This is a genomic window from Kitasatospora sp. NPDC008050, assembly GCF_042957465.1.
In the GTDB taxonomy this organism is placed as follows: Bacteria; Actinomycetota; Actinomycetes; order Streptomycetales; family Streptomycetaceae; genus Kitasatospora.
The window spans coordinates 1-57671 of the sequence record NZ_JBIBIJ010000007.1 but is presented as its reverse complement, the minus strand read 5'-3'; the positions used below and the strand labels follow the sequence as shown (position 1 = coordinate 57671).

The 57671-nt window shown below is 73.0% G+C and carries 43 protein-coding genes (1 of these 43 running past the window's edge); 21 read left to right on the top strand and 22 right to left on the bottom strand.

All coding sequences use genetic code 11. From position 1 onward, the window contains the following. The 4 genes from tuf to ACFZB9_RS15975 all read right to left on the bottom strand — a co-directional run. On the bottom strand, nt 1-594 hold the 5' portion of the coding sequence (gene tuf / locus ACFZB9_RS15990; protein WP_391447493.1) for an elongation factor Tu. Its footprint begins 588 nt before the window's first position; the window shows 594 of its 1182 coding nt (coding positions 1-594); its start codon is at nt 592-594; the stop codon falls past the left edge of the window. Nucleotides 595-690: 96 nt separating this feature from the next. Next, on the bottom strand, nt 691-894 hold the full coding sequence (locus ACFZB9_RS15985) for a hypothetical protein (RefSeq protein WP_391447491.1): 204 nt from the start codon (nt 892-894) through the stop codon (nt 691-693). Between the two features lie 74 nt (nt 895-968). After that, nucleotides 969-1136, bottom strand: coding sequence for a hypothetical protein (locus tag ACFZB9_RS15980; RefSeq protein ID WP_391447489.1), 168 nt, complete (start codon nt 1134-1136; stop codon nt 969-971). A 35-nt stretch (nt 1137-1171) separates the two neighbouring features. Further along, nucleotides 1172-2053, bottom strand: coding sequence for a LysR family transcriptional regulator (locus tag ACFZB9_RS15975; protein ID WP_391447487.1), 882 nt, complete (start codon nt 2051-2053; stop codon nt 1172-1174). A gap of 105 nt (nt 2054-2158) precedes the next feature. Here ACFZB9_RS15975 and ACFZB9_RS15970 point away from each other — a divergent pair, with 105 nt between their 5' ends. From ACFZB9_RS15970 to ACFZB9_RS15955, 4 genes are all read left to right on the top strand, one after another. Beyond that, nucleotides 2159-2545 carry a YybH family protein gene (locus ACFZB9_RS15970; protein WP_391447485.1) on the top strand — a complete coding sequence of 129 codons (387 nt, stop codon included), beginning with the start codon at nt 2159-2161 and terminating at the stop codon, nt 2543-2545. Between the two features lie 3 nt (nt 2546-2548). After that, the gene (locus ACFZB9_RS15965) at nt 2549-3847 is read left to right on the top strand and encodes a flavin-dependent oxidoreductase (protein WP_391447484.1); all 1299 of its coding nucleotides are present in this window, start codon (nt 2549-2551) and stop codon (nt 3845-3847) included. A 123-nt stretch (nt 3848-3970) separates the two neighbouring features. Then, nucleotides 3971-5350, top strand: coding sequence for a glycoside hydrolase family 10 protein (locus ACFZB9_RS15960; RefSeq protein WP_391447483.1), 1380 nt, complete (start codon nt 3971-3973; stop codon nt 5348-5350). 212 nt (nt 5351-5562) lie between these two features. Beyond that, the gene (locus ACFZB9_RS15955; RefSeq protein WP_391447481.1) at nt 5563-6267 is read left to right on the top strand and encodes a hypothetical protein; all 705 of its coding nucleotides are present in this window, start codon (nt 5563-5565) and stop codon (nt 6265-6267) included. Nucleotides 6268-6352: 85 nt separating this feature from the next. On the opposite strand, the gene dacB is transcribed toward ACFZB9_RS15955, so the two are convergent. From dacB to ACFZB9_RS15930, 5 genes are all read right to left on the bottom strand, one after another. Continuing rightward, nucleotides 6353-8008, bottom strand: a complete 1656-nt coding sequence (dacB, locus tag ACFZB9_RS15950; protein ID WP_391447480.1) for a D-alanyl-D-alanine carboxypeptidase/D-alanyl-D-alanine-endopeptidase — start codon at nt 8006-8008, stop codon at nt 6353-6355. A gap of 198 nt (nt 8009-8206) precedes the next feature. After that, nucleotides 8207-9376 (bottom strand): globin domain-containing protein, encoded by a 1170-nt coding sequence (locus tag ACFZB9_RS15945; RefSeq protein WP_391447479.1) that lies wholly within the window; start codon nt 9374-9376, stop codon nt 8207-8209. A 378-nt stretch (nt 9377-9754) separates the two neighbouring features. Continuing rightward, nucleotides 9755-10372, bottom strand: coding sequence for a hypothetical protein (locus ACFZB9_RS15940; RefSeq protein WP_391447478.1), 618 nt, complete (start codon nt 10370-10372; stop codon nt 9755-9757). Then, the gene (locus ACFZB9_RS15935) at nt 10369-10725 is read right to left on the bottom strand and encodes a hypothetical protein (RefSeq protein WP_391447476.1); all 357 of its coding nucleotides are present in this window, start codon (nt 10723-10725) and stop codon (nt 10369-10371) included. Before ACFZB9_RS15935 ends, ACFZB9_RS15940 begins: the two co-directional genes overlap by 4 nt. After that, entirely contained in the window at nt 10722-15851 is a 5130-nt protein-coding gene (locus tag ACFZB9_RS15930) for a caspase family protein (RefSeq protein ID WP_391447474.1), read from the bottom strand. Before ACFZB9_RS15930 ends, ACFZB9_RS15935 begins: the two co-directional genes overlap by 4 nt. 123 nt (nt 15852-15974) lie before the next feature. On the opposite strand from ACFZB9_RS15930, the gene ACFZB9_RS15925 reads away from it, so the two are divergent. The 3 genes from ACFZB9_RS15925 to ACFZB9_RS15915 are packed head-to-tail and all read left to right on the top strand — an operon-like array spanning nt 15975 to nt 25006. Continuing rightward, entirely contained in the window at nt 15975-19379 is a 3405-nt protein-coding gene (locus ACFZB9_RS15925; protein ID WP_391447472.1) for a BTAD domain-containing putative transcriptional regulator, read from the top strand. Between the two features lie 42 nt (nt 19380-19421). Continuing rightward, nucleotides 19422-20333: a hypothetical protein gene (locus tag ACFZB9_RS15920; protein ID WP_391447471.1), complete on the top strand. Its 912-nt coding sequence runs from the start codon at nt 19422-19424 to the stop codon at nt 20331-20333. After that, nucleotides 20333-25006, top strand: coding sequence for a caspase family protein (locus ACFZB9_RS15915; RefSeq protein ID WP_391447469.1), 4674 nt, complete (start codon nt 20333-20335; stop codon nt 25004-25006). Before ACFZB9_RS15920 ends, ACFZB9_RS15915 begins: the two co-directional genes overlap by 1 nt. A gap of 82 nt (nt 25007-25088) precedes the next feature. Here the strand turns inward: ACFZB9_RS15915 and ACFZB9_RS15910 are convergent, their stop codons facing one another. Continuing rightward, nucleotides 25089-25310 carry a DUF397 domain-containing protein gene (locus tag ACFZB9_RS15910; RefSeq protein WP_391447468.1) on the bottom strand — a complete coding sequence of 74 codons (222 nt, stop codon included), beginning with the start codon at nt 25308-25310 and terminating at the stop codon, nt 25089-25091. 3 nt (nt 25311-25313) lie between these two features. Continuing rightward, a complete protein-coding gene (locus ACFZB9_RS15905; RefSeq protein ID WP_391447466.1) occupies nt 25314-26174 on the bottom strand; it encodes a DUF5753 domain-containing protein in 861 nt (286 codons plus the stop codon). A gap of 258 nt (nt 26175-26432) precedes the next feature. Here ACFZB9_RS15905 and ACFZB9_RS15900 point away from each other — a divergent pair, with 258 nt between their 5' ends. The 5 genes from ACFZB9_RS15900 to ACFZB9_RS15880 all read left to right on the top strand — a co-directional run bounded on the left by ACFZB9_RS15900 (nt 26433) and on the right by ACFZB9_RS15880 (nt 31689). Next, entirely contained in the window at nt 26433-26861 is a 429-nt protein-coding gene (locus ACFZB9_RS15900) for an ATP-binding protein (RefSeq protein ID WP_391447464.1), read from the top strand. 415 nt (nt 26862-27276) lie between these two features. Further along, nucleotides 27277-27642: a hypothetical protein gene (locus ACFZB9_RS15895; protein WP_391447463.1), complete on the top strand. Its 366-nt coding sequence runs from the start codon at nt 27277-27279 to the stop codon at nt 27640-27642. 374 nt (nt 27643-28016) lie between these two features. After that, on the top strand, nt 28017-29876 hold the full coding sequence (locus tag ACFZB9_RS15890; RefSeq protein WP_391447461.1) for an ice-binding family protein: 1860 nt from the start codon (nt 28017-28019) through the stop codon (nt 29874-29876). Nucleotides 29877-30166: 290 nt separating this feature from the next. Next, entirely contained in the window at nt 30167-30517 is a 351-nt protein-coding gene (locus ACFZB9_RS15885) for a hypothetical protein (protein WP_391447459.1), read from the top strand. Beyond that, on the top strand, nt 30514-31689 hold the full coding sequence (locus ACFZB9_RS15880; RefSeq protein WP_391447457.1) for a caspase domain-containing protein: 1176 nt from the start codon (nt 30514-30516) through the stop codon (nt 31687-31689). Before ACFZB9_RS15885 ends, ACFZB9_RS15880 begins: the two co-directional genes overlap by 4 nt. A 3-nt stretch (nt 31690-31692) precedes the next feature. Here the strand turns inward: ACFZB9_RS15880 and ACFZB9_RS15875 are convergent, their stop codons facing one another. Continuing rightward, the gene (locus ACFZB9_RS15875) at nt 31693-32367 is read right to left on the bottom strand and encodes a response regulator (protein ID WP_391448054.1); all 675 of its coding nucleotides are present in this window, start codon (nt 32365-32367) and stop codon (nt 31693-31695) included. 41 nt (nt 32368-32408) lie between these two features. Next, nucleotides 32409-33704: a sensor histidine kinase gene (locus ACFZB9_RS15870; RefSeq protein ID WP_391447456.1), complete on the bottom strand. Its 1296-nt coding sequence runs from the start codon at nt 33702-33704 to the stop codon at nt 32409-32411. Nucleotides 33705-33994: 290 nt separating this feature from the next. Between ACFZB9_RS15870 and ACFZB9_RS15865 the strand changes: the two genes are divergently transcribed. Continuing rightward, nucleotides 33995-34291 carry a DUF4190 domain-containing protein gene (locus tag ACFZB9_RS15865; RefSeq protein WP_391447455.1) on the top strand — a complete coding sequence of 99 codons (297 nt, stop codon included), beginning with the start codon at nt 33995-33997 and terminating at the stop codon, nt 34289-34291. A 103-nt stretch (nt 34292-34394) separates the two neighbouring features. Next, on the top strand, nt 34395-35414 hold the full coding sequence (locus tag ACFZB9_RS15860; RefSeq protein WP_391447453.1) for a hypothetical protein: 1020 nt from the start codon (nt 34395-34397) through the stop codon (nt 35412-35414). Nucleotides 35415-35583: 169 nt separating this feature from the next. Here ACFZB9_RS15860 and ACFZB9_RS15855 read toward each other — a convergent pair whose 3' ends face one another. Continuing rightward, nucleotides 35584-38040, bottom strand: a complete 2457-nt coding sequence (locus ACFZB9_RS15855; RefSeq protein ID WP_391447452.1) for an ABC transporter permease — start codon at nt 38038-38040, stop codon at nt 35584-35586. Next, a complete protein-coding gene (locus tag ACFZB9_RS15850; RefSeq protein ID WP_391447451.1) occupies nt 38037-38729 on the bottom strand; it encodes an ABC transporter ATP-binding protein in 693 nt (230 codons plus the stop codon). The genes ACFZB9_RS15855 and ACFZB9_RS15850 overlap by 4 nt, the downstream gene beginning before the upstream one ends. Before the next feature lie 212 nt (nt 38730-38941). Here ACFZB9_RS15850 and ACFZB9_RS15845 point away from each other — a divergent pair, with 212 nt between their 5' ends. Together ACFZB9_RS15845 and ACFZB9_RS15840 are read left to right on the top strand one after the other, a co-directional pair. Then, nucleotides 38942-40252, top strand: coding sequence for a sensor histidine kinase (locus ACFZB9_RS15845; RefSeq protein ID WP_391447450.1), 1311 nt, complete (start codon nt 38942-38944; stop codon nt 40250-40252). Then, nucleotides 40249-40950, top strand: coding sequence for a response regulator (locus ACFZB9_RS15840; RefSeq protein WP_391447449.1), 702 nt, complete (start codon nt 40249-40251; stop codon nt 40948-40950). Before ACFZB9_RS15845 ends, ACFZB9_RS15840 begins: the two co-directional genes overlap by 4 nt. 35 nt (nt 40951-40985) lie before the next feature. Here ACFZB9_RS15840 and ACFZB9_RS15835 read toward each other — a convergent pair whose 3' ends face one another. Then, nucleotides 40986-42539, bottom strand: a complete 1554-nt coding sequence (locus ACFZB9_RS15835; RefSeq protein ID WP_391447447.1) for a hypothetical protein — start codon at nt 42537-42539, stop codon at nt 40986-40988. A gap of 316 nt (nt 42540-42855) precedes the next feature. Between ACFZB9_RS15835 and ACFZB9_RS15830 the strand changes: the two genes are divergently transcribed. Then, a complete protein-coding gene (locus ACFZB9_RS15830) occupies nt 42856-43470 on the top strand; it encodes a TetR/AcrR family transcriptional regulator (RefSeq protein ID WP_391447445.1) in 615 nt (204 codons plus the stop codon). A gap of 49 nt (nt 43471-43519) precedes the next feature. Here ACFZB9_RS15830 and ACFZB9_RS15825 read toward each other — a convergent pair whose 3' ends face one another. From ACFZB9_RS15825 to ACFZB9_RS15810, 4 genes are all read right to left on the bottom strand, one after another. Further along, nucleotides 43520-44398, bottom strand: a complete 879-nt coding sequence (locus ACFZB9_RS15825; RefSeq protein WP_391447443.1) for a hypothetical protein — start codon at nt 44396-44398, stop codon at nt 43520-43522. Then, the gene (locus ACFZB9_RS15820) at nt 44395-46212 is read right to left on the bottom strand and encodes a GMC family oxidoreductase (RefSeq protein WP_391447441.1); all 1818 of its coding nucleotides are present in this window, start codon (nt 46210-46212) and stop codon (nt 44395-44397) included. The genes ACFZB9_RS15825 and ACFZB9_RS15820 overlap by 4 nt, the downstream gene beginning before the upstream one ends. Further along, a complete protein-coding gene (locus tag ACFZB9_RS15815) occupies nt 46209-46571 on the bottom strand; it encodes a hypothetical protein (protein WP_391447439.1) in 363 nt (120 codons plus the stop codon). The genes ACFZB9_RS15820 and ACFZB9_RS15815 overlap by 4 nt, the downstream gene beginning before the upstream one ends. A gap of 271 nt (nt 46572-46842) precedes the next feature. Next, nucleotides 46843-47805 carry a hypothetical protein gene (locus ACFZB9_RS15810; RefSeq protein ID WP_391447437.1) on the bottom strand — a complete coding sequence of 321 codons (963 nt, stop codon included), beginning with the start codon at nt 47803-47805 and terminating at the stop codon, nt 46843-46845. 539 nt (nt 47806-48344) lie between these two features. Here ACFZB9_RS15810 and ACFZB9_RS15805 point away from each other — a divergent pair. The 4 genes from ACFZB9_RS15805 to ACFZB9_RS15790 all read left to right on the top strand — a co-directional run bounded on the left by ACFZB9_RS15805 (nt 48345) and on the right by ACFZB9_RS15790 (nt 54587). Further along, nucleotides 48345-50258: a putative Ig domain-containing protein gene (locus tag ACFZB9_RS15805; protein ID WP_391447435.1), complete on the top strand. Its 1914-nt coding sequence runs from the start codon at nt 48345-48347 to the stop codon at nt 50256-50258. Between the two features lie 136 nt (nt 50259-50394). Continuing rightward, nucleotides 50395-50883 carry a hypothetical protein gene (locus ACFZB9_RS15800; RefSeq protein WP_391447433.1) on the top strand — a complete coding sequence of 163 codons (489 nt, stop codon included), beginning with the start codon at nt 50395-50397 and terminating at the stop codon, nt 50881-50883. Nucleotides 50884-51042: 159 nt separating this feature from the next. Next, entirely contained in the window at nt 51043-51816 is a 774-nt protein-coding gene (locus ACFZB9_RS15795) for an ABC transporter ATP-binding protein (protein ID WP_391447431.1), read from the top strand. Continuing rightward, a complete protein-coding gene (locus ACFZB9_RS15790; protein WP_391447429.1) occupies nt 51813-54587 on the top strand; it encodes an FtsX-like permease family protein in 2775 nt (924 codons plus the stop codon). Before ACFZB9_RS15795 ends, ACFZB9_RS15790 begins: the two co-directional genes overlap by 4 nt. Nucleotides 54588-54677: 90 nt before the next feature. On the opposite strand, the gene ACFZB9_RS15785 is transcribed toward ACFZB9_RS15790, so the two are convergent. Together ACFZB9_RS15785 and ACFZB9_RS15780 are read right to left on the bottom strand one after the other, a co-directional pair. Further along, nucleotides 54678-55730, bottom strand: a complete 1053-nt coding sequence (locus ACFZB9_RS15785) for a TIGR03617 family F420-dependent LLM class oxidoreductase (protein WP_391447427.1) — start codon at nt 55728-55730, stop codon at nt 54678-54680. Nucleotides 55731-55847: 117 nt separating this feature from the next. After that, the gene (locus ACFZB9_RS15780) at nt 55848-57293 is read right to left on the bottom strand and encodes a glyceraldehyde-3-phosphate dehydrogenase (RefSeq protein WP_391447425.1); all 1446 of its coding nucleotides are present in this window, start codon (nt 57291-57293) and stop codon (nt 55848-55850) included. Between the last annotated feature and the right edge of the window lie 378 nt (nt 57294-57671).

Genomic DNA, 57671 nt, shown 5'->3' with positions numbered 1-57671 from the left:
GTAGGTGTCCACCGCGTCCAGCAGCTCCAGCAGCGCCACCGACCAGAACGGGTCGCCCGCGAGGGCGCGCAGCCCGGAGACCCGCACCACCGGCAGCCCGGCGCCGTCGTAGCCGTGGGCGCTCAGCAGCTCGCGGACCTCCAGCTCGACCAGTTCGAGCAGCTCGGGGTCGCCGGCGTCGGCCTTGTTCAGCGCGACGACGATGTGCTCGACGCCGACCTGACGGGCCAGCAGCACGTGCTCGGCGGTCTGCGGCATCACCCCGTCCTGCGCCGAGACGACCAGGATCGCGCCGTCCAGCTGGGCGGCGCCGGTGATCATGTTCTTCACGAAGTCGGCGTGCCCGGGCATGTCCACGTGGGCGTAGTGCCGGGTCGCCGTCTCGTACTCCACGTGCGAGATGTTGATGGTGATGCCGCGGGCGGCCTCCTCCGGGGCCCGGTCGATCCGGTCGAACGGGACGAAGGTGCTGCCGCCGCGCTCGGCGAGGACCTTGGTGATGGCGGCGGTGAGGGTGGTCTTGCCGTGGTCGACGTGACCCATGGTGCCGATGTTGAGGTGCGGCTTGGTGCGCACGAAGGCCTGCTTGGCCATGGCGGGATCTTCTCCTGGAGTCGTCCTGCGAGTGGACGGGACCTCTGCGACGGGCCGACCTTCCCCGTCCGAGGTCCCGGGACGTCCCGGGGAAGGTCAGCTTCGGGCGCCGCCGAATGCGGCTGCACCGTCGAATGCGGCTGCACCGTCGAATGCGGTCGCGCCGTCAAGCGCGGCTGCACCGTCGGGCTCGGCTGCGCCGTCGAGAGCGGCGACAGCTGCGGTTGCGACTGCCAGGGCCAGGGCAGCGGCCATCGCGCCCGCGACTGCGGGGAACTCGGCGATGGCGTGCTGGAACATGCGAACCATCCTGCCTCTGCGGCGGATTGACGCGCCACTGATTTTCCGCGCGCCCGCAGGGCATCCGCGCCCGCTCAGACCTCGCTGGACTCCTGGCCCCGGGTCGGCCGCGCGCCGATCAGGCCGCGCTGAACGGCGATCACCCCGGCCTGGAAGCGGCTGCGGGCGCCGAGCCGGTCCATCAGCTCCGCGATGTGCCGGCGGCAGGAACGGACGGACAGGCCCGCGCGCTCGGCGATCACGTCGTCCTTGAGCCCGGTCGCGAGCAGCTCGGCGATCAGCTGCCCAGCACCTCCCGTGCGCGCGTGACCAGAGCGCGCGCCGCGGGGCTGTCGGGGCCGCCGGAGCGCCAGGCGAAGACGAGACGCCCGCGCAGCGCCGGGCGGTTGATGGTGATCACCCGCAGCTGCTCCGCGCGCGTCGCGGCGAAGGAGCCGGGCAGGATCGCCGCCCCCAGGCCGCGGGCGGCCAGCTGGGCGAGCACCTCGGGGTAGCTGGCCTCGAAGGCGATCTTCGGGACGAAGCCGGCCGCGGCGCAGGCCTCGTCCAGGCGGGCGCGCAGGCCGGTGCCGCGCGGCAGGCTGATCAGCGGGCGGCCGCGCAGGGTGTCCAGCGAGATGACGTCGTGCAGGGCGAGTTCGTGGTCGTGGCTGACGGCGGCCACCAGGGGCTGGTCGTCGACCACCAGGAACTCCAGGTCCGGCGGGGACTCGCCGCCCAGGCTGACGATCGCCGCGTCCAGCCGCCCGGTCCGCAGGCCCTCCAGCAGCTGGTCGGTGTTGGCCTCGGCCAAGGTGATCTCGACCTCCGGGTAGGCCTGGTGGAAGTTCGCCAGCAGGCCGGGCAGGTCGACGCTGTGCGAGGTCACGGTGCCCACCGAGAGGTGCCCGCGGACCAGCCCCGCCAGCTCGTCGACCACCGAGCGGGCGCCGGCCACCGCCGCGAGCGCCGCCCGGGCGTAGGGCAGCACGGCCTCGCCCACCGCGGTCGGCCGCACCTCGCGCCCGGAGCGGTCCAGCAGCTCCTCGCCCAACTCGCGCTCCAGCTTGCGGATCTGCGCGCTGACCCCGGGCTGCGCCACGTGCAGCAGCTCGGCGGCCCTGGTGAAGTTCCGCTGTTCGGCCACCGTGACGAAGTACTCCAGCTGGCGCAGTTCCATAACCACTGATTCTAGCAAGGAGAAGATCCAGATCTTGGACTTCTGACGGGCTTCGCAGCAGAGTGGAGGACAGCAGCGAGAAGGACCGGACCGAGGAGCCTGATCATGACCGAGATACGCGAACGTGCCTACACCCCAGAGGACTTGGCCCGCCTCTTCGTGGCCCGGGCGAACGCCGGCGACGCCGCCGGGCTGGCCGAGCTCTATGCGCCGGACGCCGTGCTCGCCTACCCGCCGGGCTCGGTCACGGTCGGCCGGGAGGCGATCCGCGCCGTCTGCGAGCGGATGCTCGAACACGCGCCGCGGCCCTTCGCGGTGGAGGAGCCGTTGCCCACCGTCCGGTACGGCGACCTGTCCCTCACCGCCACCCGGGCCGCGGACGGAACCGGCGGCCGGGTACAGGTCAACCGTCAGCAACCGGACGGCAGTTGGCTGCGGATCATAGACCGCCCGGAGACCCGGCCCGCCGGCGACACAAAGGCGGCGAGCTGACCGATGACGATACTGATCGCAGGGGCCGGGATCGGCGGGCTGACCGCCGCACTGAGCCTGCACGCCGTCGGCATCGAGGCGGCCGTGGTGGAGAGTTCACGGGAGATCCGGCCGCTCGGCGTCGGGATCAACCTGCTGCCGCACGCGGTGCGCGAGCTCACCGAACTCGGGCTCGGCGAGGAACTGGCCGCGCTCGGCGTCGAGTCGGCCGAGATGGTGTACTGCGACGCGTCCGGCCGCCGGCTCTTCGCCGAACCGCGCGGCACGGCGCAGGGCTACCACTGGCCGCAGTACTCCGTGCACCGCGGGGAGTTGCAGCTGATGCTGCTCGCGGCCGTGCGCGAACGGCTGGGCGCGGACGCGGTGCGCACCGGGGTCCGGCTGCTCGGCTTCGAGCAGGACGACGCCCAGCGCGGCAACCGAGGCGGCGGCCAACACGGCAACCGAGGCGGCGACCAACACGGCAACCGGGGCGGCGACCGACACGGCAACCAAGGCGCCCTCCAGGTACGGCTGTTGGACCGGGCGAGCGGGCAGCAGGAACAGGCCCGGGCCTCGGCACTGATCGGGGCGGACGGGCTGCACTCCGCCGTACGCGCCCAACTGCACCCACAGGGCGGCCCGTTGCTCTGGTCCGGGATCCGGATGTGGCGCGGGGTGACCCTGGCCGAGCCGTTCCTCACCGGCAGATCGGCGGTGATCGTGCGCGACGGGGACGTGGAGATCATCGCCTACCCGATCGGCCGGGGCCGGATCAACTGGGTCTGCCAGGTGCGCACCGGCGAGCCCGGGCCGATGGCCGACGACGCGGCCTGGAGCCGGCCGGGAGCACTGGCGGAGGTGCTGCCGTACTACCGGGACTGGGCGCTCGACTGGCTCGACGTGCCCGGGCTGCTGGCCGGCGCCGAGGAGATCCTGGAGTACCCGATGATCGACCGCGAGCCGCTGCCGTCCTGGGGCCACGGCCGGGTGACGCTGCTCGGCGACGCCGCCCACCCGATGTACCCGGTCGGGGCCAACGGCGCCTCCCAGGCCATCGTCGACGCCCGGGTGCTCGCCTACGAGCTGGCGGGCGCCGCCGACGACCTGCCCACCGGCCTGACGCGCTACGAGAGCGCCCGGCGGGAGGCCACCGCGGCCGTCGTACGGGCCAACCGCGCCATGCACCGGGACGGCGGGCGCACCCCGGCCGAGCTCGCCCGGATCACCGACACCTACCGCCGCACCACCGGCAGCGACGTCGAAGTCCTCAACAACCGCCCCTCGTTCAGCCGACCCGCCACCGTGACCCCCGACCATTAGCGCATCGCCCGCACCGGCCCGCCCCGGCCCGCCCCGTACGCGCTGGGCCATCCGTGGCCGCCATCCGTGGCGGCCCGGCGTTGCGCCCCGGCGGGCCCGACCGCCGCTCATGAGACTGGGCGGATGTCCCCTTCGAGCAACGTCTCCCGCCGCACCCTGACCGCGGCGGCCGGCGCGGCGGCGCTGGCCGCGGCCGGCGGGCTCGGCGCCCGCCCGGCCCACGCGGCGGACGGCGGCCCCACGGCCACCGACCCCGCAGCCACCGATTCCACGGCCACCGACCCCACAGCCACCGATTCCACGGCCCCCGACCCCGCAGCCGCGCCCGAGGCCGACCAGACGCCCACGCAGTTCCGCGGCATGTGGCTGACCACCGTCTTCAACCGCGACTGGCCCAGCCGGCCCGGTCTGCCGGCCGAGACCCAGCGGCAGGAGCTGCTCGCCCTGCTCGACACCGCGGTCGATCACCGCCTCAACGCCGTGATCCTGCAGGTCCGTTCCACGGCCGACGCGCTCTGGCCCTCACCGTACGAGCCGTGGGCGGCGGTGCTGACCGGCGTCCAGGGCCGCGATCCCGGCTGGGACCCGCTGGACTTCGCCGTCCGCGAGGCCCACGCCCGGGACCTGGAGCTGCACGCCTGGTTCAACCCGTACCGGATCGCCACCCAGCCCGACCCCGCGCAGCTGGTCCCCGACCACCCCGCCCGGCAGCACCCCGACTGGGTGGTGCCGTACGCCGGTTCGCTGTTCTACAACCCGGGCCTGCCCGAGGTGCGCCGCTTCGTGCAGGACGCGATCCTCGACGCGGTCGCCCGCTACGACGTGGACGGCGTCCACTTCGACGACTACTTCTACCCCTACCCCGTCGCCGGTGAGGTCTTCGACGACGACGACGCCTACCGCAGCCACGGCGGCGACTTCCCCGACCGGGCCGCCTGGCGGCGCGACAACGTCGACCAGCTGGTGCGCGAGACCGCGGCGCGGATCGCCGAGCTGAACCGCTCGCCGTCCACCGGTTCGGGCCGGCCCCGGCGCCCGGCGCGGTTCGGGATCTCCCCGTTCGGGGTCTGGCGCGAGCGCTCCACCGATCCGCTGGGCTCCGACACCCACGGCGGCCTGACCTCGTACGACGACCTCTGCGCCGACTCCCGCGGCTGGGTGCGCAACGGCTGGCTCGACTACATCGCCCCGCAGCTCTACTGGTCCATCGGCTTCGCCGCCTGCGACTACGCCGAGCTGGCCCCCTGGTGGGCCCAGGTGGTGCGCGGCACCGACACCCTGCTCCACCTCGGCGAGGCGCTCTACAAGGCCGGCGACCCGGACCAGTCGGCGCCGTGGCAGGACCCGGCCGAGCTCTCCCGACACCTGACCCTCACCCAGGACCTCCCCGAGGTGCGCGGCAACATCTTCTTCACCGCCGGTGACGTGGCCGGGGATCCGATCGGGGCGATGCGCCAGGTCGTCACCGACCACTACCAGACCCGGGTGAGACCGCCGCACTGACGGGCACCGGGAAACGGACATACCAGGCGCCTGCGAGGCCTCCGCCACCTCCGCTCCACCCAAACGCCACAGCAGCCACACCCGCCCCTCCGCTACAGTCATGGGCCGACGCACCGCAGCCTCGCGGTCCGTCAGTGCGCGCGGGGGCGCCGAACCGAGTTCCACCATGCCCCCGCGACTGGACCATCCTTTTCATGGGGGACTTCGTTCTTATGCGTACCACCACGCTCCTGCGCGCCGCCGTTCCGACCGCGGCGGCGCTGACGCTGCTGCTGACCGGGTGCGGCCCGGACGAGACCACCGCCACCGGCAGCACCACCAGCGCACCGGCCACCGCCGCGAGCACCCCGGCCTTCCACCCCGGCAGCAGCACCGCGCCGTCCGGCGCCGCACCGACCGGCGCCCCGACCTCGCCGGCCACCCCGAGCGCCTCGAAGTCCGCCGCCGCACCCGCGGGCGACGCCTTCCCCGGCGCCCTGGCGGCCGGTGCGCAGGCCAACGGCGTCTTCACCGACCACCAGCAGGGCGACATCTCGCTCGCCATCGGCCCGGTGAAGATCGTCAAGGGCGACATCGCCGACCTGGCCAAGTTCGACCTCAAGCCGGACCAGACCACGGGCAAGACGCCGTACTACGTCTCGGTCAGCTACACCCACACCGGTGGCAACGGGATCTTCGAGCCGTACTTCAACCTCCAGCTGCGCGCGATGCTCGACGCCCAGACCCAGGCGCCCAAGCTCGACCTGCTGAGCTCGTTCCCCAAGTGCTCCAGTGACGTCCCGGTCGGCGGCGCCAACTTCGTCAAGGGTCAGACCGAGCACGAGTGCGCGGTCTACCTCGCCCCGAGCGACAAGCCGATCAAGTACATCCTGTGGATGAACAAGGACAACACCTCGCTGGCCTGGAAGGCCAGCTGACACGGTGACGGCCTCGCGGACCCGCTGCGGGTCCGCGAGGCCGTCGTCCCTGCACTGCGCAGGTCTGCGGAGACCTGTGCGCAGGTCAGGCCCCGTCCCGCGCCTGGGCCTGCTCCTGGAGCAGGCCCGCGATCCGGGCCAGGTCGTTGCCGATGTCGGTGATGCCGTTGATGTCGGTGCTGGGCGTCGAGGCGCCGTTCACGGCCAGGTAGAAGGTGTGCAGGCAGCCGTGGCCCGCGTCGAGGTAGCCGCCGATGGTCATGGCACCGGCCGCCAGGCGGTTGTTGAGCGCGTCGAGCCCGGCCACGGCGCCGGTCTTGGCCCACACCTTGCCCTTGCCGGGACAGGTCGCGGACCCCACGCACACATCGGCCAGCAGGCCGTCCACCCCGAGGATCGGCTGCGCCAGCTGGAACCGGGTCGCCTCCGGCGTCCCCTGCCAGTAGTGCAGGATCTGGTTGATCGCCCGCGGGGTGACCCGGTCGACCGGGTTCCCGCCGCGCCCGTCCAGCAGTTGGGCCTGGGTCGGGTCGACGCCGGCCTGGCGCAGGAAGTCGTTCAGCACCGGGAAGCCGTCGATGCACTGGTGGCTGCCCGCCGTGACGGCCATCAGGCAGACGGCCAGGTTCGCCCCCAGGTTGTGGCTGACCTTGAAGATCAGCCGCGCGTACTGGGCGTAGTCCGGCGAGACGTAGGCGGCCACCCGCTGCGTGCCGTCATAGGAGTCGGGCAACAGCCCGGTGGGGTTGGGTCCGGTCGGTGCGGCCGTCACCGTGACCCCCGCCCGGGCCAGCGCCTCGATCAGCGCGGTGCGGCCGAAGGTGTCCGGGTCCTGGATGGTGGAGACCCGCAGCAGCGGCTGCGCGTCGGCCGCGATCGTGCCCGACAGGCTGATGTGGGTGCCGTCCGGCGAGGCGGTCACCGTGATGTTGGTACTGCCCCCTGCGGCGACCGTCTGCACCGTCGAGTCCACCTGGTAGGGCGCGACCTGGGGACGCCAACTGAGCTGGGCCGGCCGGCCGGGAGCGGTCGGGGTGGTCAGCAGGTCGATCAGGTTGTCGTTGATGATCAGCGGGGTCGGCGTCGGGTCCAGGTCCGGGAACGAGGTGAACAGCCGCGAGTCGACCGCCACGTCCCCGTTCACCTGGGTGATCCCCGACTGGCGCACCTGCTGGGCGATCTGGTTCAGCCCGGCCAGCGGGTCCTCGGGGGTGAGCGTCGCGAAGGGGACGTCGTTGGCGTAGGTGTGGTCGTAGGTGGTGAAGTCCACCGTGCCGTCCGGCTTGGTCCGCCCGCCCATGGTGAGGTCGCCCTGCGCGACCAGCGCCAGCGAGCCGTTCAGCGTCGAACCGTCGCGCTCGCCGAGGGCCTGCACGGGCGTGCTGAACCGGTGGTCCCCGCCGAGCGCGTGCCAGGCGCCCGAGACGCTGAGCAGCTTCGCCGTCGAACCGGGGATGAAGAACTGGTCCGGGTACTGCGAGTGGACGATCCGACCGGTCGAGTCGTCGACCTCCAGCAGGCCCCACTGGGCGTGCTGGTAGGCCGGCTTGGCCATGATCGCGCGGATGTCCTGGCTCAGGCCGTCGTCCCGCCCGGCCGTCGTCAGCGCCGCACCGGCCGTCAGCGCCGCGCCGGCCGTCAGCGCCGCGCCGGCCGTCAGGGCCGTGGTCAGCAGCAGGGTGAGGGCGGTGGCCCGGCCGCGCCCACGGCCGAACCTCGAAAGTCTGGGGAGCAAGCTCATGAGCGCACCTGTTCTGGGCCGGGTACCGGCACCGTTCTGACGGGGGATCAGCTCCGCCAGACATACCGCGCCGGGTACGCCGTCCGAACCTCCTGGCGCGCCGTTCACCCGCTCGCCGCGTACACTCCGCCGCCGGACCGCCGGACCGCCGGACCGTCAGACCACCGGACCACCGCGCCGCACCGGCTCGGACAGGCCCTAGCCGTCCAGCAGGTCGAGCTGCACGAACGGATCGTGGTGCAGCTGCTCGAAAGGGACACCCGTACGGTGCAGCACCCGGGCGGCGGCCGTGATCATCGGCGCGGGGCCGCAGAGGTAGGCGTCCGGCTGCTGCCACGGGCCGGACTCCGCCAGTGCCTCCACCAGCGAGCGCCTGGTCAGCTGGGCGTCCTCGTCCGAGATCGCCGCCCGCACGGTGAGCCAGTGGTGGCGCTGGGAGAGCCGCAGCAGGTCCTCCAGCCCGTACAGCTCCTGGGCCGTGCGGGCACCGACGAACAGGTCCACCCGCCGCTGCGCGCCGTCCAGCAGGGCCTGCTCGACCAGCGCGCGGATCACCGCGAGCCCGGTACCGCCCGCCACGCACACCACGTCCCTGGTCGCGCCCGGGTCGATGGCCAGCTCGCCCAGCGGCATGCCCAGCCGCAGCACGTCGCCGACCACGGCCTGCCCCACCAGTGCGCTGCTGATCCGGCCGCCGGGCACCGCGCGGACGTAGAAGGTGATCGTCCCGTCCGCCCGCGGCGCGTTGGCGGGCGAGTAGTAGCGCCAGACCTTCGGCCGCCAGGGCGTCTCCACGCTGACGAACTGCCCGCCGGTGAACGCGTACGGCTGGTCGGGCCGCACGGTGATCTCCGCGAGGTCCGGGCCGCGCCGGACGTGCCGCACGATCGGCGCGTGCCACACCGCCGGCCGTTCGGCCGCATCGGCCACCGCCGCCTGGTCCATCGCCTGGGCGGCCATGCCGTAGGCGCGGGCCCAGGCACTGGCCACCTCCGGCGTCCAGGCCGGGCCGGCGAAGTGCTCCAGCGTGTCCAGCAGGCACTCGCCGACCGCCGCGTAGTGGCCGCTCAGCGTGCCGAACTTGCGGTGGTCGCGCCCCAGGTCACCGCAGAAGCGCGCCAGGTTCCGCTGGTCGTCCACCAGGTCGACGATCAGCAGCAGTGCCCGCACCAGCCGGTCGTGCTGGACGTCCATGTCCGGCGGGAACAGCTCACGGACCTGCGGATAGCGGCTGAACAGCGTCCCGTAGAAGCGCACCGGCAGCGCCGCCGCATACGGCTCGACCGCCGCCCGGCTCGCCCGGATCAGCCCGATGTCATGGGCCGACAGCGCCGCCCCGCCGGCACCCCGCTCCGTCACCGGAGCCATCGGAGTCACCGGAGCCATCGGAGTCACCGGAGCCATCGGAGCCGCCACCGAGGTGGCTCCCGGCAGGACCACCGGATTCGACGGCGTGACGACATCACCGGTGGAGCGCCTGGCGCGAAACCTCACTTGACGACTCTCCCATCGAGCTCTTCGCGCCTGGAACGATTGCCTCAGGGCAGGAAACGACGACATTCTGCCCATAGGGCCGATCAGGTCGGCAACCATCACCTGGTGAAGTGTTTGTGAATGGCCAAACCCACTGGTACGCCTGCTAGTACGGCCACCCCCCACACCGGGGTTCACCCGACGGAGCCGCCGGACCCCGGCCCGTGACCGGCGAATCCCCCGATCTTCGGGCTCCGGTCCCGCCCGACCGGTTCAGGGCGACCCGTCGCAGCTGCCGGCCGGCTGTAGGGTCAGTACCGTCGCCTCCGGCACGGTGACCACGCCGGGACCACTCGCCGCGGGACGGATCAGCACCTGACGCTGGTCGGCCGACAGCAGCTCGCCGCAGAGCGACCCGGTGTTCGTCACCACCCTGACCAGGTGCGTCGCCGCACTCGGCGTGGTGGTCGTCCACGACACCGCGAGCGCGCCCACGACCAGCAGCAGGCCCACCACGCAGCAGACCGAAGCCCGGGCGAGCGCCCGGGTCACCCGGAACGCCTCCCGCTCGGTCCAGCGCCGCAACGCCTGACCGCCGAGCACGATCTCCGGCTCCGGGGCTCCGTTCGCCGCCCGGACCGCCAGCAACGATCCGGCCACCAGCAGCAGGAACGCCCCGACCTGCAACCCGGACGCAAGAACCCGCGCCCAGTCCGGCAGGTCCGCCAGGTTGTCCCGGCCCTTCAGCAGCGCCAGCACGGTGAGCAGCGCCGTCAGCCCCGTCAACCCGGTCCGCCAGCCCTCGGCCTGCCGGCGCAGCTCGGGCAGCCGGGTGAACTCCAACTCCCGGGCCAGCAGAGCCCAACGGCGGTCGTTGCCGCCCCCGCTCACGGCTGGAACCGCCAGCTGGCACCACAGCCGACGAACCCCGGATCGGGCGGCAGTTGGGGGTGCGGGTGCCCGCACTCACAGAAGTGCACCTCTCCGACCAGCGGCTCCGGTTCCGGTTCCGGCGGCGTACCCCGCTGCCCGACCAGCCGGTCGAAGATCCCCTTGGAGCCGGTCCCCGGCACTCCCCGCCGGTGCTCCGTCTCGGTCCGGCCATGGCAGCGCGGGCAGGCTCCGGACACGACGACCCCACCGCCGTCCGGGGAGGCGCGCTGGGTGAGCACCGGGGTGGTGAGGGTGCCCAGGTACTCGTCCAGGTAGGGCTTGCTGTAGTCGTGCGATCGCTGCCGGCTCACTGCTGCTGCTCCTCGTCCTCGGTGACGCTGTCCTCGGTGACGCTGTCCTCGGTCACCCTGTCCTCGGTCACGCCGTCCTCGGTCAGGCCGTCCTCGGTGATGGGCGAAAGCTCCAACCCGAAGAGTTCGGCGTAGTGCTCAAGTCGTCCCCGCACCCACCCGGGTGACTCCCCGACCCCAGCGGCGGCGAAGGCGAGCCGCTCCGGGGTGACGGTGCCCGCAACGGCCGGCAGCATGCCGTCCAGCCCCTCGGAGAGGACCACCAGGTCCTGCCAGCCCGGGACGGTCTCGGGGATGCCGTTCAGCAGCGGCGGCACGGCCTCCAGGCTCAGGTACGGGGTGATCCGCTGCCAGGTGCGCAGCACGGGCTCGCCGAGCCGCCCGGCGATACCGACCAGGTCGAGCGGCCCGAGGGGCTCGCCAGGTTCGGACACCCGATAAGCCGGATCGAGGGCCGCCGCGTCATGGGCGCCGGGCACCTCCTCCGGTAGCGCGGCGACGGCCTCGGCGGTCAACTCGGGCACCAGCGCGCCGATGGCCCGCAGCGGTGCCAGCGCTTCGAAGGCGGCACGGGCGCCGATCTGTTCGGCGCGGGCGTAACCGATGAGGCCTGCCGCGGTCAGCACACCCCAGCGGGGACTCTCGAACCACTCGTCGTAGTCCTCGTCGTCGCCCCAGTCGATCAACGCATGGACCTCGTGCCAGGTCGGCCGGTAGTCCTTCAAGTCCTCGGCCAGGTCCACTGCCAGGAGTTCCGGGCCGAGCCCCAGGTTGCGGGCCTCCTTGCGCGCGGTCTTCCACAGGTACGACAGCTTCTCGTTCAACTGCTGGCTGCCGGTGAACAGCACCTCCGAGCTCGGCAGCACCGGGTAGTCGGCGGCGTCAAAGGAAGGATCGCGACCGGAGAAGGCGTACCGACTGGGCACCGGCAGATCCTCCCAGGCCCGCAACAGCTCTGCGGCATCCGGGATGTCCACCCCTGCGCCGCGCAACTCGTCCACGGCATCCGCGAGTTCCTCCCGCGGCATGTCGTAGCGGTGGGCGAAGGCCAGATCCCGTAGCGAGATCCCTGCTTCCAGTCGCAGCCCGACGCCGTGCAGCCAGCCGGCCACCTCGCCGGTCCCGGACTCGGGGACGAAGCCGCGCCCGGCCGATCCGCTCGCGTACCGCCGCTGGTGGACCAGGCCCAGCCCTGCGGCCTCCCGCGCCAGGATCTTCTCGGCCTTGCGCAGCGAGATCTCCCACTGCGCGGCAAGGTCGATGGTGGCGGCCCAGGGCAGCATCGGGCTGCCACCGGGGTCCTCCACGACATAGCGCCGGAGCAGCACCGCCAGGTCGACCGGCACCTCGGCCCACCGGACGGCCAGGGCGAGGTCGGGCACCGGCCGGCCCAGCCAGGCGAACCGGGCCGTCCGCTGCAGGGCCTCGGCGACACCGATCGCCAGCGCATCGGCCACCACCGGAAGGTCCCAGGGGCGCACCGCCGGCCGCCGGGTCTTCTCGTCCACCCGGACATAGAGCAGTTCCAGATCGTGCCGGTCGCAGACGTGCTCGCGGTGGTGTTCAGGCACCTCGCCCAGCGGTCTGTCGAGGAACGGCGCGTAGCGCTCGCAGGCCTCGGCCAGCTCACCGAGCGAGTAGGCACCAGCCGACGCCGAGGCACGGACGATGCCGCTGAGGTCCATCGGCTCGTGCCGGCACTCGTCCTCCGCGGGGCCCTGGAAACGCTGGCGCTCCGGACCCAGCAGCCCTCGCATGATCGCTGCGTCCAGATGGTTCGGTTCCCAGCCCAGGTCACCCGCACGCACCCCCGGGCCGGCCAGCCGTGGATGGGCGATCCGAAGTCCGCGGACAGCTCGGAGAATCTCGGCCACCGTGGTCCCCTGGCGCTGGGCCGTCACCACCACGGTGCGCCAGTCCCGATCGGCCCTGGCCGCCACGTCCGCCCACCCTGGTTCGGGGACCGGGTGTCCGAGCGTCGACAGCGGTCCCGCGTGCTGCTCCACGGCCGAGCGGTTCCCCACCATCGTGGACCGCCAGGGCCGCACCGCCTCCCGGACAACGCGGTTGTCGCTGTGGCCCTTGTCGCCCAGGTGCCTGTCCAGGCTGAACCACCCGACCTCGTCCAGGCTCACCGTGCCACGGTGGCCGTTGCGCACCCGGATCCCCTGGCCACGCCACTGTCCCCAGATCGTGCGGGCCGCCCCGAGGTCCTGGGCCTCCAGCGCTCGGAGCCAGCCGAGCTCCAGCTCGGGCCAGGTCGCCAGAGCGTCAGCCCCCCGGCGCCACAACTCGGCGGCCCATGCCGTGTCGTACCGTTCCAGCTTCTTGCGGTTGACGCTCAGCTCACCGGCGTGCGGGCCGGTCAGATTGAGGACATAGCCGAACGGCCGCTTGTCGGTGGCGATCCCGTCGCAGAGGATCGCCCCGTTGCCCTTGACCCACCAGAGCCTGCCCGGCACGGCCTCGACCGCGGTATCCGCGGCGACCGACCGCGCGTCGAAACCGGGCAGGAGCGCTCCCGCCTCCCATACCCGGTCGGCTCCGGCCGCGCCGCCCACCTCCAGCCGGAACTCGCTGACCAGCACCAGGGCACGCAGGACCGACTCGCAGGACGCCGCCGACAGCGTGTACGAATGGCGCAGGTACAAGCGCACCCGGGTGCCCCCCTCGGGCAGTTGCTCACCGCCCTGCTCGTCGTCCTGCTGGATCCGGAAGAGGCTTCCGCTGCCCGGGATCTCCACGCGCAGGGCCCGCGCGGCCGGCCTGCCGTCCGGGCCGACCGACCGCGTGACGATCGTCATCTCGTCGGCGAGCATGAAGTAGCTGAAGACGCCGATCCCGAAGCGGCTGTTGGGGTAGAGCTTCAGCGAGGAGTCATGCCGCAGCCAGGTCGCCTGTTCCCGCCGGAACTCCCGGGACTGCTCGAACCGGCGGCCGGCCTGGGTGAAGGTGTTCGTGAGCTGGTCGACGGTCATGCCGACCCCGTTGTCGACGCACTCGACGTACCGGCCGCGGGCGTCCTCGCCCAGCTGGATCCGGATGACGCCCGTCCACGGCGCGGGCTGCCGGTCGAGCCCGGCCAGGTACCGCACGCGCATGCCCCGGTAGCGGCAGGCGTCCATCGCGTTCTGGTACAGCTCGCGCACCGCGAGCTGTGGCTCACCGTCGTAGAGCTTCTCACCCATCAGCAGTCGGCGGACTTCGGTCTGGGCCAGCGAGAACCTCAGCAGCGGGACGTCATAGGCCCGTTGTCCCCGGGCCTCGGCCGGCCGCAGCCGCTGGTCGGTGATCCGGGCCGGCAGTCCCATCAGCAGCTCCGCCTCGGGCGCGGCCAACCGTCCGGCCAACTCGCGAAGGCTGTGGGCCAGTTCGTCGGCCTCCGCCGCCACGGCGCTCAGCGCGGCATGGATCGCGGGATGCGGGCAGATGGAGTCGAGATGCAGGTACCGAGGCGCCGTCCCGGCCTCCTCGACGTCCCAGACGGCCTCCCGCAGCACCCCGACCACCTCACGGGGCAGCACCGCGTCGGAGACGGCCAGATGCTCCGCCAGGACGTCGGGCAGCGTGCGGGCATCGAGGGCCAGCAGTCCGGCCAACCGCAGCAGCGCCGCCAGCGGACGCACCCGCAGCCGCTGGGTGCCACCGGGCAGGGCGTAGCGCTCCGGCAGGCCACGCGTCTGGCCCTCGGGCGCCGCCCCGAGGGCCGGACCGGCGGCGACCAGGCACAGCGCGGTCGCCAACTCACCAGCCCGCCCGGTCAGTCGGTCGGCCGGAGCCGACGGATCCGCGCCCACGAGGCGGGCCGCGAACCCGGCCACCCCGTCGACCGGCACGGCCTCGTCGTCCGTCACGAAGCGGTCGGCGATCCACCGGTGCACCAGCCACAGGGCGACCATCTGCCCCTCGTCAGAGGGGGTTTCGCGCCACCAGTAGCGCCCCGAGAGCTTGTCGGCGATCTGCGCGTGCTGTTTGAGGACCTGTTCGTACTGCTGCCGCAACTCGTCCCCATCACTCACGTGGTGGACGAAGTGCGGCATCACGTCATGGGCCTGGCTGAGCCGGTCGGCCCAGGCCGCCTCGTGCAGGAAGACACCGGCGATCAGCGCGGTGACCTCCAGCGCGGACAACTCGGCGTCCTCAGCCAGCAACTGCGGCAGCCGGTCACGCAGCACCCGCACCGGAAACCCGTCGTCGGCCCACGGGTCGGGCAACCGCCGCTGGGCGTGATGGACCAGGCGGCCCGTCTGCTCGGCGAGGGCGGTCAGCTGCTCCTGACAGCGGGGCACCGACTCGGCGTCCGCCGCCGCGACCCGCTCCCAGAGCGCAGGCTCTCGGACCACCTCGCGCCAGGCGTCGAGCAGCCGCCGGCCCGGGGCCACCACGGTTGCCGCGGTCCGCTCTGCCAGGTCCCGCCCGTAGTGGATCTGCGCGTCCTGCCGCTCCGCCCGGTGACGCAGCGACAGCTCCCGGGCACGCCGCCGGGCCGTCTCGTAGACCTGGTCGACGGTGCCGGCCTCGGTCAGCGGGTCGAAGGCCTCGGCCAGGGCGAGGGAGAAGAAGCTGCCGTTCGCCGTATAGCCGCTGCGCTGCCCCGGCCTGCAGCCCGTCAGTACGGCGAAGCCTCCGTCGGGCGGTCCCTTGGTGATGCTGCTGCCGAAGACGGTGGGGCCCCCGTCCTCCGGCGAGCGGCAGGCGTCGATCAGCCACAGGACCGTGCCCGCACCACAGCCGGACAGGTACCTGCTGATGTCGGCGTCGAGCAGGGACTCCTGGATGTGCGGCTGCTCCCAGGCGCCGGGCTCGTCCTCGACGGGGGCCCGGGCGTCGGCGGGCACCAGGTAGTCGGTATCGCCGATCCGGACGCCGTGACCGGTGAAGTACAGGAGCAGGGTGCTGCCCGGCAGAGCCTTGCGCGCCATCCCGACGATCCGGTCGGTGATCTCGTTGCGGGGAGGGTCGCGCAGGATGTCGACCTCGTAGCCGGCTCCGCGCAGAGCCGCCCCCAGCGTCCGCAGGTCCGCGGTGACCGCGTCCTCCAGCGAGGCGAAGCGATGCTCCGCCGCCGGTGTGTTCCCCACCCCGATCAGCAGTGCGGTGCGTGTGCCCTGTGCCGACTGTTCCATGGCTGCCCCTCCCCTGAGCCCGTCCATGATCCCACCGCGCTCGGCGGGCTCGTGCATGCGCCTGGCCGCGCTCGCCTCGCCCGCCGCTGTCCCGCGCTCGCACCGCGGTAGCAGAATGCCCCCATGTTGATCTCGTTGTTGGGGCCGCTGGAGGTCCGGGCCGATGCTGCCGACGGCGCCGGCGCGGACAGTGGCGTGGGCGGTGGCGCGGGCGGTGGCGGCGCGGGCGGTGGGGGTGGGGACCGGATCGAGGTGGGGGGCGCGCGGCTGCGGACCTTGCTGATCCTGCTGGCGCTGGAGCCGGGCCGGGTGGTGTCCGCGGAGTCGCTGATCGACGGGATCTGGGAGCAGGACCCGCCGATGGGGGCGGCGAACGCGCTGCAGGCGCTGGTGTCGCGGCTGCGGCGGGCGCTGCCGGTGCCGGTCGAGTCGCACCCGGCCGGGTACCGGCTGGTGGTGGAGCCGGACACGGTGGACGTGGTGCGCTTCGAGCGGCTGGCGGCGGCCGGGCGGGCCGCGCTGGAGCCCGATGCCGCGACGGCGGCCCGGCTGCTGCGGGAGGCGCTGGCGCTGTGGCGCGGGCCGGCGCTGCTGGAGGTCGCGGCCGCCGACTTCTTCCGGGGCCCGGTGGCCCGGCTCTCCGAGCTGCGGGTGACGGCGCTGGAGGACCGCGTCGAGGCGGAGCTGCGCCTGGGCCACGGGCGGGAGCTGACCGGCGAGCTGGCTGCGCTGGTGGCCGAATACCCGCTGCGGGAGCGGCTGGTGGGCGCGCTGATGCGGGCGCTGGTCGCGGCCGGGCGGCCGGCCGAAGCGCTGACCGTCTACGGGCGGGCCCGGGAGGTGCTCGCGGAGGAGCTCGGCACCGATCCCTCGCCGGAACTCTCCGCGCTGCACACCGCCTTGCTGCGCGGCGAGGTCGCGTCACCGCCGCCGCAGCAGGAGCGGCCCCGCCCTCGTGAGCCGCACGCGCCGCACGCCCCGCAGACCAACCTGCGCGCCGGGCTGGCCAGTTTCGTCGGCCGCGAGGAGGACCTCGCCCAGGTGCGCCGGCTGCTCGGCGCCCACCGGCTCATCACGCTCACCGGACCGGGCGGCGCCGGGAAGACCCGGCTGTCGGTGGAGGCCGCCCGCCCGCTGCTCGACCGGTTCCCGGACGGCGTCTGGCTGGTGGAACTGGCGCCGCTCACCGACGGCGCCGACCTGCCGCAGGCCGTGCTCGCCGCGCTGGGCCTGCGCGAGCAGACGCAGCCGAGCGGGACGCCACTGGACCGGCTCCGCGGCGCGCTGCGCTCGCGCGAGACGCTGTTGCTGCTGGACAACTGCGAGCACCTGATCGAGGCGGCCGCGGAGCTGGTCGACCGGGTGCTCGGCGAGTGCCCGGGTCTGCGGATCCTGGCCACCAGCCGGGAGCCGCTGGGCCTGACCGGCGAGGCGCTCTGGCCGGTGCGGCCGCTCGCCCTGCCCGCGCAGGACGCGGGGGTGGCCGAGGCGCTGGGCTCCCCCGCCGTGCGGCTGCTGGAGGACCGGGCGGCCGCCGCCGGCTCCGGCTTCACGGTCAGCGAGCTGACCCTGCCGGCCGTCAGCCGGATCTGCCACGCGGTGGACGGCATGCCGCTGGCGATCGAGCTGGCCGCCGCCCGGCTGCGCACGATGAGCGCCGAACAGCTGGCCACCCGCCTGGACGACCGGTTCCGGCTGCTGACCGGCGGCGCCCGCACCGCGCCGCGCCAGCACCGCACGCTGCGCGCGGTGGTCGACTGGAGCTGGGAGCTGCTCACCGGGGCGGAGCGGACGCTGCTGCGCCGGCTGGCCGTCTTCGCCGGTGGCGCCACCCTGGAGGCGGCCGAACAGGTGTGCGCGGACCGCCCCGGCAGCGGCCCGGCCCAGGACGTCGACGTCGACGTCGACCAGGGCCTCGACCAGCCCGTCGGCCAGAACATCGCCCAGCCCGTCGCCCAGAACGTCGACCAGGCCGACGTCCTGGACCTGATCAGCTCGCTGACCGACAAGTCGCTGCTGGTGGCGGCCGGCGACGGTCGCTACCGGATGCTGGAGACGATCAAGGCGTACGGCCTGGAGAAGCTGACCGAGGCCGGCGAGCGGGAGACCCTGCGCCGGGCCCACGCCGACTACTTCGCCGAACTGGCCGAGCGGGCGGACCCGTACCTGCACCGGGCCGAGCAGCTGGAGTGGCTGAGCCTGCTCGCCGCCGACCACGACAACCTCACCGCCGCCGTGCGCGGTGCACTCGCGGCGGGCGAGGCCCGGTCGGCGGTGCGGCTGGTAGCGGGCTGCGGCTGGTACTGGTGGCTCAGCGGCCACAAGGCCGAGGGCGCCGAACTGGCCACCCGCGCGCTGGCCCTCCCGGACGGCGCACCGGACGAGGCGCGGGCCGTGGCCTGCGCGGTCTCGGTGATGCTGGCCATGGCCGGCCTGCGCGACGAGCGCCAGCTCGTCGAACTCCTCCACGAGGCCCAGCGGCTCGCCGAACTGACCGGCAGCCGCAACCCGGTGGTGCGTTTCGCACGGCCGCTCAACCAGCTGCTGCTGCGCGGCGAGGAGCCGGGCGCGGTGGTCCGGGTCTGGGACGAGCTGGCCGAGGACGAGGATCCCTGGGTCCGGGCCTCGGCCCGGCTGGAGGGCGCCCGCGCCCTGCTCAACATCGGGGGCTCACCGGCCGAGGCGGAGACCCGGATCCGCGCGGCCCTCACCGGGTTCCGCGCGATCGGCGAGCGCTGGGGCATCTCCTTCGCCCTGGCCGTGCTGGCCGACCTCATCGCCCGGCGCGGCGACCACGCGGCCGCGGTCGAGCTGTACGAGCAGGCCATGGCCGTCACCACCGAACTCGGCGGCATCGAGGACCGCCTCTACGCGCAGGGCAGGCAGGCCGAGTTGCGCTGGCTGCTGGGCGACCGGGTGGGCAGCGCCTGCGTCCTGGCGCAGGCCGAGCGCGACGCCCGCACGCTGCCCTGGACCGACGCGCTGGCCGGACTGGCCCACTCCAAGGCCGAGATCGCCCGCTGGTCCGGCCGGACCGCCGACGCCCGGGCCGAGCTGGCCCGCGCCGAGGAGATCACCCGGAGCATCGCCGTGCACCCGGTGTTCCGCGCCCTGCTGCTCGACTCCCTCGCCCATCTCGACGCCACGGAAGGCGACTTGACCGCCGCCCGGGCCCACCGCGCCGAGGCCCTGGAGCTCGCCCTGGAGGCCGGGCACGCCCCCACCATCGGCCAGGCCCTGGTCGGCGTCGCGGACCAGGCCCTGCGCCAGGACTCCCCGGCCGAAGCGGCCCGACTCCTGGCTGCCGCCCGCGCGGTCCGCGGCGGCCCCGACCTCTCCCGCCCCGACGCCCCCCGGGTGGAGGCGGCAGCCCGCGCCGCCCTCGGCGAGGACTTCACCGAGGCAGCCCACCCCGGCGCCGCGGTGTCGGTGGAGGCGGCCGGATTGTCACCGGCGACGGTGTCGGCGGTGCGGGAGCTGGCAGCCGTCACCCTCGCCGGTTCTGGTGGAACTCCCCGGCGCGAGTAACACGGCGCGAGTAAGCTGCTGGGCGCAGACGGGGGAGGGTCCATGGCCAGCGTGGTTTTCGTGCACGGCGTCGGCAAGCAGTACCTCAGCGAGGACTCACTCGCGCGGGACGTCGTCCCGGAACTGCGCGGCGGCGTACGGCTGGCCGGCGGCCCCGTGCCCGCCGAGGGCGAGGTGGGTGTCGCCTTCTACGGCGACCTGTTCCGCCCCCGCGGCACCCGGTCCGGCCACGAGCCGCCCTACGACGCCGGCGACATCGAGACCGACGAGGAGTTCCAACTCCTGCTCGCCTGGTGGGCCGAGGCCGCCCGCACGGACCCGGACGTGCCCGGCCCGGACGAGACGGGCAGCCGCGGCCCCGCGGGCTGGGCGCTCTCCCAGGCGCTGCGCCTGGACACCGTACGGGCGGCGCTCGACGCGCTGACCGGTGCGGCCTACCTGCGCGGCGTGCTCGACCGCGCGCTGATCGGCGACCTGAAGCAGCTGGCCGGCTACTTCACCGACCAGGAGCTGCGGCGCGCGGCGCGGGCCCGGCTGGCCGCCAGGATCACCCCCGAAACCCGGGTGGTCGTCGCCCACTCGCTCGGCTCGGTCCTCGCCTACGAGACGCTCTGCGACCAGGCGCACAACGCCGACTGGGACATCCGGATGCTCGTCACCCTCGGCTCGCCACTCGGCATGCGCGCCCTCGTACTGGACCGGCTCGAACCCGTGCCGGACGAACGCCGGGCCGGGTGGCCGAAGGTGCTGGGCGCGTGGACCAACATCGCGGACGCCACCGACATCGTCGCCGCCGTGCGCGAACTCCGCCCCGCCTTCGGGCCCGACGTCACCGACCTGACCGTGCACAACGGCAGCCACATGCACGACGCGACGCGCTACCTGACCGCGATCGAGACGGGCCGGGCCGTCGCCACCGGCCTGCGGCCCGAAGGCGGGTCCGGTCGCGGCTGATGCGCTACCTGATCGCCGCGGGCACCCGCCGCTACCGTCACCACCCCGAGCTGCCCGCGGCGGAGCCGGACGTCCACCAGGTGGTGGAGCTGTTCACCGGCATGGGCTACCAGCGGGTGCTGCCGGCCGTCTCGGCCGACCCCAGCGCCCCGGACTTCGAGGACGCGCTGGCCGACTGGTGCGCGAACGCCGGCCTCACCGCCGAGGACGTCGTCGTGCTCTACTACGCCGGCCACGGCGAGCGCACGTCCGGCGGCCGCTACCGGCTCGCCTGCACCGACAGCGATCCGGCCCGCCCGCGCTCCTGGCTCTCGCTGCCGAACCTCGCGGAGGTCTTCGCCAACTCGCCGCTGCGCAACGTGCTCTTCGTCATCGACGCCTGCCATGCGGCGGCGGCCGGGAGTGAGATCGGCACGGTCACCGATGCCCTGGTGGCGGCCCGGGCCCGCAGTGACGCCTACGGCTCGGGCACCTGGGTGCTGGGCTCGGCCCGCCACCGCGACCTGGCTGGGGACGGCGCCTTCGCCGTCCGGCTGGCCGAGGCCTGCGCCCTGGGTGACGGACCGTCACAGCGGTACCTGTCACCCGCCACCGTGGCGGACCGGGTCAACCAGGCGTTCCTGGCCGGCGGACAGCGGCAACGCGCGACCTGCTCCTCGGTGGACCAGTCCGAGCGGCCGCCGTTCTTCGACAACCCGCGCTTCGATCCACACGCCGAGGCCTGTGCGGCGGACGGTACGGGCAGCGGCGAGATCTCCGACGCCTCCTCCCACTTCGACCCGCGCGGGCGCGGGGTGGAGCACGTCCACGACCCCGGCTCGTACTTCACCGGACGCGGCCACGCCCTGACCGCGCTGCGCGCCCACCTCGACGGCCCGGGCGGCCGCAGCGCCCTGGTGGTGACCGGCGCGCCGGGCTCGGGGAAGTCGGCGGTGCTCGGCCGGCTGGTGCTGGACGGCTGCGCCGACGTCTCGATCAACGCCCGCCACCAGACCCTGGACGTGCTGGTCGGCCGCCTGGCCGCCGCCGCGGACCTCCCCCGCACGACCAACCCCGCCGCCCTGCTCTCCTCCCTCGCCCGACGCGAACAGCCGCTGCGCGTGGTGGTCGACTCGCTCGACGAGGCGGGCCCGGTCGGCGACAAGGCCGAGGCGCGCCGCATCGCCTGGGACCTGCTGCGCCCCCTCGGCGCGGTGGCCTGCGTCCGCCTGGTCGTCGGCTCCCGCCGCGAACTGCTCGCGCACACCGGGGAACGGCTGCCGGTGGTCGACCTCGACAGCGCCGAGTACGCACGGGACACCAGCACGGCGGACTACGTCGCCCGGGTCCTCACCGACACCGGCTGCCGCTACGAGCAACTGGCCGTTGTCGCACGGGAGATCGCCGAGGAGGTCGCCCGCCGGGCCGGACGCTGCTTCCTGGTCGCCCGGATGACCGCCACCGCCCTGCTGCGCGATGAGCCCATCGACACCGCCGTCCCCGGCTGGGCGGAACGCCTGCCCACCGACGTGGACGCCGCCTTCGAGGCCTACCTCCAACGCCTGCCCCGCGAACGGCACACGGCGACGATGGCCCTGCTCACCGCGCTGGCCTTCGGCGAAGGACACGGGCTGCCCCGCAAGCTCTGGGCCCAGGTGGCGGCCCGCCTGTCGGGGACAGCGCTCACCCAGGCACACATCGACGTGCTGCTGGACGAGGACGGGTCGTACCTGGCGAGCGCGGAGGTGGCGGGGGTGAAGTACTTCCGCCTCTACCACCAGGAGTTGACCGACCACCTGAAAGAACGCACGCTCAAGTACCGTGACCTGGCGGACATCCAGGAGTGCTTCACGGAGACGCTACTGGAGTCCGTCCCCACCCGGACCTGGGCCGGGGCACACCCGTATCTGCGCGAGCACCTGGCGACCCACGCGGCAGGCTCCGGGGCAATCGGCGAGCTGGTCACGGACCCGTCGTTCGTCCTGGCGGCAGCCCCGGCGGGCCTGCTGCGCGCGGTGCGGCGGGAGGCCTGCGATGCCGCGCTGGCGATGGTGATCGAACGCTGCGCGGACCTGCTGGGCGACGCGGGAGGCGTCGACCGGGCAGCGCAACTGGCGTTCGTGGCACGCACGCATGGCGCGTTGGCGTTCGCGGCGGCGGCGGAGGCGCTGAGCACGTCGGTGGAGCGCGCATGGGTCGAGCCGCGGGAGGTGACGCCGCACCGGGTGATCGGGCGGCACTCGGAGGGGACGTACTCCAACAGAATGATCCACCACGGCTGGCAGATCAGGGACGTTATCCTGCCGGGGCGCGGCCGCACAGTGCTGGCCCGCCCGCCTGGAGCCGCGCACGTGCACGTCTGGTTCCTCGACGACGTCTCGCAGTCCACCCTTCTCCCCCATCCGAGGCGGATCACCGGACTCGCCCTGCTCCCGGGCTCGGAGACCCGGCCGTCGGCGGTCACCCTTGACAAGGATGGCACGCTGCGTGTCTGGGAAATCGCGAGCCAGGTGATCTCCCGGCTCCTGGAGACCGATTGCTGGCTCCTCCTGGACACGGGCCAACTACGGGACGGGACGCCAGTAATCGTGAGCAGAAACGCCGAGCGCGTCGCCGCCTTCGATCTCAGGACCATGCAGCTGCTTCTGGACGTGCCTTACACAACGCGGGAAGCCGGCAGCCGGTCCGCCGAGGGTGTCACCGCCTTCTTGGTCCAGGATCCGGCCGGCCACACACGACTCCTGCTGTGCGACCGCCTGGCGGGGCGGCTGACGCTGCACCCGTTGGACGGATCCGACACAGTGCAAACACTTCGGGATCAGCTGGTGCAGCCGATACTGGCCGATCGCGCCCACCGCTCCGGGAAAGGCACGGTCGTCGCGGTATACGAATCAATGACCCGGCTCACCCTGCTCGACACCGCCTCCGGGAGATCCTGCGCCGCGTCGTTTCATGGCTTCAGCTGGCCGCCGGAGGGCGGCTTCGCGCGCAGCAACGCAGCGGACCCCCTCTACGTCGGTGCCCAGGCAGGCTTCCTCGTCACCGGATCGCTCGGCAGCGGTCTCCGGCGGATCAAAGCAGACACACCAGACAGCGGAAGCGTCGTCCCCGTCGTCCTCGACGGGCGGGTCTACACGGTGGTCGAGGACAGCGGCACAGTCATCGACGTGCTGGACGGGCTGACCGGTGCGAAGGTCGGCGAATCACTGCGCGGCCACGAGAGCGCCGTGTGCGACACTCACGTGCTCGACTCACCGCTTTCCAAGGGCCTCGACATTCTGGCGATCGGCAACGACGGAACGGCCAGGCTCTGGTACTGGACTCCGCCAGAGGCCAGCCCCCACGAAGACCAGACATGCAGGAAGTCAGCATCCGACCAGTTCGACGCGGAGCACACCGACCTGGTGCTCGGCTGGACCGCGCAGCCGAAGACACTCCTGGCCGGACCGCCCGGTCTGCGGCGCCTGGACACCCACGCGCTGGACCTTCCAGCTGACGACAGTCTTCGTTCCTCCTCTCAAACCGTTCTCCCAGCGGTCAGCGTGGCGGAGCACGACTGCGCCGAGGACACCGACGGAACCATCAACGTGCTGTCCAGGAAGTACTCCGGGCACATCAACATCAACAACCCCTCGGATACCACCATCACCTGGGGCACGCTGGTGGGAACCTTCGTCTGGCACCAGCTGCCCCCGCAGGGCCCACTCCGCAGCGTGGAACTCCCATGGCTGCTCGGGAATCAGGAGCGCATGCAGGCGCACGTGGTGCCTCCCTCGCGGCTTCATGGTGGAATCCGCGTGGTCGCCTTCGACGCAGTTCTAGGACAACTCCAGACACTGCTGACCCCTGACGATCCGCAGCAGATGGCCCAACTCCCGTGGACCATCCACGCCCACACCGACTTCGCCTGCTCCACCGCTTTCAACACAGCCGATGGGCAACCGATCCTGCTCGTGGCAGTCCGACCAACGTGGGGCTTCGAGGACAGCGTCAGCGGGGACCGCAAGCCCGACGACGCTGCCCGGGCCGAGACGGACGCAGGACGCGCAGACACCGCAATCCGCACGCGCGGATATCTGTGGAACGCACTCACCCACCAACCGCTCAGGCCGCGGCCGCTCGACCTTCCACCTGGTGTGACGCTTCTGGTACCGCACCACGGTGCCAATGGAACGCGCTACGTGGCCATGCGCAGCACCGAGGGCAGTACGGTCGTGCTCGACCTTCACACGGACCAGCAGCATGCCGTCAGCAGGGCCCCCTCAACTCCCGAGCCCGACAAGGAACCCGACTTCGACGAGGCCGGCGCCACCTTCCGCTGGGTGAGCTCGACATCCGGCACCGCATACCTGCTCTTCATCGCCCACACCCACCTCCCCGCCCCCGTCACCGTCTGGGACTCCCGCACCCCCGACACCGCCCACCACCTCCCGCCCGCCCACCAAGTCCTGTGGGCCGGCCACGCCCCCAACGGCGAGATCCTCGTCGCGGTCAGCGCCGACGACGGTGTGACGCTGTACCACCTCCCCAGCTACGAGAAGGTCTGGTCCACCCCGCTCCCCGCCCTCGTCACCTCCCTGACCGCCCTCCCCGCCAGCCCCACCCTCGACCTCGCCATCGGCACCCAGCAGGGCGTGGTCCTGATGCGCCCCCGCATCACCCCCACCTGGCGCCGCCGCCTGGGCCTGTCCTGACCTGACCGATTTTGGCCCACATCAGCCCTCGCGCCGAACGAACGCCGGCCGGGGGCTGATGAGGTCGCGGAAGGGGCAGCGGTCAGCGGGGAATCCCGCCACCTCGCACGCTCGCCACGAACGCCTGCCAGGCCTCCCCCGCGAAGGCCAGCGCAGGGCCGTGGGGATCCTTGGAATCGCGAACCGCCATCCCTCCCGTGACCATGCGACCCGTCTCGACGCAATCACTCTGAGCCCCTGAGAACGAGGACTTACACCACTCGATCCGATCCTCAGCGGCAGGCAGGGGAAGGTTGCTCGTCATGATCTAGACCATTCCTTTTGCGATGCGCTCGATCAGCGCGACTGATTCGGTGCGTGACAACGATTCCGCGAGAGCGCGACGGAACAGGTTGGCGTACTTGAGCACCTCGTCCGGCTCTTCGATGTAGAGGGTGCTGAGCAGGCTGTCCACGTACGCGACATCTGTCTCGGTCGTCTCCGGGAAGCTCAGCACGACGACCGGGCCGAAGAGGGCCGCGTGGACCTCCGAGGCCTCCGGCAGGACCTGGATACTGATATTCGGGCTGTCGGAAGCGGCCACAAGAAAGTCAAGCTGGTCACGCATCACCGACGGCCCGCCGATCTGATGCTTGAGCACGGACTCCGAGAGCACCACCCACAGGCGCAACGGCTCCTCACGCGAGAGCGCCGAGCGGCGCTCCTGGCGAACCTTGGTCAGTGTCTCGACCTGCTGCGCGGTCGCGTCCTCTATCTGCGCACGGACCACGGCCCGGGTGTAGTCCTCGGTCTGCAAGAGGCCGGGCACGAGGAGGGTCTGAATGCTGTAGGCATCCGATGCGTCGGCTTCCAATGCGATGTAGTCGGCATAGAGCGGCGACAGCGTCTCCGAGTAGCGGTCCCACCAGCCGCGCAGCCGCCCCTCACGTGACAGCGCCTCCAAGCCGCCTCGCGTGCTTGGATCATGGACGCCGTACAGGTCGAGCAAGAGGCGCAGGTCGACGATCCTGATCCCGGACTGCGCCGCCTCGATCCGGCTGATCTTGCTTTCGGCGCATGCGAGTTGCTGTGCGGCTTGAGCGAGAGTCAGCCGCTTGGCAGTCCGAAGCTCCTTGAGTGTTCGGGCGAGCCGCCGCTGACGGACGGTCGGATTCCTGTTCACGGGCACGATGGACCTCCCCTCGGGTGTGGCTCGTAAGTCTGCCCTCCTGCGACCAGGACAACAATCTTTAGAGGGTCCCCAGAGTAGGGACTTGCACCGTAGGGACTTCCGAGAGGATGCTACTCGGAGTGGATAACACCACGACAGACCGTGATCTTGACGGTTCGTCACCGGGCATCCCCGTGCCCGCGTCCGGCCGTCCCCGGGGCGCCCTTCGCTTGCGCCCGCCTCGTTCAACAGCCGTGCCGCACAGGGAGTTTCGCCATGCCGGAAACGCTCGACCACCTCCCCCTCGCCCGCGCCATGGAGCCGGTCTGGCTCGCGAAGTCCGACCACTCCCCGGCGACAGCCAGACGGCTGCTGCTCGACTTCCTGTCGGGCGTGCGGGACGGCGAGCGCTTCGCCGACACGGGGCAGCTGCTGGTCAGCGAGTTGGTCACCAATGCCCTGGTCCACGCGACGAAGCGCGACCAGAAGATCCGGCTGCGTCTGGAGGTGGACGCGGACCAGCTGTGGGTCACCGTCGAGGACGCCTCCGACAAGGTGCCGCAACGGCGAACGGACACCGACGGCGAGTCGGGCCGCGGCCTGCTCCTGGTGACGGCGCTCTCCGACGCCTGGGGCTGGGGTCCGCGCGAGGGCGTCGGCAAACAGGTGTGGTGCGTCTGCTCGCCTGACCCGGCGGTCCGGTAGTCATGACGCCTGGTCAGGGATTCATCGCCGTGCTGGTGGAGATCGAGGGCATCACGCCCCCCGCACGCTTCACGCGCCTGTCGGACCCGTTGGGGGCGCTGTGGGGGTCGGTCCAGGTACTCCCACTCGATCGCCTTCAGCACGAGCTCGTCGGATACTGTCTGACCGGCAGCCCAGGCGCCGGCCCCGGCGCCTGATCCTGTCGTGATCGGCGCAAGGACGTGCAGCCTCCCGGATAACAGGTGCTCCTGCCGGGCCGATAGGCGGCCGCGATCGCCCCGGTACCGCCGGATACGCCCAGACGGGGCACAGGCACATCGTTTGTGCGGACCTCCTCGTTTGCCCGGATATGGGCGCATTAACGAATCTGCACAGCGAACGGCCACACACGGGCGGGGAGGGCAACCCCATCACCATGGCCGCGCGCTGTCACGCCGCGGGCGGCCTGATCAGGACCACCCTCGGAGAGCTGCGCGAGGAGCTCGGCTACGGACGGCTCGGCAGGCATGTCCTGGCGGAGGCGGCGGAGAGCCTGACCTTGGAGGGGCTCGGCTGGTTCCCGTCCTGGCGTCTGTCACCGAGGAACGACAGGCCGCACAAGGACCAAGAGTTGTGGGTGTTCGCACGGGACGGTGGCCTCCGCTGTCAAATCATCTGCGCCATCCAGGAACCTGATGACTGCGATGTCCCCGCCGTCCTGAACGGACTGCTCACCGGTCGGCCTCAAGATCTCTCCTCGGAGGACAAGCTCGGCCTGATTCGCGAGATCCTCGGGCTTTGACCAGTCCGGGCACTCTTATCCCGCCGCACGACCATTCGTGTTTCGGACTTCTGACGTGCCCTCTCATCAGCCACGAACTGCCGTTTTTCATAGGCAGCATGATGATGCGGCAGCGGAGTCCGGAAAGGGGCATCACCCGTTTGGATTTTTAACGGACCATCGAACTCATGGCGCCTTTAGTGTGTATACGAGTGAGCGATGGCACGTCACCGTCCCGGCAGGCAACAGTTGAGCGGTCTCGCATCCGGTGAGTCCACGAGCGGACTCGACACGCCGACCGAAATCCTGGGACTTGACCAGACCTCACCACGTCAGCTCGGTACCTCCTCACCCGCAGAGTCCGAGTTCAACGGCGGCAAGAAAGGTCTTGTCATATGACAGTGGATGTCATCGTGTCCGCTCCCCCGCGCCGAGGACGCAGACGCACCCGGATCAGGGAGGCCCTGGTTCTGCTCCCCAGCCTGGCGTTGCTGGCAACGGGCGTTCTGCGTCCCAGCGTCGCGCACGCCGCGGAGGCACCCGTGGCGTTGGGGACCGACACCAGCTACGCGGTCCTGGGCGGTTCGACGGTCACCAACACCGGGCCCAGCGTGATCAACGGCGACCTGGGTCTCAGCCCCGGCTCCTCGGTAACGGGCTTTCCGCCGGGCATTGTCAACGGCGCGCAGCACGTCGCCGACGCGCCCGCCCTGCAGGCACAGTCGGACCTGGTCATCGCGTACAACGATGCGGCCGGCCGAGCACCGACGGCCAGTGTCGCGGGTGACCTGGTCGGGCTGACACTGACGTCCGGCGTCTACAAGTCCACCGGGCCCCTGGGACTGACCGGGACAGTGACGCTCGACGCCCAGGGCGATCCCAGCGCGGTCTTCATCTTCCAGATCGCCTCGACCCTGATCACCGGCTCGGCGAGCAACGTCAGCCTCATCAACGGGGCGCAGGCCTGCAACGTGTTCTGGCAGGTGGGGAGCTCCGCCACCATCGGGACCAATTCCTTCTTCAAGGGCAACATCCTGGCCCTGACATCCATCGCGGCACAGACCGGCACCGTGATCGAGGGCCGGGCCCTGGCGCGTAATGGCGCGGTCACGTTGGACACCAACACCATGACGAGAGCGGCCTGTACGGTCGGCCCGGCCGGCCCGTCCGGACCGCCTGGACCGAGCGGCCCCGCCGGACCCTCCGGCCCGGCCGGACCCAGCGGCCCCGCCGGCCCGAGTGGCTCCGCCGGCCCCACTGGCGCTCCCGGCCCGACCGGCGCACCTGGTGCCCCCGGCGCCAACGGCTCGCCCGGTGCGCCTGGCGCTCCCGGCCCCAACGGCGCTCCCGGCGCACCTGGCGCTGCCGGCTCTCCGGGCGCTCCCGGTGCACCCGGTCCTAACGGTGCGCCCGGCTCCCCTGGCGCTAACGGCGCACCTGGTGCCCCCGGTGCCAACGGCGCACCTGGCGCTCCCGGCGCCAACGGCTCGCCCGGTGCACCTGGCGCTCCTGGCCCCAACGGCGCTCCCGGCGCACCTGGTGCCCCCGGTGCCAACGGCTCGCCTGGTCCCAACGGCCAGCCAGGCACCAACGGATCCCCCGGCGCACCCGGCCCCAGCGGCGCTCCTGGCGCGCCTGGTGCCAACGGCTCCCCCGGCCCCAACGGCTCGCCCGGCGCTCCCGGTGCTCCCGGTGCCCCCGGCCCCAACGGCTCGCCCGGCGCTCCCGGTGCCAACGGCTCCCCCGGCGCCAACGGTGCTCCCGGCGCCAACGGCCAGCCAGGCGCCAACGGGGCTCCCGGATCGCCAGGTGCCCCAGGTGCGCCAGGTGCCCCCGGCGCCAACGGATCCCCCGGCGCACCCGGCCCCGCCGGCCCTGCTGGACCCGCCGGCCCTGCCGGCCCTGCCGGGCCAGCCGGACCTGCCGGTCCTCCCGAGACTCCGGGGAACCACGGCGGTCATGGCCAAGGAGCTCCTGGAGAGGGTGATCACGGGAAGGGCCCCGGCGGTCACGACCAAGGTGACCACGGGAAGGGCCCCGGCGGTCACGACCAAGGTGACCACGCGACGGTCCCGGGCGGTCACGACCAGGGTGGCACTGGGCAGCACCCGAACAAGCCGGGCGCACTCGCTGCAACCGGCTCAGGCAAGGCGACCGACATTGCGGTCGGCTCGGTGGCCATGCTGGCGCTGGGATGCCTGGCCCTCCTCCTCATGAGGAGAAGCCAAGGACGAACCGCCGGTCGACGGCATTAGCCATCGGGGTGGACCGCCGGGCAGCCCCGACCGGCGGTCCGCCCCCTGCCGGTGCCCCCGCAGGCGGACGGCAATCTCCACAGCCGCCGCCCCTGGGGAGCGATGACCCGGCGTAGGCCTTCAGGCCGCAGGCGTCCGCGAACGGTCACGGCCGTCTCCCGTCCTGCAACTCTGCCCGGTGGCCGCGCCGGTGAGGGTTCTGCGCGGCTCTCCGTGAAGGGTGTTCGCGCGCCGGTGCGGGCCATATCGTGGGGCGGTATCACGCGCAGCGGGTTCTGGGGAGGGTGCTCATGAGGGTGCGCTTGGCGGTTGAGGACGGGGCAGCCGCAGAGCTGTCGGAACTGTCGGACTGGCTCGGCCAGGAATCCGCGCTCCGGGGGCTGGTGGCACCCGCGCCCGCGGTGCCGGCTCCGGGCGAACTCGGCGCGCTCACCGACGCGCTGGTGGTCGCCGTCGGGGGCGGTGGGGCGGTGAGCGTGCTGGCCGCGTCGCTGAAGGCCTTCCTCACCCAGCCGCGCCGCTCCGATGTGCGGCTCGTGGTGTCGACGCCGGACGGGCGCAGGGTGGAGGTCGACGCCAGGCGGGTCGACGATGTCGAGGCGCTGCTACGCCAGGCGCTCGGGGAGGGGGAGCCGAAGTGAGCGCCGCGCGGGAGATGTTCGTGGCGGAGGACCCCGAGGGGAGCGTTCGACGCGCGGATCCGGCGCGCTCCCGGATCGTGCTGATCGGTACTCCGGCCTACCTCGATCCCGGCCTGCCGGACGTCCCGGTGATCGACAACAACGCCATCGACCTGGCCGTGGTGCTCACCGACCCGGCGCTGGGCGGTTTCCTCCCCGAGCACTGTGCGGTGGCACCGCCCGGGGTGGGTGTGGAGCAGGTCGGTGACCTGCTGATGCGGGCCGCCGAGGAGGCCGAGGACCTGCTCCTCTTCTACTACAGCGGCCACGGGTTGCTCGGTCCGCGGCGCCACGAGCTGTATCTGAGTCTGGCCGGCACCCGGCCGGACCGGCTGGCGTTCACCGCGCTGCCGTTCGACGCGATGCGTGACGCCTGTCTGGCCAGCCGGGCCACCAACCGGGTGGTGATCCTGGACAGTTGCTTCAGCGGGCGGGCCATCGGCGAGACGCTGGCCGCCGACGCGGTGCTGGGTCAGCTCGATGTCACCGGGACGTACACGCTGGCCTCCGCTCCCGCCAACCGCACGGCCCTGGCCCTGCCCGGCGAGGAGCACACGGCGTTCACCGAGCGGCTGCTGCACCTGCTGCGCACCGGGAGTCCGGCGGCCGGGCCCCTGCTCAGCCTGGGCGACATCTACCGGCACCTGCGGGTCCGGCTGCGCTCCGAGGGCCTGCCCGAGCCGCAGCAACGCGGCACCGAGACCGCGGATCTGCTCGGGCTGACCCGCAACCGCCAGTTCGCCGTGCGCGCGGGCGCCGCGCCCGGGGCGCCGCCCGCGGTGGAGCCCGCGGTGGAGCCGGCGGAACTGCCCCGGGAACTGCGCGCCGGCCTGGACAACGGCTATCCGCGGGTACGCGCGGCGGCCGTGGCGGAGTTGGCCGACTGGCTGACGCACCGTGACCCGGCCAGGGTGCTGGCCGCCCGCCTCGCGCTGGCGGAGGTCGCCGCCAACGACGTCCCGTTGGTGGCCCAGGCGGCCCGCGCCGCGCTGGAGCGCCGAGCCCCGCGGCGCCCCGTTTCGTACGACGCCTGGCCGAGGGTGGAGGATCACCCCCGCCTGCGGCAGGAGCAGGCTCCGCTGCGGCAGAAGGCCGGTGGCTGGGACGACTCCGACGCCCAACAGTCCAGGTAGCCCTCAGCCGGCGGAGCCCGGCACCACCAGGCCGGACTCGTAGGCGATGACCACCGCGTGGGTCCGGTTCTGTGCGCCGAGCTTGGTCAGCACGTTGCCGACGTGCGTCTTCACCGTCTCCAGGCTGACCGTGAGCGACTCGGCGATCTCGGGGTTGGACTGGCCGGTGGCCATCAAGCGCAGCACCTCCTCCTCGCGCCCGGTCAGCGCCGCCTTCGGCAGCGCCTCGGCGGAGCCCAGCGGGCGGGCGGCGACCATACGACGCAGGGCGGCCGGGAAGAGGATCGCCTCGCCCGCCGCCACCACCCGCACCGCCTCCGCGATCTCCCGGACCGGGCGCCGCTTGAGTACGAACCCGCTGGCCCCGGCGCTGAGCGCGGCGGTGACGTAGCCGTCGTTCTCGAAGGTGGTGATCACCACGACCTTCGGCGGTTCGACCGACTCGCTCAGCAGCTGCCGGGTGGCCTCCAGGCCGTTGCAGCGCGGCATCCGCACGTCCATCAGCACCACGTCCGGCCGCAGCCGCCGTGCCTGCTCGACCGCCTCGACGCCGTCGGCGGCCTCCCCGACCACCGCGATCCCGGGCTGTGCGACGAGCAGCATCCGCAGGCCGCTGCGGGTCACCTCGTCGTCGTCCGCGATCAGGAGCGTGACAGGGGCGGCAGGGGCAGCAGGGATGACAGAGGCGGCAGAGGCATCAGGGGGAACGCCGGCACCGGTCACGCCGACAACCGTACGGGCAGCCGGACCGCCAGCCGCCAGTGCTCCGACCCGTCCGGGCCGGCCTCGATCTCACCGTGCAGCAGCCGCACCCGCTCGGCCAGCCCGGGCAGGCCGTGCCCGGACGTCGGGAACGCACGCGAGCCGGGACCCGTACCCCCGATCCGGTTGACCACGCTCAGCTCCAGCCCGTCCGACGCCGCCGCCACCCGGACCTCGATCGGCCCGCCCGCCCCGTGCCGCAGCGCGTTCGTCAGCCCCTCCTGCACGATCCGGTACGCCGCCCGGGAGAGCGTCCCCTGCACCTGCGCCAACTCGCCCGACAGCTGCGGCTCCACCACCGCACCCGCGTGCCGCAGCCGGTCCAGCAGCTCGGGCAGGTCGGCCAGGGTCCGGGTGGGAGCCGTCCCCGCCTCCTCCTCGCGCAGCACGCCCAGCACGTAGTCCAGGTCCTCCAACGCGGCGCGGGTCGACTCCTCGATGCTGCGCAGCGCGGCCCGCGCCGCCACCGGGTCGGCCGCGAGCACCTCGCCCGCCACCGCCGCCTGGATCGTGGCCGCCGTCAGCGTGTGCCCGATCGAGTCGTGCAACTCGTGGGCCAGCCGGTTGCGTTCGGCCAGCTGGTGCTCCCGCTCGGCGGCCAGCGCGAGCCGCTCGGCCGACGACGGCCCGAGCAGCGGTGGCGCCAGCCGGCGCAGCGTGCCCGTCGCCACCGCGCAGACCACCGGCACCAGCAGCAGGCAGACGATCCCCACCACCCAGCTCCAGGCGCCGGTCAGCTGGACCGACCCGCCGCTCCAGCTCAGCCGCGCGCCGCCGGAGACCCAGTTCCCCGGCACGGCCAGGCCCGCGCCGAGCAGCAGCAGGCTCGCCAGGCCTCCCGTCCACCCCACCGCCACGTGCAGCAGCAGCCACAGCGGCGTCCGCCAGCGGTCGGCACCAGCCCGCACGGCACCGGACGGCACCGCACCGGACCGCACCGCGCCGGACGGCCCCGAGCGGTCCACCGGCCGGCGACGGACGGTCACCACATCCGGTAGCGGCACCTTGAGCAGCCGGCGAGCGCCGCCGACCAGCACCCGCCGTGTGTCACGGGCCAGTCCGATCACGGCGATCACCGCCGCCCACACCGCCAGGGCCAGCGCAGCCTGAACTCCGTAGGGCGCCGACCGCCAGGCCAGCACCGGCGCCATCGCGAGGGGCAGCAACGGGATGCTCACCAACGCGCCACCGGCGGCGAAGAGCACGCCCGAGTATGTGGAGCCGCGCAGCAGCGGCCGGATTCCCCTGATCATGATCGCTAGTATGACCGCGCAGCTCAACGGCGGCCTCCCCCGATCGGGGGAGCGATTTTTCCCGCCTTTCCGCGATGCGCGCCCGCGCCGCCGGTTGCCAGGATCGTCTCTGCTCAGTTGACGAGAGGGACGAGAGGACGGCGATGTACGCGCAAGAGGTGGAGATGCCGACGACGGTACCGACCCCGGCCGGTGCGAGCGGGCGAACCGGTCCTGACGGGCGGACCGGTCCTGACGGGCGGACCGGTCCTGGCAAACGGAACGGTCCTGGTGAACAGAACGGCCTGGCGGTGGCCGCCCTGGTGGTGGGCATCGTCAGCATGATCGGCTCGATCGTCCTCGTCGGCGGCGTGTTCGGCGTCGTCGGCCTGGCCCTGGGCGTCGTCGCCCTGACCAGAGCCCAGCGCAGCGGCGTCGGCCGGGGCCTGGCCCTCACCGGCCTGGTGACCTCGTTCCTGGCGATCGTGGTGTCCGTCCTGCTCGCCTTCTGCGCGGTCTGGTATGCCGACAAGACCCAGAAGTGCTACCGGCCCGACAGCTTCCAGCAGTACTCGCAGTGCGTCCACCAGCAACTCACCGGCCACTGACCGGCCGCTGACCAGCCGCTGACCAGCCCCGGGGGCGAGCCGGGGGGCGAGCCGGTGCCGAACCGCGGTGCGGTAGGGTCCGCTGCACGTACAACGGGGGTGCTTGGTGGACACGGCGGAGGAATGGCTCTCACCTGGGCTGCCTGAGCTGACGAAGGCTCAGCGCGAGAAGTTGGCCCAGGTCGGATTCGACGTGCAGCGCCTGTACGAGCTGAGCCGCAGCAAGTACGGCGTCTCACAGGTGCGCAGTGCGCTGCGCTGCTTCACCGACGCGTGCCCGGGCGAGCAGCCCACCGTCGCGGACGTGGCGCGGGTGGGCGAGGCGTGGCGGCTGGCGAGCACCCGGCCCGCGACGATCCTGCGCAGGGAGCTGACGCGGCACGGCCTCAACCACCTGGACCCCGATGCCGGGCACGCGCGATCGGCGCTCGGCGAGTACACCCCGCTGAGCAAGAAGGAGCGCGAGCAGAAGCCGAAGCCCCCGCGCCCCCGCACTCCAGGGCGGGCCGTGGCGGGCTGGGCGGTGGTGCTGCTGCTGGTCGTCGTCCAGGCGCTGCTGGGCATCCTGGACCTGGGCATCGGCATGGTGATCGGCGGAATCGGGCTGATCGTCGGCTGGTTCCTGGCGGTGCGCCGGCTGGTCTACGGCAGGCGGAACCCGCCGCGCCCGGTGAAGGTGACGTACATCCTGGGTGCGATCGCGCTGTGCTACGCGACCGCGTCCACCGGGGCCGTGGCGGTGATGGCGCTCGGTTCCCACGGGGTCGCGCACATCGCCTACGAGGAGACCGACACCGGCAGCCACAACACCAAGTACAAGCAGTGCTACGTGGACCTGCCGGACAGCTACACCGAGCCGTTGCGCACCACCGGCTCCTGCCCGGCACCCGACGGGTCCCCGGTCGACGTCTACTACCAGCCGGGCGGCGACTCGCCGCTGCGGCCGGTGCTGGCGAACTCGGCCTCGCTGGACCGGGCCGGCCTGGTGTGGGGCCTGCCCGCGGCACTGGGCCTCGGCCTGCTCGGGTACGCGGCGGCGGCGAGCACCCGCGGCGTGGAGCGGGCGCCCCGGACCGAACGCGTGCCCGAGCAGCGGGCCCGGCCCCAGGACAGGCGCCACTAGGGTCTGTCCGACAAGCAGTGCCGGCTGGTCCGGTCGACGTCGGCCAGCTGCTCCGGCTGACGCCGGCCAGTTGCTCCGGTCGACGTCGGCCAGTTGCTCCGGCTGACGCCGGCCAGTTGCTCCGGTCGACGTCGGCCAGTTGCTCCGGCCGACGCCTCGCGCCGGACGGCTACTCCGTCCGCAGCGCCGTCACCGTCCGGGTCCGGGCCGCCCAGCCCGCCGGGAGCAGCGCGCCGAGGAGGGCGATCAGCAGGCCGCCCAGGCCGAGCAGGGCGAGCTGCCCGTCCGAGTAGACGTCGATCAGCGCGGGCGGGAAGTCGAGACCGGCGCTGTGGCCCATCGCGGGCATCGTCACCGCGTGCAGGGCCAGGCCGAGCGGCAGCCCGACGGCGCCGCCGAGCAGGCCGACCAGGGCGACCGAGGCGAGGACCATGGTGACGGTCTGACGAGGGGTCATGCCGAGCGCCTTGGCCACGCCGATCTCGCGGACCCGTTCGCGGGTCTGCAGGACGACCGTGTTGAGCACGCCCAGGCCGGCGACGGCCACCAGCATCAGGGTGAGCAGCCCGGTCAGCGCGTCCATCGCGACGATGGTGCCGCTCGCGCCGTGGTCCTGGCCGCTGTCGGCGGTGAGGCCCAGCGGGGTCAGCGTGCTGTTCAGCGCGGTGGCGTAACCGGCCGCGCCGGTACCGGGCTTCAGCTTGATCGAGTAGGTCAGCGGGTCGAGCCGGGGTTCGGCGGGGGCGAGGGTGGCGGCGTCGGTGAGGACCTCGTTGGTCTGGGTGTGCGGGTCGAAGACCTCGCCGACGATCCGCACGGGGAGCGCCTTGCCGTGGTCCTGCAGGGTGACGGTGTCGCCGAGCCGGGTGGCGGTGGCGGTCAGGAAGGTGGTCGGCACCACGGCCTCGCCGGGGGCGGTGAACCACCGTCCGGCGACCATCCGGTAGCCGGCCCAGGAGGCGTCGCCGCGGAAGGCGAAGACGCTGGTGGTGCCGGCCACCCCGGCGACCGTCACCTCGGTCTCGGCGGTGCCGTAGTACTTCAGCGTGCCGGGCTGGGCGTTGACGGCGGCGTTGACGGCGGCGGCGATCGCGGCGGGATCCACCGCAGGACGCACCTCGGCAGAGCCCGGAGTGGAGACCCGCGCGCCTCCCGGCGGCGGGCCGTAGGCGTCGATGGTGACGTCGGCGTTGTCGTGGTTCTTGGCGGCCTGCACCCAGCTCAGCGAGGACCCGGTGCCGACCGCGAAGGTGGCGGCTGCGGTGCCGAAGACGATCGCGGCGACCGTCCCGGCGGTGCGGGCGGGGCGGGCGAAGGGCTGGGCCAGGCCCAGGCTGACCGGCCGCGGCAGCGGCAGCCGGGCCGCCAGCCGGGCGGCGCGACCGGCGGCCCGACTCTCCGTGCGACGACCTGCCTGCGGGGTGCGCCCGACGGCGAGCGCGTCCACGGTGCGCAGCCGGCCGGCCCGCAGCGCGGCGGCCCAGGCGGTGAGGGTGACCAGGCCGAGCGCCCCCGCGATCACCGCGAGGTCGACCCAGGGGGCGACGCCCGCGCTGGTGCCGCCGTAGGCGTCGGCGGTGGCGGAGAGCACCGGCACGGCCGCCAGGTTGCCCGCGAGCGTGCCGATCGCGGTGCCGATCGCGGCCGGGACCAACGCCTGAGCCATGTAGGCGCGCACCACTTGGGCGGGGGTGAAGCCGAGCGCCTTGAGGATGCCGATCCGCCGGGTGCCGCTGCCGACCGCGCCGGACACCACGATGCCCACGATGAGCACCGACATCAGCACGCCGAGCAGGCCGAAGGCGATCAGGAACGGCACGAAGAGCGCGGTGTTGCGGCTGCTGCCCTGCGCCGTGTTGAGCCAGGACTGCACGCCGGTCAGCGCACCGGCGGGCGTCGCCGCGGCCACCGCGGCGCGGTCGGCGGCGAGTTGCGCGGTGGTGCCGGCCGCGGCGAAGCGGTAGAGCATCTGGTAGCCGCCGGGCGCGGCGGGGGTGGTGAGCGCGGGGATCTGGGCCGGCGCCACCCAGGCGTCGGCGCTCTGGCTCACCGAGCGGGCGACGCCGACCACGGTCAGCTTCGGATCGCCGGGCAGCGCGGGGAGGTCCAGGGTGGTGCCCAGGTCGCGGATCGGGCCGGCGTAGCTGTCGGCGAGCACGATCTGGCCGGGGCCCGCGGCCCAGCTGCCGCGCAGCAGCGTGACGTCGTCGACGGGGCCGCCGGGGTCGGTGCGGCCGACCACCGTCATCGGCGGCAGGCTCACCCCCGCGGGCAGGTGGAGCTCCGGGCCGCCGTGCGGGTCGAGGGTCGCGGTCGCGAACGGCCCGGCGGCCGCGGTGACGCCGGTGGCGTGCGCCGAGGCGGCCAGTCGCGCGGCGCCGCCCCCGCCGCCGCCCACGCCGCCCGCGCTGCCGCCGCTGTCCACACGGCCCGCGTCGAACTGCGCGACCAGGTGCGCGCCGTGCTGACCGGCGAAGGCCCGGTCGAACGGGCCGTCCGAGGCGACCAGCAGCGATCCGCCGAGCACCGAGACGGTCACCGCCATCATGGTGGCCAGCCCGGTCACCACGGTCTGCACCCTGCGCCGCCGCACCCCGGAGCGCACCACCCTGCCGAGGCCGCTCATCGGGCCACCGCCCGGGTGACGTCACGGGCGATCCGGCCGTCGGCGATGGTGACGGTGCGGGTCGCGCAGGCCTGCGCCAGGGTCAGGTCGTGGGTGACCGTGACGATCGTCTGGCCGTCCGCGTGCAGCTCGTTGAAGAGCGCCTTGACGTCCTCACCGGCGGCGGAGTCCAGCGCGCCGGTCGGCTCGTCGGCCAGCAGCAACGCCGGGCGGTTCATCAACGCCCGTGCCACCGCGACCCGTTGGCGCTCACCGCCGGACAGCCGGCCGGGGTGCGCCCGGGCGTGCCGGGCGATGCCGAGCACGTCGAGCAGCTCGGCCGCCCGCCGGCGCGCCTCGCCGCGGGCCATGCCGGCCAGCTCGGCCGGCAGCACCACGTTGTCGGCCACCGTCAGATCGTCCAGCAGGTTGAAGAACTGGAAGACCATGCCGATCCTGGCCCGCCGGAAGCGCGCCGAGGCGGCCTCGCCCAGCTGGTCCACCCGTACGCCGTCCACCGTGACGCTGCCCGAACTCGGCCGGTCGAGGCCGGCGATCAGGTTGAGCAGCGTGGACTTGCCGCTGCCGGAGGGGCCGAGGATCGCCACCGACTCCCCGGCCCGCACGGTCAGCGACACCTCGTCCAGCGCGGCGCGCCCCTGGTCGTAGCGGCGGCTGGCACCGCTCAGCTCGATCACCGGCGTGGTCATCATCGTCTCCCTCGGCAGATCCGTCCGGCCCTGGTGGCCACTGCGAAGGTAGGAGCGGGGGCGGGGGCGGCACCTCGCTCCGCCGGGGCATTTCCGGTACCGCGCCAGGCGGACACCGCGCGGTGTCATCCTTGCGATGTAGTCGAGCGGTGCAGCGCGAATCCGCACCCGGGCGGATGTACCGCGACGGCGCCGGCCGCCACACTGATCACGTGACGAACGATCATGTGGCGAACGGAGCCGGCGGGCCCAACCCGCCGGCGGCCGAACGGCTGCGCGCGCCGGCCGGGCGGACCCTTCGGTGGCTCGCGGGCCCGCCGGTCCCGGGCGCCGCGCCACCCCCCGCCCTCACCCGGCGCGGCCGGTTCTTCGACGTGGTGCTCGCGCTGCTGCTCGCCCTGGCCGGCGTGCACTATCTGGCGAACCCGCTGAGCGGCGGCCTCTCCGCCTGGAGCGGCCCGGCCCTGCTGGTGCCGCTCGCCGCCGCGCCGCTGGCGCTGCGCCGCCGCTACCCGCTGGCGGTGCTCTGGGTGGTGCTGGTGCTGACGCCACCGATCCGGTACGACTCGGGCGACATCGCCTACTGCGCCGGGGTCCTCTGCATCGTCGCCACCTACAGCGCCGCGGTCCACGGGCCGCACCGGACGGCCACCCTGGCCAGCCTGCCGGTCGCCGCCGGGGTGCTGGTGTACCTCTTCGACGGCGCCCAACTGCCGCAGTTCCCCAACGCGGTGATCGCGCTCCTGGTGCTGGTGCCGGTCCTCGCGGTGGCCTACGAGATCCGGATGTGGCGGCGCCGGGTCGACGAGGGCCACCAGCGGCTGTCCACCCTGGAGCGCGGGCAGGTCGCCGCGCTGCAACGCGCGGTGGAGCACGAACGCGCCCGGATCGCCCGCGAGTTGCACGATGTGGTGACGCACAACGTCAGCGTGATGGTGATCCAGGCCGGTGCCGCCCGCAAGATCATGGACAGATCCCCCGAGCGGGCCCGCGAGGCGCTCCTCGCGGTGGAGACCGGCGGCCGGGCGGCGATGGCCGAACTGCGCCAGGTCATGGGACTGCTGACGATGGACAGCGACGGTGCCGCCGATCCGGCCGCGCAGGCCGAGCTCGCCCCGCAGCCGGGCCTCGGCCGGCTGGAGGCCCTGGTCACCGGGGTGCGGCAGGCCGGGATGCCGGTCGAACTGACCGTGCTGGGGCAGCGCCGCGCGGTGCCGCCGGGTGTCGAACTCGCCGCCTACCGCGTGGTGCAGGAGGCGCTGACCAACACCGTCAAGCACGCGAGCGGCGCCGCCGCCGAGGTGGTCGTCGAGTACGGCACCGACGAGTACGGCGCCGGCCGGCTGCGGGTGGAGGTCTGCGACAGCGGCGGCCGCCCGAGCCCCGCCGCGGCCGGCGGCAACGGCCGCGGGCTGCTCGGCCTGCGCGAACGCCTCGCCGTCTACGGCGGTACCCTCACCAGCGGTCCCCGGGTCACCGGCGGCTACCGCGTCCGAGCACTGATACCTCTGGAGGCCCTGTGACCGAGCCGCTGCGCGTGGTCGTCGCGGATGACCAGGCGCTGGTGCGCACCGGCTTCCGGATGATCCTGGAGTCCGAGGGCATCGACGTGGTGGCCGAGGCGACCACCGGGGTCGAGGCCGTCGACGCGGTCCGCCGCACCCGGCCCGACGTGGTCCTGCTGGACATCCGGATGCCGGAGATGGACGGTCTGGAGGCCACCCGGCGGATCGTCGGCGGCGCCGCACCGGGCAGCCAGGACGGGCCTCGGGTGATCATCCTGACCACCTTCGACCTGGACCGGTACGTCTACGCGGCGCTCTCGGCCGGCGCCAGCGGGTTCCTGCTCAAGGACGTCAGCCCCGAACACCTGGCCGGCGCCGTCCGGATGGTGCGCGGGGGCGATGCGCTGCTCGCCCCCGCCATCACCCGCCGCCTGGTGGAGCGCTTCGCCCGCAAGGACCCGGCGGGCGAGGCGATCCACCGCGATCTGGCCACGCTGACCCCGCGCGAGCTGGAGGTCATGGGCCTGCTCGCCCGCGGCCTGAGCAACGCCGAACTCGCCGCCCATCTCACGCTCTCCGAGGCCACCGTCAAGACGCACGTGGCCCGCATCCTGGCCAAGCTCAACCTGCGCGACCGGGCCCAGGCGGTGGTGGTCGCCTACGAGACGGGCCTGGTCAGCGTGGGCGGCGGCGCGGCGGCCGGCCCGATCGGCTAGCGCCGGTCCTGGCCGGCCGCCGCGCTGACGGACCGTCAGCCCTGCGGCGTGGCAGCCGCCGTCGGAGCACCCGCCGTGCCCGTGCCCGTCTGCCGGGTCACGATCGGCCACTCGTGCTGGTAGATCTGGAACGGCAGGTCCTTCTCCAGCAGCGGGGTGCCGAGGATGGCGATGCGCGCCAGCACGTCCCCGTTCACGGTCAGCCCGCCGGACAGGCCCGCCTTGCCGTCCACGGCCGGAGTCGTCCCGCTGCCGTCCACGCTGACCTGGCCGTTGACCGTGGCGCGCAGGTACGGCTCGACGGTGGCCTTCACGCCCAGGGTGTCGTAGAGGGCGACCGAGCCGTCGGCCACCAGGCCGGTGCGCACGGCGGCGTTGCCGGTGAAGGTGGCCCGCACCGGGGAGACGGTGGTGTGTCCCGGGTCGGTGACACCCGTCCAGCCGCCCGCCTTGGTGTAGTCGGCGTGGATGCCCCAGGCGCCGTCCATGCTCTGCTGGGCGTCGACGGTGACGGTGCCGTCCGCGCTGATCTCGGCGTAGACGGTGAGGTTGAGGGTGATCACCACGGGCAGCGCGCCGACCATCACGGTCGGGGTGGCGGCGAGCGTGGCGATCGGTATCTTCACCGGTCCGGTCGCCGCGGTCAGACCCGCCGTGACGTGCCAGTCGGCGTGCGCGCCGAGGTCGAAGCCGACCTTGGCCTGCTGCAGGCTGAGCAGGCCGCCCTGGTAGCTGAAGTCGACGCTCGGATCGAGCTCGATCGAGCCGGCGAGCGTGGCCTTGGCGCCGCCGGGCAGCGGGACGTTGTCGTTCGCGTCCAGCCTCAGCGCGGCCGAGGCACCGCCGCTGCCGCCGCCGGGCTTGGGGGTGTAGGACACCTTCAGGTCCTTGACCTGCGGGGTGACCTGGATGTTGTGCGGGTCGAGCGCGGTGCGGATGTCGGCCTGGGCCTGGCCGAGCAGTTCGGAGACGGCCGCGGGGCGGGTGCTCGCCTCGACCTTCCCGCCGGCCGCCTGCTTGACGTCGGTGATCGCGAGCAGCGCGCCCTGCGGTGCGGCGGCCGACGGCGGGCTGTCGATCAGCTGACCGGGGCGGACGGCGGCCGTGGCGGCGGCCGAGGCGGCGGCCGAGGCACTCGGGCTGGGGCCGGCACCCTGGGCGGTGTCGGCGGCGGCCAGCACGACCTTGCCGGTCTGCTTGTCGTAGGAGTCCAGCTTGAGATCGGCCTGGCCGACCGTGGCGGGCTGCCCGGCGAGGGGCGAGCCGCTCGGCGAGGGCCCGGTCGCGGTCGCCGCCGGGGTGCCGGGCGCGCTGGGCCGGGCGGACGGGGAGGAGCCGGCGGGGGTCTTCGGGGTGGCGGTGGATCCGGCCGGTGACTGGACGGCGGCCGGGGCCACCAGGGTCACCGGCGGGGTGCTGCCGGTGGCCGCGACCACCGGGAGGGCGCCGCCGGCCGGGACGGTCGCGGCCAGGGCGGCCGCGGCGGTGGGGTCGGCTGGCGGGGCTGCGGGCGTCGTCGGGTCGCAGGCACTGAGCGAGAGCACGACGGACGCGGCGAGCGCGGTCAGCGCGAGGGTGCGCATGGACAAGCGGAGGGTCACCTTCGGCGAGAACGGTCGGGGAGGTACGGGAGCGGGGCCCTGACAGCCCGTCACTGGCGGCGCCGGGAAGCCGCGCCGTCCCGTGTCAGTGAGGCTCGACTACCGGAGCGGACCGGTGGCCTGCCCCGCGCCGGACCGTCCCGCCGCCGTCGGAACCGCCGTCGCGCAAGCCCCTGGCGTCCTCTAAAACTAGAGCCAGTAGTTTTGCCAGTCGTGACCGTACACTAATCGCGACCTGGCCCTACAACTCGTGGCCACCGCCGCCTCTGACGGCCCGACGGACCGTTGACGAAGGGACCCCACGATGGGCAGACCCCCGCGAGCGCTGCTGACCCGGGAGGGCATCCTGCGCGCCGCCCTCGCCCTGGTCGACGAGGAGGGCCCCGGCGCCCTCTCCACCCCGCGGATCGCGGCCCGGCTGGGCGTCAGAGGCCCGTCGCTGTACAACCACGTCTCCGGGCGCGACGAGATCGTCGACGGGATCCGCGAGCTGATCCTCGCCGAGATGGACCTCGACATGAGCATCCGCCCGTGGACGGCCGCGCTCGACAGCTGGGCCCGCACCTACCGTGCCGCGATCGCCGCGCACCCGCACACCATCCCGCTGCTCACCGGCCGCCCGGTCCGCTCACTGCCCGCGCTGCACAGCTACGCCGAGGCGTTCGCGGTGCTGCGGGCCGCCGGCTGGCCGGAGGAGCACCTGGTCCCGCTCGTGCAGTCCTTCGAGTACTTCCTCAGCGGCTCCGCACTCGCCCTGGTCGACGCGCCCTGCGAACTCCCGCTGCCGGACGGGCAGCTGCCGCACGGCCTCGACCCGATGCTGAACGCCCCGGCGAACTACCGCGACCTGGCCTTCGAGGCCGGCCTGACCGCACTCATCCGCGGCTACCAGGAGACCCTGGCCGGCCTGCGGTCCTAGCCCCTGGCCGGCCTGCGGCCCCAAGGCCTGTCCGTGCCGCGCCCCGGGGTCAGACCTTCGCCGGCACGTAGTACGGCCGGTTGTGCGCGGCCACCGGCGGCGACTGGTAGGTCCAGACACCCGCGGCGGGCGCCCGGCCGATCAGCTCGTCGAGATGGCGGCCCACGGCGCTGTCGCGGTCGGCGACCGTCAGCCGCACCCGGCCGGCGGCGCCGGCGTCCAACGCGTGGTGCTGGTAGGGCTGGTAGACGTTCATCGGGCCGGCCAGCAGGCCCTCGCGCGGGTCGGTGCCGTAGCCGGTGATCGGGGTGTTGTTGACCGGCTCCGAGGTGAGCCCGGTCAGGTCGGCCTCGAAGGAGAAGAGCGGGTGCTCCTCGCGCTCGATGCCGCCGCCGTCCGCCGTGAAGCCGGCCCGCTTGCAGCTGACCGACCAGCTCCGCTGCCGCGCCGGGCCGTTGAGCGAGGGCATGGCGGTCTCGAACCAGCCCGGGTACTTGGGCTCGGCGTAGAGCCGCGAGCCCGCGTCGATCGCGAGCGGGTTGTCGCACAGCACGTGGATCCGGGCGATGCCCAGCAGCTTGGTCTGGTCGAAGCCGTGCGCGTACTGCTGGTAGCCGAGCGCGGGCAGCCGGCCGAGGGCGGCGGCCGGGTGGGCGATGATGTTCACCTCGATCTCCTGGGTGATCCCGCCGCCGTTCGGATACTGCGCGAAGTAGAGCTGGTAGTTGACCGAGACACAGGCCTGCCCGTCGAACTCGGCGGCGACCAGCCCGGGGTGGTGCTCGGCCAGGACCTCCCGCACGGGGGCCGGGGCGACCAGGTAGTCGACGCCGATGTTGTGCAACGCGCCATAGTGGAACGGCAGTTGGTACGGCTCCGGGACCGGCGGCAGCTCCGGTCCCGGGTGCTGGCTCGGGCTCTGGTTCACGGGTGGTCGACTCCTTCGCGGGTGAGCAGGTCGTGGTGGATCCGTTCGGCGCTGCGCAGGGCCAGGGCCGCCATGGTGAGCGAGGGGTTGGAGGTGGCGACGGTGGGCATGCTGCCGCAGCCGACGGCGTACAGGTTCGGGTGGTCCCAGCAGCGCTGCCACTCGTCGACCACCGAGTCGGCGGGCGAGTCGCCCATGATGTGGGTGCCCGCGCCGTGCCCGGCGGCCCGGTAGGCGTACGGCTTCCCCTGGTACTCGAAGTAGCCCGGCCACGCGGGTCCGGGTTCGAAGCGGGTGTGGTCCTGCGCGCCGAGCAGCGCGAAGAGCTGGTCGGAGACGGCCTTCGCGGCGACGATGCCGCGCTTCACGTACTCCGAGAGGTCGTAGTGGAGCACCGGGCGCGGGTTGCCCAGCGCGTCGCGGTGGCGCGGGTCGATGGTGACCCGGTTGGCGGGGTCGGCGTCCTGCTCCATCTCGAACTGGAAGGCGATCTCCCGCCCGATCCGGTCGCCGAGCGTGCGCCGCAGCTCCGGGCCGAACAGGCCCCGGCCCGCCGGTCCCCCGCTGCGCAGCAGCTCGGCCACCCGCAGGTCCGGCGGACCCAGGGCCCAGGTCCAGCCCCAGTTGCCGATCTCGACCCGGAACGGCGCGCGGCGGGCCCGGGCCGCGCCGAACCGGAAGCCCTCCAGACCGGAGGTCGAGCCGGGGCCCCGGTAGGCGCCGACCTGTTCGGGCATCAGCCCCCAGGTCAGCAGGACCGGGTGGTCCATCAGGTTCCGGCCGACCTGGTCGCTGCTGTTGGCCGCCCCGGAGGCGAGCAGCAGCTTGGCGTTCTCGATCGCGTGCGCGGCCAGCACCACGAGGTCGGCGTCGGCGGTGTGCGCGGTGACGCGGGTGGGGTGGTCGTCGCCGCCTTCGTGACCCTGGTCGTACGTCCGGTAGTCCACGCCGGTGGCCCGGCCGTCGCCGTCGATCCGGACCCGGGAGACCACGGCCCGGGTGACCAGCGTGACCGAACCGCTCCACCGGGCCTGGGTCCGCAGCGGGGTGTACTTGGCCTGGGAGGGGCAGATCGGCACGCAACTGGCGTGCCCGGCGCAGAGCCCGCCCTCGGGCCGGTAGCCCGGGTCGGGCCGGCCGTTGCGGGCGTGCGGGGTGCCTACCACCCGCAGCGGGGTCGGCGCCTCCTCCTCCGGATCCTGCACGCACTTACCGTCCAGCGCATTCGACAGGACCTGGTCCAGGTAGCTGCGCGGGATCCCCCGCATCGGGAACGCGTAGCCCTCCGGGAACGGCAGGCCGACCGCCTCGCGCTGCTCCGCGGCGTCGGCGGCCACCCCGATCTCGCGTTCGGCGGCCCGGTAGTACGGCTCCAGCTGGGCATAGCTGATGGGCCAGTTGCGCCCCTGGCCGAAGTCACCGGCGCGGAAGTCCTCGGGGTGCATGCGTGGCGTGAGCCCCGTCCAGGCCAGCGCGGTACCGCCGTTGGCACGCAGGTAGCCGCTCGCATAGGGCAGCGGACCGCGCTGCACGAAGTACCCGTCCGCGCGGTAGCCGCCCTCGGCGCGGCCGGACAGGTCCAGCACGGACGGCGACGGCGCGGCCGCACTCGTCCGGTACGGCGCCTCGGGCACCTTCACCGCCGCCGAGCGGTAGGCCTCGATCGCCGCCCGGTGCCCCGCCGCAGCCTCCGGCTCACCCTGCCCCGCCTCCAACACCAGGACCCGCCAGCCCTGTTCACCCAGCCGCTGGGCCACCAGCGACCCGGCGAACCCGGCCCCGACCACGATCACGTCCCACCGCCGGCCGCTCACCGCACGCCCAGCGGAGCGGCCGCCCAGCTACCGAAGCCCTGAGCCGCCACACCAGGCGCCTGCCCGCCGAACGCCCGCCAGACCAGGCCCTGCGCATAGGCCGCCGACGAGACCACGACCGGTGGCCCGTCCTCCGACGCCCAACTCCCGAGGTACCAGAGCCCCACGACCGCCCGCGCCAGCTCCCGTACCTCCCCCTCACCCAGCGGCTCGGCCACCAGCCGCCCGAGCGCCGCCGCCCCCGCCTGCTCCAGCACCACCGCCCAGTAGGCCTCGGCCATCCCGGTGGCCCGCAGCTCCTCACCACTGAAGCCGGTCAACTCCGCCGACACGGCTATGAACTGCTCGATCGTCGCCACGCCCCACCCCCCATTCGGCCCGCACTCCCCCTGGCGGCCCGAAGCTACCCACCCACCTGATCACCCCATGCACTCCGCACCCGATCGAGTGAATCGGAGGCCATATTCCAGAAAAAAGACGCACTATGTGCTAGTGCCACAATGGCTTCATCCGGTAGCGCCGACCCTACACAGGGCTACCTCGGAAGGCAGCTCGGACACCATGTTCCGCCCGCCCCCGCGCCGGGCGGAACATGGTGTCCGAGCTGCCTTCAGCGCTACGCAGGCGTCATCAGCCCTTCGTCACGCACTTGTTGGCACTGTTCGACCACAGGCCCTGCAGGTCGAAGGTGCCGGTGCTCAGGGTCACGTAGGCGTCCAGGTTCTCGCACTCGTCACCGATCTCGCCGTTGCTCCCGTTCCAGCCGATGCTGGGCCAGAAGTCGGTGACCGTCTCGGCGTACTCGTGCGTCTCGGTGGACTCCAGGCCCGACAGGAGGCGGCCGTCGGTGAAGGTGGTGCAGCCGCCCGCGCCGGTGTCCGGGACGTAGGGCAGGTTGGTGTAGGCGAGCTTGCCGTAGGACGAGGTGGTGAAATCGTGCCAGGCGCAGAAGCCGCTGCTCGGGAAGCCGTCCGGGTGGGTACCGGTCGCGGAGACCACCACGTACTGGGCGTTCAGGTTGGGCGCCTGGGTGGTGTTGCCGAAGTGCGCCGCCGCCTTGGTGGCCTCGGCGGCGATCTGCGCGGCGGTGGCGCTGGCCGGCGCGGCGGCGGCGTTGTCGAACCAGGCGCCGGCCAGCGGGGTGCTGCTCGGGTGGGTCACGTGGGTGCCCGAACTCCCGCAGTTGCTGGTGCCCTTGGCCACGCCTTCGCAGTACTGGTCGAGGATGGTGCCCCAGGTGTCCTTGCTGCCGTACAGGCCCTTGAACATGTTCTGCAGGTCGGGGGCGACTCCGGCCGGGTCCTTGGACCACTGTGAGCCCCAGAAGACCAGGTACACCTTGGGCTTGGGCGCCACCACGCCCTGCGTGCCCGCCGAGCCGACGCTGAGCGTGTTGCTCACCGCCTGACCACTCGTCACCTGGGCCCGCGCCGCCGGCCCGGCCTGCCGGTCGATCGGCTTGGCCCCGTGGTGCGCCGCGACGGGGGCGGCGGCGGTGGCCGAGCCTGCTCCGGCGAACGAGCCGGCGCACAGCACCGCGAGGGAGATCAGGCCCAGGGCCCGGGACTTGCTGCTGAAGGGGCGAACGCGCATGTGGGGATGGCCTCCTGGAACGGGGGTCGACGTGGCCTGCCGGTCGTGGGGTCGGCGTGGCCCTGCCAATAGTGGCGTGGCGGCCGACGCCCCGACAGATCTCCCTTCCTCTGAGAATCCTCTGAACTCAGCACACCGACCGGGACGGAACGGACCGCAACTTCTCAGAAGCCTCTGAATGTCGGCGCTCCCCACCCTTGTGCCGCTCGATCCGTTGACCGGTGTACGCCAACTCTGTTTTGCTACACGCCAGCAACGGCGCACCACCCTGTCGGACCGCCAAACACCGTGCGTGTCACCACGGTTGGTATCACCCCGTCGGAGCCGGCCGAGAGCTCCGCGGACCGCCACGCTGTGCTCGACGTTCCCCACTGCCGGCGAATCCCACGCCGGCCGGCACTTCGTGGCGCCCGCTCGCCTCCCCCGCCCCATCGGGGTCCCGGCAGTACACCCGCGCCCAGCTGCCCTGTTCCCACCGAAGCCGACCGCCCCAGCCGACCGGCGACGGGCGATCTGCAGCAGAGAGGATTCCCCCACACATGGGCACCCCCCGCTTCCGCGGCACGGCCCGAGCAGCCCTCACCGGCCTCGCGTCGCTGTCCCTGTTCTCCGGCGTCATCCTCGCCGCCGCCACACCCCAGGCGGTGGCCGCACCGGCCGCACAACCGGCCGCGAGCGCCGCGAACCCGTACAACCCGTCCTACCAGCACGCCTACCGGCACGGTGCGGTCCCGACCATCCAGCAGAACGCCAAGATGAAGTCGTGGGCTGCCACTCAGGCCACGCCGAACGCGACCACCGGCCCGGAGACGCTCTCCTACGGCGGCGGGGTCAACGGCGTGGGCGTCAACGACGGCCACGCACAGGTCTACCTGGTGTTCTACGGCTCCCAGTGGGGTACCCAGGGCACCGACGCCAACGGCAACGCCACCTTCTCGGGTGACGCGGACGGCGCCGCCGCGGCCGCCCAGCAGATGTTCAAGGGCATCGGCACCGGCAACGAGCTCTGGTCGGCCGACCTGACCCAGTGGTGCGACGGCCCGAACGTGGCCACCGGCGCCACCAGTTGCCCCTCGAACGCCAGCTACGTCCCCTACCAGGCCGGCGGTGTGCTCTCCGGTGTCTGGTACGACAACTCGGCCGCCTCGCCGAGTGCCGCCTCCGGGAACCAGCTCGGCCAGGAGGCCGTCAACGCGGCCGCCCACTTCGGCAACACCACGACCGCGTCGAACCGGCACACGTACTACGTGATCATGTCGCCGACCGGCACCAACCCGGACAACTACCAGGGCCAGTACTGCGCCTGGCACGACTACACCGGTGACAGCTCGCTGACCGGCGGCGCGGTCAACTCGCCCTACGGCGACATCGCGTTCAGCAACCAGCCGTACAACATGGACTCGGGCTCGGGCTGCGGCGTCGGCTTCGTCAACTCCCCCGGCACCCTTGACGGCTGGACCATGACGCTCGGCCACGAGTGGCACGAGATGATGTCGGACCAGTTCCCGGCCGGCGGCTGGACCAACCAGCAGAGCGGCAGTGCCAACAACGGCCAGGAGAACTCCGACGAGTGCGCCTGGATCGCGCCCGGCACCGCGGGCGGCGCGGCCATGGTCTCGATGAGCACCGGCACCTTCGCCGAGCAGGCCAGCTGGTCCAACGACACCAACGCGTGCGCCATTTCGCACCCGATCGTGGGCGGCGGCTCGACCGGTAACACCGTGACGGTCGGCAACCCGGGCACCCAGAGCAGCACCGTCGGCACGGCGGCCAGCCTGCAGGTCAGCGCCACCGACTCGGGCTCGGGCCAGACCCTGACCTACTCGGCCACCGGCCTGCCGGCCGGCCTGTCGATCAACTCCTCGACCGGCCTGATCTCCGGCACCCCGACCACCGCGGGCACCTCCAGCGTGACGGTCAGCGCCAAGGACAGCACCGGTGCCTCGGGCAGCGCCTCGTTCTCCTGGACCGTGTCCACCTCGGGCGGCGGCGGCTGCACCTCCGCCCAGCTGCTCGGCAACCCCGGCTTCGAGACCGGCAGCGCCACGCCGTGGACCGCCACCGCCGGTGTCATCAACAACGACACCACCTCCGAGCCCGCCCACTCCGGCTCCTGGGACGCCTGGCTGGACGGCTACGGCTCCGCGCACACCGACACCCTGTCGCAGACCGTGAAGGTCCCGACCGGCTGCAAGGCCTCGCTCACCTTCTGGCTGCACATCGACACCGCCAAGACCGGCAGCACCGCTGCCGACAAGCTGACGGTCGCGGCCAACTCCACCACCCTGGCCACGTACTCCAACGTGAACGCCAACTCGGGCTACGTGCAGAAGACCTTCGACCTCTCCAGCTACGCGGGTCAGTCCGTGACGCTGAAGTTCACGGGTGTGGAGAACTCCTCCTCGGCCCAGACCAGCTTCGTCCTGGACGACACGGCGATCACGACCAGCTGATCCGACGGACCAGTTGAGTCGAACCCAGAGACCTGCGGGGGCGGGGGCCGTGGCCCGCCCCCGCAGCACAACCCGACAAGCGGCAGGTGCCCCCGGGATCTCCCGGGGGCACCTGCTCCTTGCTGTCCTGCTGGCGGTGGCCGGCTGCTCCGGCGCCCCCGCACCGACCCCGCCCGCCACCGCGACCCCCACTCACCCGACCACTGCCCGCCCCACCCCCGGCCCGCCGCTCGTCGTGCTGGGCGAGCAGGCCAACGGCGGCTCGGTCACCGTCCCCACCGGCGCCACCGTCCGCCTGCTGCTGCACAGCACCTTCTGGGCCGCCCCGCGCAGTTCCGCCCCGGGCAGCCTGGCGCCCCTCGGCGCCCCCGACTCCGCCCCCTCGTCCGGCCCCGGCTGCCGGCCCGGCTCCGGCTGCGGCACGGTCACCGCCGACTTCCTCGCCCGGGCGGCCGCCACCGTGCGGCTGACCACCACCCGCACCAGCTGCGGCGAGGCCCTGCGGTGCCGCCCCGGGCAGGCCGACTTCACGGTCACCGTCGTCATCTCCCCGGTCCCCTCGATCCCCCCGACCTCCCCGGCCTCCCCGGCCTCCCCGGCCTCCCCACCGGTGCCGGCGCCGTAGGAACGGCCGGTCGGACCGGCCCCGGGCGCCGTGCGGCGCTGCCCCAAGGGGCAAACCACCGCTTGAGGTACCGCTGCATACCGGGTATACATACCAGGTATGCAGCGGTACCGACTGGTGCCCGCCGCATGGCAAAGCCCGGAAAGAGGGGAAACGTTGTTGCACATCGAACCGACCAGGAGCGCGACCGAACCCGTGCTGCACCTGCAGCAGGCCAGCCGGATCCACGGCAAGGGCGCAGCCCAGGTGCACGCCCTGCGCGGCGTGGACCTGCGGGTGCACCCGGGCGAGTTCGTCGCCGTGATGGGCCCCTCGGGTTCCGGCAAGTCGACTCTGCTCACGCTGGCCGGCGGGCTCGACAGCCCGACCAGCGGTGAGGTGCTGGTGGAGGGTCAGTCACTCGGCGAGCTGAACCGAGGCCGGCTGGCCGCGGTCCGCCGCCGCGCCATCGGCTACGTCTTCCAGGACTACAACCTGATCCCCGCGCTGACCGCCGCCGAGAACATCATGCTGCCGCGCGAGCTGGACCGGATATCCACCCGCGTCGCCCGCCGCGAGGCGCTGGCCGCGCTGGAGGAGCTGGGCATCGGCGAGTTGGCCGACCGCTTCCCCGACGACATGTCGGGCGGCCAGCAGCAGCGGGTGGCGATCGCCCGCGCGCTGATCGGCGACCGCCGCCTGGTGCTGGCCGACGAGCCCACCGGAGCGCTCGACTCCACCACCGGCCAGTCCGTCCTGGCCGTGCTGCGCGCCCGCTGCGACGAGGGCGCGGCCGCCATGATGGTCACCCACGAGGCCCGGCACGCCGCCTGGGCGGACCGGGTGGTCTTCCTGCGCGACGGCGAACTGGTCGACGAGACCGGGCAGCAGGACGCGGCGACGCTGCTGGCCCTGGCCAACCAGCTGGCCCGCGGATTCGAGGCCGAGCAGTGAACCCCACCTCCAAGCGCACCCCGTCGGCCCTGAGCTGGGCCAGGCTCGCCCTGCGGATCGCCCGCCGCGACGCACTGCGCGCCAAGGGCCGCAGCGCCCTGGTGCTCGCCATGATCGCGCTGCCGGTGCTCGGCGTCGCCGGGGCCGACGTGGTCTACCGCAGCGCCCAACTCGACCCGGGCGAGCGGGCGGCCCGCGTCATGGGCACCGCCGACGCACTGATCAGCTTCCCCACACCCGGCAGCGCTGTGCAGCAGGCCCCGTTCGCCGACGACGGGACCCGGTACGTGCCGAGCGGGGCCAACCAGGCGCCCACGCCCGAGGTGGCGAAGAGCCTGAGCACCGACCCGGCCACGCTGATCACCGGCCTGCTGCCGACCGGCAGTCGGCTGGTCCCGGCGAGCCCCGGCCCCGAGGCGAGCGCCAGTTCGCGCGACGGGCTGTTCGCCACCGCCACCGGCGAGGCCGACCTGACCGGCTCGCTCTGGTCGGGCCGGATCAACCTGGTCCGCGGCCACGCCCCGAACGCCCCGTTCCAGGTGGCGGTCACCCAGGACTTCCTCAACCAGTCGGGGCTCTCCCTCGGGTCCACCACCACGCTCAAGGGCCTGGAGAAGCAGCCGTACACGCTGACGGCCGTGGTGGAGTACCCGGGCGACCTGTCGAAGGTGGCCCTGATCGGCCGTCCCGGCGAGGTGATCGCACCGCTGAGGGACGCCCACCCCACCCCGCAGGACTACGCGGCCGCCGTCGCCGAACCGGGCAACAAGATCGACGTGCCGGCCTGGCTGGTGCAGTTGCCCGCCGGGGACACCCTGGACTGGAACAAGGTCCAGGAGTTCAACCGCTACGGCTACACCGTCACCTCGCGCGGCGTCGCGCTCAACCCGCCGCCCCGCTCGGCCGTCCCCTACTACCGCTTCCAGTTCACCCTGCCCGGCACCGGCTTCACCGCCGTCGTGGTGGCCACCGTCGCCGGCATGGCGCTCCTGGAGACCGCTCTGCTGGCGGGCCCGGCCTTCGCCGTCGGCGCCCGCCGCTCCCGCCGCCAACTCGCGCTGCTGGCCGCCGCCGGCGGCGACCGCCGCCACGTGGGCGCGGTGGTGCTGGGCGCGGGCGCGGTGCTGGGCGCGATCGGCGCCGCCGCCGGTGTGCTGCTCGGTGTCGGCCTGGTGGCGGTGCTCCGCTCGTGGTTCGAGCAGACCGCCGGCAGCCGCTTCGGCCACTTCGCCCTGCACCCGCTGGATCTGCTCGCCATCGCCGTGGTCGGGCTGGTCACCGCGCTGCTCGCCGCCGTACTGCCGGCCGTCCAGGCCGCCCGCCAGGACGTCGTCCAGTCGCTCCGCGGCGCCACCACGGTCAAGCCCGCCGGCCGCCGGATCACGCTGCTGGGCGTGCTGATGGTGGTCGCCGGCGCCGCGATGGCCCTGCTCGGCGCCAGTATCGGCCAGTCGAACCAGCTCGTGCTCGGCTCCTACGACGCACGGACCCTGGCCGTCTTCGGCGGCTCGGTCACCGCCGAGCTGGGCCTGCTCCTCTGCACCCCGATGCTGGTCAGCCTGCTGGGCCGGCTCGCCCGTCACCTGCCGCTCGGCCCCCGGCTGGCGCTGCGCGACTCGGCCCGCCACCGCGGCCGCACCGCCCCCGCCGTCGCGGCGATGATGGCGGCCGTGGCCGGCGCCGTGGCCGTCGGCGTCTACACGACCAGCAGCGATGCCCAGGCCAAGGCCGAGTACCGGGCCAGTGCGCCCAGCGGCGCGGTCACCCTCACCCTCACGACCGACAATCCGACCGTGCCGCGGATGCGCACCGCGGTCGAGGAGCAGTTGCCCGGTCTGGGTCAGCGCGCCGACATCTCGCAGGTCACCTACCCCTTCTGCGACCAGTGCAGCAGCGATGTCACGTTCAAGCCGAACGCCCCCGGTCAGCAGGACCGCACCCTCGCCCGCACGCTGGCCGGCGACGCGACCGCGCTGCACAACCTCTTCGGCCTGCACGACCCCGCCGCCGAGGCCGCGCTGGCCGCCGGCAAGGCCGTGGTCTTCGACCCCGGCTACGTCAAGGACGGCAAGGTGACCCTCGTGCTGCGGGGCGCGATCAGCGCACCGGTGCAGCCCGGCCAGGCGGTCCAGCCCAGCGAGCACGAGGTCAGCCTGGACGCGCTGCTCATCGACAACCCCGTCGACGCCGCCTACGGCACCGGGCTGGTGAGTCCCGGGACGGTCGAGCAGCTGCACCTGAGGCTGCGTTCCGCGAAGTCGGTGTGGCTGCCCGCCGCCGCGCCGACCCAGAAGGACCAGCAGCGGGCGACGGCCGCCGTCAACGGCATCAACGCGTCGGCCGAGCTGGACGTCGAGCGCGGCTTCCAGTCCACGAGCGACCTGGTCACCCTCGCGCTGACCGGCTTCGCGATCCTGGTGGTGCTCGGCGCGGCCGGCATCGCCACCGGGCTGGCCGCCGCCGACTCCCGCCCCGACCAGGCCACCCTGGCCGCCGTCGGCGCTCCGCCGCGGATCCGGCGCACCCTCGCCGGCCTGCAGTGCGGCCTGATCGCCGTGGTCGGCGCGGCGCTGGGCACGCTGAGCGGGTACGTCCCCGCCGTCGCCCTGCGCCGGGCCCGCGACCTGGCGTACTCCGGAGGCGTGCACACGCCGATCATCACCCCGTGGAGCCTGATCCTGCTCATCGTGCTGGTGCTCCCGCTGGCCGCCGGCCTGGTGGCCGCGGCCACCACCAGCTCCCGCATCCCGCTGAGCCGCCGGGCCACCTGACCGGCCCTGCAGCAATGCCGAAGGGCCGCGCACCGATCCGGTGCGCGGCCCTTCGGCGTTGCTGCAGGGGCCTGACGGACCCTCTCACGGTCAGCCCAGCTCGCGCAGGGCCGCGAGGACCTCCAGGCCGAGGGTCTGGTCGGCCTCCTCGGGCAGCGCGGCGGAGATCCGGGTGACCAGTCCGGCGTACCGGCGGTGGATCTCGGCCGCGACCTCGGGCACCGATCCGGCGACCGCGAAGGTCTCGAAGACCTCCTCGTCGATCGACTCGGCCATCTGCTGCCACCGACCGCGCGTCGACAGGCGGTGCAGCTCCTCGTGCAGGTCGAGCCAGCCGTGCTGCTCCAGCACCGGGCGGTAGGCGGGCGTGGAGGCGTAGAAGGCGAGGCGCTCGCGCACCAGGGCCCGGTTCGCCCGCAGCTCCTCCTCGGTGCGCCCGGTCGCGGTGAGCACGTTGCCGGCGATCTCGAAGGGCCGCCCGGTCCAGGCGGCCCCCGCCCGCTCGGCCTCGGCCCGGGCCGCGTGCACCCCGGGCAGCACCCGTTCGGTCAGATAGCCGACCGAGCTGAAGGGGTGGGCGATGAAACCGTCGGCCACCGCCCCCGCGGTCCGGGTCATCAGCGGGCCGACCCCGGCCAGCAGGATCCGCGGCACACCGGCGGCGACCGGTTCGGGCGCGAAGGCCGGCGTCATCACCGTGTGGGTGTAGAAGTCGCCGCGGAACCGCAGCCGCTCCCCCGTCTGCCAGCTGTGCCAGATCGCCCGCACCGCGTGGACGTACTCGCGCATCCGCGCCGCGGGCCGGTCCCACGGCATGCCGAAGCGGCGCTCGATGTGCGGCTTGATCTGCGAGCCCAGCCCGATGACGGCCCGTCCGCCGGACGCCTCGTGCAGTCCCCAGGCCTGGTAGGCCAGCGTCATCGGGGTCCGGGCGAAGGCGATCGCGACGCCGGTGGCCAGCTCGATGGTGCGGGTGCGGTCGGCGGCGCGGGCGAGCTGGAGGAACGGGTCGTGGGCGGTCTCGGCGACCACCAGCCGGTCCATGCCCCACTGCTCGGCCTGCTCGGCGGCGGCCAGGATCCCGGCGGGGCGCCCGACGGCGGTGACGTCGAGCCGGAAGGCGGGGGTCGGACGGTCGTCCATCGGGTCGGATCCTCCTGGGTGAGCGGCACGGATGCCCTCGTACCCTCGCACGCCCGCGCCGCCGGCCCGGGACGCATCCCGGGCCGGCGGCCGTTGGTCGTGCTACCGCGGTCCGGCTCAGGCCAGCGGAGCCGGGAAGGTCGGGTACTCCACACCGGAGACGTACTGGACGACCCGGATCACCTGGCAGGAGTAGCCGAACTCGTTGTCGTACCACAGGTAGAGGATCGCGTTGTCGCCCTCGACCTTGGTGGCACCGGCATCGACGATCGAGGCGTGCCGCGAGCCGATGAAGTCGCTCGACACCGCGTCGGGAGCGCTGATGAAGTCGATCTGCCGCTTGAGCGGCGAGGTCAGCGACACGTTGCGGAGGTAGTCGAGGACATCCTCGCGGTTGGTCTCCTGCGCGAGCTGCAGGTTCAGGATCGCGATCGAGACGTCCGGCACCGGGACGCGGATCGAGCTGCCGGTGATCGTCGCCTTGAGGTCCGGCAGGGCCTTCGCGACGGCGGAGGCGGCGCCGGTCTCGGTGATGACCATGTTGAGCGCCGCCGAACGGCCACGGCGGTCGGCGCTGTGGTAGTTGTCCAGCAGGTTCTGGTCATTGGTGTACGAGTGGACGGTCTCCACGTGGCCGCGCAGCACACCGTACTTGTCCGCCATCGCCTTCAGCGGCGGGACGATCGCGTTGGTGGTGCAGGAGGCGCAGGACAGGATCTGCTCGTCCGGCTTGATCATGTCGTGGTTGACGCCGTGCACGATGTTGGGCACGTCGCCCTTGCCGGGCGCGGTCAGCACCACCTTGGCGATGCCGGGCTGCAGGTGCTTCGACAGGCCCTCGCGGTCGCGCCAGCGGCCGGTGTTGTCGATCAGGATGGCGTCCTTGATCCCGTAGGCCGTGTAGTCCACGGTCGTCGGGTCGTTGGAGTAGATCACCTTGATCTCGTGGCCGTTCACGACGATCTTGTCATCGGCCTCGTCGACCGTGATCGTGCCGTTGAACTGGCCGTGAATGGAGTCGCGCCGCAGCAGCGAGGCACGCTTCACCAGGTCCTCGCCACCGCTGTTGCGCACCACGATGGCGCGCAGCCGCAGGCCGTTGCCCGACCCCGCCTTCTCGATGAGCAGGCGGGCCAGCAGGCGGCCGATGCGACCGAACCCGTACAGGACGACGTCGCGAGGCTCGCTGCGGGCCAGCTTGTTGGCGCCGGTGGCACCGGCGACCGCCTTCGCGGTGAACTCCTCCACCGAGAGACCGCGGCTGTCGGCCTTGTACGTGGCGGCGAGCATGCCGATGTCGATCTGGGAGGGGCCGAGATCGAGCACCGTGAGAGCCTGCAGGAACGGAAGGGTCTCAGTGACCGAGAGCTCCTCGCCGGCGATCTGGCGAGCGAAACGGTGCGTCTTGAGAATGCTGACCACAGACTTGTTCACCAGCGAACGGCTGTGCAGCAGGACGGTGACGTCCTGCTCCCGATGCAGTCTCCCGATGATCGGAATCATCGACTCCGCGATCTCCTCGCGGTTCTTCCAGTTAGTGAACACGTCTTCATTGACAGTCACAGGAGGGTCCATCTTTCGAGCGGCTGGGAGGGTGCCCCCCATGCTAGCCATCGGACCGCGCGCCCGTTCGAGCGGACCCGCCTTGAGCTGCACCGCTCCCCCTTTCCGGGGCCGCGGCGAGCTCCGGCATCCCCACCCCGCGCCACCCGCCGGTAGCGCAACACCCCATCCTGGAGCGCTAGTTGGCCCCGCGATCCATCCGCCTCGGAAGTTCGCACACCGTGGCGAGGAACACATGCCGCTCTTGACGGTCGGCGGCCTGCCGCAACGGGATCGAAACGCAAAGAAGCCCCCTTCCTGACGGAAGGGGGCTTCTTCTGAATGATTGTTCGGCGGCGTCCTACTCTCCCACAGGGTCCCCCCTGCAGTACCATCGGC

Coding starts and splice junctions, on each gene's coding strand:
- ACFZB9_RS15850 (WP_391447451.1), bottom strand. CDS start 38,729: ATGACCACGCCGGTGATCGAGCTGAGCGGTGCCAGCCGCCGCTACGAC.
- ACFZB9_RS15915 (WP_391447469.1), top strand. CDS start 20,333: ATGCGCTACCTGATCGCCGCGGGCACCCGCCGCTACCGTCACCACCCC.
- ACFZB9_RS15925 (WP_391447472.1), top strand. CDS start 15,975: ATGTTGATCTCGTTGTTGGGGCCGCTGGAGGTCCGGGCCGATGCTGCC.
- ACFZB9_RS15785 (WP_391447427.1), bottom strand. CDS start 55,730: ATGGACGACCGTCCGACCCCCGCCTTCCGGCTCGACGTCACCGCCGTC.
- ACFZB9_RS15900 (WP_391447464.1), top strand. CDS start 26,433: ATGCCGGAAACGCTCGACCACCTCCCCCTCGCCCGCGCCATGGAGCCG.
- ACFZB9_RS15960 (WP_391447483.1), top strand. CDS start 3,971: ATGTCCCCTTCGAGCAACGTCTCCCGCCGCACCCTGACCGCGGCGGCC.
- ACFZB9_RS15910 (WP_391447468.1), bottom strand. CDS start 25,310: ATGACGAGCAACCTTCCCCTGCCTGCCGCTGAGGATCGGATCGAGTGG.
- ACFZB9_RS15975 (WP_391447487.1), bottom strand. CDS start 2,053: ATGGAACTGCGCCAGCTGGAGTACTTCGTCACGGTGGCCGAACAGCGG.
- ACFZB9_RS15955 (WP_391447481.1), top strand. CDS start 5,563: ATGCGTACCACCACGCTCCTGCGCGCCGCCGTTCCGACCGCGGCGGCG.
- ACFZB9_RS15830 (WP_391447445.1), top strand. CDS start 42,856: ATGGGCAGACCCCCGCGAGCGCTGCTGACCCGGGAGGGCATCCTGCGC.
- ACFZB9_RS15870 (WP_391447456.1), bottom strand. CDS start 33,704: ATGATCAGGGGAATCCGGCCGCTGCTGCGCGGCTCCACATACTCGGGC.
- ACFZB9_RS15920 (WP_391447471.1), top strand. CDS start 19,422: ATGGCCAGCGTGGTTTTCGTGCACGGCGTCGGCAAGCAGTACCTCAGC.
- ACFZB9_RS15985 (WP_391447491.1), bottom strand. CDS start 894: ATGTTCCAGCACGCCATCGCCGAGTTCCCCGCAGTCGCGGGCGCGATG.
- ACFZB9_RS15930 (WP_391447474.1), bottom strand. CDS start 15,851: ATGGAACAGTCGGCACAGGGCACACGCACCGCACTGCTGATCGGGGTG.
- ACFZB9_RS15945 (WP_391447479.1), bottom strand. CDS start 9,376: ATGGCTCCGGTGACGGAGCGGGGTGCCGGCGGGGCGGCGCTGTCGGCC.
- ACFZB9_RS15965 (WP_391447484.1), top strand. CDS start 2,549: ATGACGATACTGATCGCAGGGGCCGGGATCGGCGGGCTGACCGCCGCA.
- ACFZB9_RS15970 (WP_391447485.1), top strand. CDS start 2,159: ATGACCGAGATACGCGAACGTGCCTACACCCCAGAGGACTTGGCCCGC.
- ACFZB9_RS15805 (WP_391447435.1), top strand. CDS start 48,345: ATGGGCACCCCCCGCTTCCGCGGCACGGCCCGAGCAGCCCTCACCGGC.
- dacB (WP_391447480.1), bottom strand. CDS start 8,008: ATGAGCTTGCTCCCCAGACTTTCGAGGTTCGGCCGTGGGCGCGGCCGG.
- ACFZB9_RS15885 (WP_391447459.1), top strand. CDS start 30,167: ATGAGGGTGCGCTTGGCGGTTGAGGACGGGGCAGCCGCAGAGCTGTCG.
- ACFZB9_RS15855 (WP_391447452.1), bottom strand. CDS start 38,040: ATGAGCGGCCTCGGCAGGGTGGTGCGCTCCGGGGTGCGGCGGCGCAGG.
- ACFZB9_RS15895 (WP_391447463.1), top strand. CDS start 27,277: ATGGCCGCGCGCTGTCACGCCGCGGGCGGCCTGATCAGGACCACCCTC.
- ACFZB9_RS15810 (WP_391447437.1), bottom strand. CDS start 47,805: ATGCGCGTTCGCCCCTTCAGCAGCAAGTCCCGGGCCCTGGGCCTGATC.
- ACFZB9_RS15890 (WP_391447461.1), top strand. CDS start 28,017: ATGACAGTGGATGTCATCGTGTCCGCTCCCCCGCGCCGAGGACGCAGA.